This is a genomic window from Pantoea sp. X-Soil-TKNS-1211 (assembly GCF_059730495.1).
Window position 1 is genome coordinate 4,132,925 of record NZ_AP035953.1, and the last position, 57,166, is coordinate 4,190,090.

The window sequence follows — 57,166 nt, forward strand, 5'->3', positions numbered from 1 at the left end:
CGGTGACAAAGCTGGCGATCAACAGCGCGTTCAGGCCGCCAGAGAAACCACACAGCAGCAACGCCGCCACCAGCAGCAGACCTTTAATCAGGATGATGGTACGGCGGTCGTGGCGGTCGCCAAGCGGGGCCAGCAGCAGGATACCCAAGGCATAGCCCGCCTGCGTCAGCATCGGCACCATACCGACGCTGCCAATGCTGGCGTTAAATTGTTTGCTGATGATATCCAGCATCGGCTGGCTGTAGTAAATCGATGCGACACTCAGGCCGGCACCCGCCGCCAGCGTAAAGACCAGCGGTGTGGGCAGTGACTCAGTGACCTGTTCAGATGATTGCGTCATGGCAGACATATTCGTTTCCCCCGTGAAAGTGCGCTTATTAAAGCGCGTCACCGCCATACGCGGTAGACTGATGAAAGGCAAAACCATTATACGTGGTACGTATGAGCAATATTTCCAGCGTTGATCGCATCGAACTGATGCAAACCTTTATCCGCATCGTGGAGAGTGGCTCCCTGTCGGCCGCCGCCGCGCAGCTCGGCACCACCCAGCCGACCATTAGCCGCCGTTTGCAGGCGCTGGAACAGCGACTGGGGCTGAAGCTGATTCTGCGTACCACCCACGCGCTGAAACTCACCGATGATGGCGAACGCTGCTATCAGCAGGCGCGTCAGCTGCTCGCCACCTGGCATGCGCTGGAAGATGAGTTGACCGGTGCCAGCGATGATCCAGTGGGCACGCTACGGGTGCGAGCGCCGCATGCCTTTGGTCAGGATCAGTTAGTCGCGCCGCTGGTGGATTATCTGCAACGCTATCCGCGTCTGAATGTGGAGTGGATGCTGAACGACCGCACGCCAGATTTTGTCGCCGAAAACGTCGACTGCGCGATTCAGGTCGGCGCGCCAACCGATCCTTCCGTGGTGGCGATCTTACTGGCCGAGGTGCCGCGTTTTGTGGTGGCCGCCCCGTCGTTGCTGGCCGCACATCCGCCGGTGGAAAACGTTAAGCAGCTACCGAATCTGCCGTGGCTGGCGTTGACCAGTTTTTATCACGGTGAGATTGCTCTGCAACGCCTGAGCGACGGACAGCCCGTGAATCTGGCGATCAGTCCGCGCCTTGCCAGCGACAGCCTGTACGCGATACGCAAAGCCGCGCTGGCAGGGATGGGAGCGGCTGTGGTGTCGTCATGGGTGGTGCAGGAGGATTTGGCGCGCGGTGATTTGATTCAGTTAGTACCAGAGTGGCAGGCCCCGCCATTACCGGTATGGCTGACCTATCCGTGGGCCAGCTACTACCCGGCCAGATTGCAGAAGTTTTTTGCCATGATTCGCGAAGTGATGCCGCAACTGGCAGGAACGCAACCAGCTAAAAAATAATGTAAAAAACCCGTAGCGGCGCGATTTATCGCGCAATTCCGTACGCGATAAATCGCGCCGCTACGTAATTATTTTTTATCCGATTTGGACATATTGTCCAGATAACCCATGACAAACGCCGACAGCACAAACGTCAGGTGGATAATCACAAACCACATTAGTTTATCATTGGCGACGTTGCGCGCTTCCATAAACACCCGCAGCAGGTGAATTGACGAAATCGCCACAATCGACGCGGCCACTTTATTCTTCAGCGAGCCGGAATCCATCTTGCCAAGCCAGCTCAGCTTCTCCTTGTGATCGTCAATATCCAGCTTAGAGACAAAGTTCTCATAACCGGACAGCATCACCATCACCAGCAGGCCACCCACCAGCGTCATATCCACCAGCGACAGCAGCAACAGAATCAGATCGTTTTCCCCGATGCTGAAGATGTCAGGCAGCAGGTGAAAAATCTCCTGGAAAAACTTAATCGTTAGCGCCAGCAATCCCAGTGAAAGTCCGATGTAAACCGGTGCCAGCAGCCAGCGCGACGCATACATCAGGTTCTCGGTAAAACGTTCCATAATTTTCCATTAATCAACCGACAAGCCAGCGATTATAACCGAACAAATGTGAAGTTATTTCAGCCCGTCTTCAGAAATTTCAGGAGCCGGTGGCAGCGGCAACGAGAGCCGGAACAAAGCGCCGCCTTCGGGACGGTTCTCCGCCCAGATGCGCCCGCCGTGGGATTCCACAATGGTTTTACAAATCGCCAGTCCGAGGCCCACCCCCGGCACGGCGGATTCCTTATCACCACGGGCAAACTTATCAAAGATGCGCGTCAGGGCATCTGGCGCAATCCCCGGCCCGCTATCCCAGATGGCGATTTCCAGCCGGGCGTTGTCGCGCCAGGCGCGGATGCCATGCTGTGCCGCATTCCCGGCGTATTTCAGGCTGTTTTCGATGAGATTGGTAAACACCCGCTCCAGCATGCTGCTGTCACCTTTGATCAGCACCAGTTCGTCGGGCAAATCGACGGTAAAATCATGGTCCTTCAGCGACGGTCCCATGCTACTCAGCGCGCCGCCGATCACCTCATCCAGCGCCACCCACTCTTCGCGCAGATTCAGCCCGCCCGACTGGATGCGCGCCATATCCAGCATATTGCTGACCAACCGGATGGTACTCAGCGTCTGCTCGCGGATCTGATTAGCCTGTGCGACATATTTTGACTGCTCACTGGCGAGGTCGAGCATCAGCATTTCCGCCTGACCGAATAACACCGTCAGCGGGGTGCGCAGATCATGCGACAACGCGGATAACAACGCATTACGCAGCTGCTCGCGTTCCGCCGCCAGGCGCGAAGCAGCTTCACTTTGCGACAACGCCATCCGCTCCAGCGCATTAGCAATTAATACGGTGAAGGTTTCCACCAGCCGCTGCTGTTCCGGGATCATCAGCTGACGTAAATTCTCTGGCTCCACCACCAGCAGGCCACGGCAGTGGTTGCCGCTTTTCAGCGGCAGAATCTGGTACGGTACCGCCGGTAAGGTATCGGTGCCTGCCCCGGCTGGCTGGCCCTTGCTGTAGCTCCATTTGGCGATGGCGAGATCCGGCGGCGTGCCCATGCTGCTGTCGCCCACGGTTTGCAACTCGCCCTGCTCATTCGGCAGCAGCAGCAAGCTACGTGCCTGGAGCGTCACCTCAATCACGCGCTGGCTGGTGCTGGCAATATCCTGCGGCGTCAACGCGCTGCCGAGCGACTTCGCCATCTCATACAAATGGCGCGCGCGCTGCTCGCGATAACGCGCCACCCGCGCCTGATAGCGCACCCCAGCCGTCAGGTTGCCAACGATCACCCCGACCGCCAGCATCACCGCGAAGGTCACCAGATATTGCAGATCCGACACCGCCACGGTGCCAGTGGGCGCGACGAAAAACAGGTCGAACGCCAGAATATTGATTATCGTAGCGAATACTGACGGCCAGCGACCAAAGCGCAGCGCCACGATCACTACGGCCAACAGGTAAATCATCACGCCATTGGCCGGAGCAAAGTCTACCGGCAACCAACGACCCACTGCCGTAACCAGAATGCACAGCACCAACGCCATCAGGCAGCCGCGCAGCTGCATACGCCATTTTTCCGCGCTGGCGCGCTGGCCATTCAGCAGCGAGGGGGCATCGCGTACCGGCTCATCCAGCGCCACTACCAGCAAATCGAGGTCCGGCCCCAGTTCACCGAGACGCTGGGCAAAACTGTCACGCCGCCAGCGTCGTTGTGGCTGGCGACCGGTGACGATTTTGCCGAGGTTGTGCTCACGGGCGTAGCGCAGCACCGCGCGCGCTTCGTCCGGATCGGACAGCGTGGCGGTTTCCGCGCCCAACTCCTGCGCCAGTTGCAGCGTGCGCAGAATGGCGCGACGACGCGCTTCCGGCAGGCGATTCAACCGTGGCGTTTCCACGTACACCGCATGCCACTCGCTGCCAAGCCGGGCCGCCAGTCGTGCGGCGGTGCGCACCAGCTTTTCGCTGCCGGTGTCATCGCCAATGCACAGCAGGATGGCATCGCGCGTATGCCATACCTTGTCGCGTCCCTGCTGATCGCGCCAGGCACGCATCTGGTCATCAACACGGTCGGCGGTACGGCGCAGCGCCAGTTCACGCAACGCAAACAGGTTACCTTTACGGAAGAAGTTTTCGATCGCACGTTCGGCGCGATCGCCAACGTAGACTTTGCCCTCCTTCAACCGCTGGCGCAGATCATCGGGAGGCAGGTCCACTAACACCACTTCATCAGCGGCGTCGAAGAAGGGATCGGGCACGGTTTCGCGCACCTGAATACCGGTAACGCCACCGACCACATCGTTCAGACTTTCCAAATGCTGCACGTTGACGGTGGTGATCACATCGATACCGGCGTCGAGCAACTCTTCAATATCCTGCCAGCGCTTCGGATGGCGCGAACCCTGCACGTTGGTGTGCGCCAGTTCATCCATCAGGATCACCGCCGGATGGCGCGCCAGTGCCGCATCCAGATCGAACTCCGCGTGACGTGAACGCCCTGTGGCCCGACGTGGCAAAACCGCCAGCCCCTGCAACAGGGCGGCGGTTTCATCACGGCCATGGGTCTCTACCACGCCCGCCAGCACATCCAGTCCCTGGGCGCGCAGGCGTTGCGCTTCCTGGAGCATGGCGTAGGTTTTCCCTACCCCGGCACAGGCACCGAAGTAGATTTTGAGTTTACCGCGATGGCTGTCGCTGTGGTTCAGCAGCAGCGCATCGGGGTCCGGGCGCGGCAGTTCGTCGTTCATGTTCAGTCCATTAGCTGCAAGCGCGTAGCGGCGCGATTTATCGCGCGGGTTTTAAAAGGCGCGCAATTAATCGCGCCGCTACGGTGTTAGTTATTCAATGCATCCAGCGCCATATTCAACCGCAGCACATTCACCGTCTCTTCGCCGGTAAACGGCAGCAACGGACGCTCGGTATGACGTGTAATCAAGGCTTCGACCTCCTGCAACGGCATCTGGCGCGCCGCTGCAATGCGCGGAGCCTGCCACAGCGCGGCTTCCGGTGAGATATCCGGATCGAGGCCGCTGGCCGAGGCCGTCACCAACTCCACCGGTACCGCCGTCGGGGCCTGCGGATTGGCGGCACGCAGCGCCGCAATACGCTCCGCCACCGCTTTATCCAGCGCAGGGTTGTTGCCTGCCATATTGCTGCCGCTGGAAGCCAGAGGATTATAGGCGCTGTCGCCGGTGGCCGATGGACGCCCCCAGAAATGGCCCGGCTGGCTGAATGCCTGACCAATCATGGCAGAACCACGTTCCTCGCCATTCAGCTCCAGCAATGAACCATTGGCCTGCACCGGGAACCACCATTGCGCCAGGCCGGTGGTGAGTAGCGGATACACGCCACCCGTGATTGCCGCCAGCAGCACTAACAATACAATAGCCGGACGTAACTGACTCATTTCTCTTCTCCTTACGCCAAGCCCAACAGGGTCAGCAGCACATCAATTGCTTTGATGCCGATAAACGGCACCACCAGCCCACCCACACCGTAAATCCACAGGTTGCGACGCAGCAACGCCGCGGCACTCAACGGACGGTAGCTCACGCCTTTCAGCGCCAGCGGGATCAGGAACACAATCACCAGCGCGTTAAAAATCACCGCAGACAAAATGGCAGAGTTGGGGGAGTGCAGCTGCATCACGTTCAGCATGTTGAGCTGCGGATAGGTGGCGGCAAACGCCGCCGGGATGATGGCGAAGTATTTCGCCACATCATTGGCGATACTGAAGGTGGTCAGCGAACCGCGCGTCATCAGCATCTGTTTACCGATGTGCACCACTTCCAGCAATTTGGTCGGGTTGGAGTCGAGATCGACCATATTCCCCGCCTCTTTCGCCGCCTGGGTGCCGGAGTTCATCGCCACCGCGACGTCGGCCTGCGCCAGTGCCGGGGCATCGTTGGTGCCATCGCCGGTCATCGCCACCAGCCGTCCTTCTGCCTGATACTGACGGATCAGTGCCAGCTTGGCTTCCGGGGTCGCTTCCGAGAGAAAATCGTCCACGCCCGCTTCTGCCGCAATTGCGGCGGCGGTTAACGGGTTATCACCGGTGATCATCACGGTTTTGATACCCATTTTGCGCAGTTCGGCAAAACGCTCTTTGATGCCGCCTTTGACAATATCTTTCAGCGCCACCACGCCCAGCACCTGAGCACCCTCTGCCACCACCAGCGGCGTACCACCGGCACGCGCCACCTCTTCCACCGCGGCATTCACCTCAGCCGGGAAGCGGCCATTGCTGGCTTCGATATGACGCCGCACCGCGTCCACCGCTCCTTTACGGATCAGACGATCCTGCACGTTCACACCGCTCATACGCGTTTGCGCCGAGAACGGGATAAAGCTGGCTCCCATGCTGCTGAGGTCACGCTCGCGCAAGTTAAACTTCTGCTTTGCCAGCACCACGATACTGCGCCCTTCCGGTGTTTCATCCGCCAGTGACGCCAGTTGTGCTGCATCGGCCAGCTGTTGTTCGCTGACGCCAGGTGCAGGCAGGAACTGCGTCGCCTGGCGGTTACCGAGGGTGATGGTGCCGGTTTTGTCCAGCATCAACACATCAACGTCACCCGCTGCTTCCACCGCACGGCCACTGGTGGCGATAACATTCGCGCCGAGCATGCGGCTCATCCCCGCCACACCAATCGCCGACAGCAAGCCACCAATGGTGGTGGGGATCAGGCATACCAGCAGCGCCACCAACACGGTAACGCTGACCGGCGTACCACCCCACGCAGAGAACGGCCATAGCGTTACGGTCGCCAGCAGGAATACAATAGTGAGCGAAACCAGCAGAATGGTCAGCGCGATTTCGTTCGGGGTTTTACGGCGTTTGGCGCCTTCCACCATGGCGATCATCCGGTCGAGGAAGGTTTCCCCCGGATTGACACTGCACTGGATTACCAGCCAGTCGGAAAGGATACGTGTGCCACCGGTCACCGAGGCGAAGTCACCACCCGATTCACGGATTACCGGGGCTGATTCGCCGGTAATCGCGCTCTCGTCCACCGAGGCGCCCCCTTCCAGCACTTCGCCATCGCACGGAATGATGTCACCGGCCTCCACCAGCACTACATCGCCTTTACGCAGGCTATCCGCCGATGCCGCTTTCCAGGCAGCACCGTAACGCGGTTCCGCCAGCTTTTTCGCATCGACGCTTTTTTTCACGCCTTTCAGGCTGTTGGCCTGAGCTTTGCTGCGTCCTTCCGCCAGCGCTTCCGCGAAGTTGGCGAATAACACGGTAAACCATAACCAGACAGCCACCCCGGCGGTAAAACCGGCGCTACCTTGCAGTTGCCCTGCGGCCATGCCGATCGCCAGCACGCTGGTGAGCACGCTACCGAGCCACACCAGAAACATCACCGGGTTGCGAAACTGCACGCGTGGATCGAGTTTTTTCACCGCATCCAGCATGGCGACACGCGTCAGCCGCGCATCAAACAGGGCCAGTTGTTGACGACTCATGATTCCATTATCCCTGAATTAATTGCAGATGTTCCGCCACCGGACCGAGCGCCAGTGCGGGGATGAAAGTCAGTGCGCCCACCAGCAGCACGGTGCCAATCAGCAGGGCGACAAACAGCGGGCCATGCGTCGGCAGCGTCCCATTGCCCACCGGTTGCACTTTTTTCACCGCCAGCGAACCGGCAATCGCCATCACCGGGATGATGATGCCGAAGCGACCAACGAACATGCAGACCGCCAGCAGCAAGTTCCAGAACGGCGTGTTGGCGCTCAATCCAGCAAAGGCGCTGCCGTTGTTGTTGGCAGCCGAGGAGACGGCGTACAGCACCTCGCTGAAACCATGGGTGCCGGGGTTGGCCATGCCAGCCCGGCCCGCGTCGGTCATCATTGCCAGCGCGGTGCCGAGCAATACCAGCGTCGGCGTCACCAGAATCGCCAGCGCAGTCATCTTCATCTCCCAGACATCGATTTTTTTACCGAGGAATTCCGGGGTACGACCGATCATCAGGCCCGCGATAAACACCGCCAGCAGCACGAACAGCAGCATGCCGTACAACCCGGCCCCTACACCGCCGAACACCACTTCGCCCAGTTGTATCAGCCACATCGGCACCATGCCGCCTAACGCAGTGAAGGAGTCGTGCATCGCATTCACCGCACCGCAGGAGGCCGCCGTGGTGATCACCGCGAACATACTGGAGTTGAGGATGCCGAAGCGCGTCTCCTTGCCTTCCATGTTGATGGCACTGTCAGCACCCAACGTCAGGAAGTGCGGGTTGCCGCGCAGCTCAGCCCACATCACCGTGACCACCGCCAGCACAAACATCAGCGTCATCGCCCACAGCAACATATGCCCCTGACGACGATCGCCCACCTGCTGACCAAACGCGAAGCACAGCGCCGCCGGGATCAGGAAGATACTCAACATCTGCACGAAGTTAGTCAGGGCATTGGGGTTCTCGAACGGATGTGCGGAGTTAACGTTGAAGAAACCGCCGCCATTGGTCCCAAGCATTTTGATGGCTTCCTGCGAAGCAACGGGGCCCAGTGCCAGAGTCTGTTTTCCACCTTCCAGGGTGGTAAGGGCGTGGTAAGGTTCGAAATTCTGGATACTGCCCTGACTCACGAAAAACAGTGCCAGCAACAGGCTGATGGGTAGCAGCACATAAACGGTGATGCGGGTCAAATCGCGCCAGGCGTTACCTAATGTCGCCAGTGAACGATTGGCAAACCCACGAATCAGCGCAAACGCCACCGCAATCCCGGTCGCTGCTGACAGGAAGTTTTGTACCGTCAAACCTGCCATCTGGCTGAAGTAACTCATGGTGCTTTCACCACCGTAAGCCTGCCAGTTGGTGTTGGTGATAAAGCTGATGGCGGTGTTCAGTGCCAGGTCCCAGCTCAGACTGGGCAGATGCTGAGGGTTAAGCGGCAATGCGCCTTGAGTCATGAGGATCACAAACAACAGGGCACAGCCAAGAATGTTGAACAACAGGATCGCCAGCAGATAATGCGGCCACCGCATCGCTTCATCTTCCGCGCCGACCACGCGCCACAGCGCACGTTCGGCACTTGGTAGCAGCGGTTTATCGTTAATCATTACCGTCAGATAACGTCCAAGCGGCTGCGCCAGCACCATCAGCACCAGCAGAAACACCGCGATCAACAGAAATGCATTGGCAGCCATCAGAATGCCTCCGCGTTAAGCAGCGCATAAAACAGATAGCCCAGTAATAAAAACACCAGCACGATGCCGGTTATCACGCCCATACTCACAGCGACCTCCAGAGGATTTGGTTGTGCTGCAAGCATGCGCGTGGCGGTATAAAGAAGAGGTAAAAAGGCGAAAGGCAGGCGTAAAAAAAGTATAAAAATGGGTGAAAATCAGGCGCTTTCCAACGCCCAGATTCGATTGAGATCGATGTTTTGCCACATGCTGCCGTCTTCGGCACCGGTGATGCTGTCGGTACAGAAGCTATCGCCGAGATCGAGTTCCTCAGGCTTGATTTCCCGCTGCGCATGTAGCGACCAGAAGACATGCACTTTTGGCTTCAGCAACGATTGTTCCCCCGCCTGCACCACCAGCGCCACGCGCCCGGAGGCCAGCCGCACCAGCGATCCCACCGGATAAATGCCAATGGAACGCACAAAGGTTTGCAGCAATCTGGTGTCGAAGTGGCCGCGCCAGCTCAGCATATTGTGCATCGCTTCAGCCGGGGTCCAACCTTTACGGTAGGGGCGATCGGAGGTCACGGCATCGTACACGTCACACACCGCCGCCATACGCGCGAAAAGACTGATCTCTTCCCCTTTCAGGCCATGTGGATAGCCGCTGCCATCCAGTTTTTCATGGTGATGCAGCGTAATATCCAGCAAATCCTCATCTGCATCGGCTTCCATCAGGATTTGCGCCCCGACAATCGGATGCTGCCGCATGACCGCCATCTCTTCCGGCGTGAGCCTGCCAGGTTTATTGAGAATCTCCAACGGCACGGCGGCTTTGCCAACGTCATGCAACAATCCGCCCATACCCACGCGCCGCTGCTGTTGTTCATCCAGCCCGAGTTTTTTACCCAGCGTAATCATCAGGCCACACACCGCCATCGAGTGCAGATAGGTGTAATCGTCATGGTTTTTCAAGCGCGCCATGCTAAGTAACGCGGTGGGTTCACGCGTCAACGAGCCGGCGATTTCGTCCACCAGGTTGAGGGTATAATTGAGGTCAAGGCTCTGCCCGAGGCGTGCTTCATTGAACATCGCCAGCACCTGGGGTTTTCCTTGGGTAAAGATCGCCTGCGCCTCGTCAATTTCGTGAAAAAACGGGGTTTGCGGAATCTCTTTTTTCGGTTCAGGTGTTTTCTGTGGTGCCTGCACCGATTTATCAAGATCGATCCAGACTTCAAGGATCCCTTCGTTACGGATCCAGGCGATCTGGCGTTTATCAGTGATCAGCATCTGGTTGCGAATGCGTTTGTCTTTTATCCACCACACCTCCAGTTTGTGGACAAACATCCCCGGCCGCAGTTCGTCAACGGTTATCAGCTTTATCACGATATCTCTCCTTAATATCAGTGGATGGTAGAGAGATATCGGCAGCTGAACAAAATATCTTCAGGCGGTTTTGTGCGATCTGGGGGATAGCGCGATAAATCGCGCCGCTACTTCTGTCAAACCACCCTGGTCAGCACCGCTTCGCCTTGTGCAAAGGCCAGCAGGTTTTCAAACACCAAATCCGCCATCGCCGCCATTGTCTCCTCGGTGCTGCTGGCGAGGTGTGGGGTGATAACCACATCATCCCGCTGCCGCAATGCCTCGGGAACGGCAGGCTCCTGTTCAAACACATCCAGTCCGGCACCGGCGATATCACCGGCTTGCAGCGCGGCGATCAGCGCCTGTTCATCCACCACGCTGCCGCGGGCGATGTTGATAAGAAAGCCTTTCGGTCCCAGCGCGCGCAGTACCTCGGCATTCACCAGATGATGGGTCGCCGCGCCGCCCGGTAGCGTCAGCACCAGAAAATCCGATCGCTGTGCCAGTGATATCAGCGAGTCATGACGGATGTAAGGCACATCCGGGCGCGAACGCGGGTTGAAGTAATGAATATCCATATCAAAGGCCTGCGCGCGCTTCGCCAGTTCTTTGCCGATACCGCCTAATCCAACAATGCCGCACACCTTACCGCCCACTTTGGTGGTGAGCGGATAACGTCCCTGGTTCGGCCATTGCCCTGCTCGTGTGTAGCGATCTGCCGCGCTGATACGGCGCGCTACATCCAGCAGCAACGCCATGCCGGTGTCAGCCACGCAGGCATTGAGCACGCCAGGAGTATTGGTCACCACAATGCCACGCGCCTCGGCGGCAGCGGTGTCGATGGCGTCATAACCCACGCCGTTGCTGCAAATCACCTTCAGGTTGGGCAACTGGTCCATCAACTCAGCGCTGGCCCCCATCAACGCGTTGCCGCTGGTGACCAGTGCATCGATTTCCGCGCCGTGTTGCGCCAGCCAGGCGGCCTGATCATCCTGTTGCCACAAGCGGTAAGTGGTAAACTGCGCATCCAGGTTGTCCTGCAAGCGTGCCGGCAATAATGGACCTTTCATCAATACCTTAAACTGCGTTGATGCCATCTTCTTTCCCCTGTTTTTCATACGATGTAACGCCAGATTCCTGCTCCTCGCCGATACGTTCGATGGGGCCCATCACCAGCCAGAACAGTAAGGCCGCGACCACGCAGTGCGCGCCCACAAACACCAGGCCGATGCTGTAGCTACCGGTGACGCCAACGATGATGCCGAACAGCAGCGGAGTGAGAAAACCCGCGATATTGCCGATGCCGTTAAAGATCGCACCGGCCAGGCCCACTGCTTCTTTCGGCGCAGTATCGCTGACCACCGTCCATGTCCCCGCGCCGGCGGCGATCCCTTTGCCAAAGAAGGCGAAGGACATGATGGCGATGATGCCGACGTTGCTCGGGATCACCGCCGCCAGAATCAACGTCGCCGCCATCAGCATGCCGACGATATAGGGTGTTTTCCGCGCCCAGGAGATGCTCCAGCCGCGAGCCAGCAGCTTATCCGAGATGTAGCCCCCGCTGATGCCGCCGACAAAACCAAACAACGCCGGGGCAATGGTGGCAAACCCGGCATCAAGAATGTTCATCCCACGCGCCTGCACCAGGTAAATCGGGAACCAGGTGATAAAAAAGTAGCTCAGCGCGATGATGCAGTACTGGCCGATATAGGCACACCACAGCATGCGGTTACTGAGTAGCTTTGTGAACATCGCTTTGCTCAGCGTCGGACGGGCTTTGAGCGTCTGAACAGCATCGATATCTACCAACGCACCGCCATCAACGATATGGCGCAGTTCGTTTTCCGACACCTGCGGATGTTGTTTCGGACTGCGCATGTAAGCAGCCCAGACAAACACCGCCAGCACGCCGATGCCACCCAACACAAAGAATGGCCACTCCCAGCCATAACGCGAAACCAGCCAGCCGGAGAGCGGTGAGAAGATCGCCACGGCAAAGTATTGCGCCGAGCTAAATAACGACGAGGCCCGCCCACGTTCAGCACTGGGAAACCACATGATCACTACGCGCGCATTGGCCGGAAAACTAGGTGCTTCAATCAGGCCAAGGATAAAACGCAGCGTAAACATCAGCGTCAGTGCCGCCGCCATGCCGCTGGAAAACTCGCCGACAAAACCCATCGCAATAGTGGCAAGCGACCAGAGCGCCAGCGTTACGCCGTAGACTTTTTTGGTGCCGAAACGATCGAGGAACAAACCACCGGGAATTTGACCGATCACATAGGCCCAGCTAAAGGCGGAGAGGATCAGTCCCAGTTGGATCGCCGAAAGCCCAAACTCCTCTTTAATCGCCGAACCGGAGATCGACAAGATCGAGCGGTCGGCATAGGCCACGACAGAAAGAAACAGGATCAGCATTAGCATCCAGATACGTACATGACTGGTGCGGCCAGCGATTTTCTCTTGTGACATAGGGTGAATTCCTTAATCAGGGGAGCTTCCTGCCCCGAAATGATGTGTTCAGGAATACCGCTTAATTTTCCCTGTTGAGGAAATATAGAGAGCCGGGCATGGCGTGGTCATTGTGCGGATGGGGGAATTGCACGGGGAATTTTGCCGCCGTTTTGACATATGCCACAAAGGAGGGTGCGGTGCTGCACAGAACCCTAAATCTCCCGACAGCAAAGGCCGGGAGTGTGCGCCAGATCGAAGAAAATCATTTTTTATGCAACTATGAGCAGGCTAACAGATAAAAAATCGCGCCGCTATGGATCGGTGTGATCGGTAGCAGCGCAATTTATTGCGCCCACTCTTCCCGCAACACCGACATCACCACGATATCGTGGTACTCCCCATTACGCAGGCAGGCTTTACGCCGCACCCCTTCGTGCTGAAAACCGAGACGCTGATACAAGCGCAGCGCGCGCTGGTTATCGTGAAACGCCTCCAGTTCAATACGCTGTACGCCCAGCCAGTTAAAAGCGTAATCCATGCCGGTACGAATCAGTTTTTCACCGATGCCGCGCCCACTGAACGTCGGATCGACGCTGATGCCAAAGCTGATGCCGTGGCGAGTACGTGGCCGATGTTCAACAAACAGCGTCAGCTCCCCCACCATGCTGCCATCGATTTCTGCCACAAAGGCGATATAGCCGTCCGCATCCATTTTTTCGAATTTCTTCTCCCAGGTGGCGACACTGGGAAAGGGCAGTTGCGTGGTCCATTGATAGACCTCCGGCTGGCTGTACAGTCGTTGGTACGCCGCCGCATCACGCGGTTCACGGCCACGGATAATCAAATCCATATCGCTATTCTCCTGAAAATTACACTAAGCTGAATGATTCAATGAGACGGAAAGAGTGACGCTATGCTGTATCGCCGTTTTGAACGTTTTATCAATATTTTCCAGGATGCACCAACGGATTCGCCCCCTTCCACAGTCTGGCCATTTTATCTCTACTATCTGCGTCAGGTCTGGCCAAGTTTTCTCGCCCTGCTGATTGTTGGACTGGCACAGGCGTTGATTGAAGTGGCCCTGTTCAGCTACCTCAGCCGCATTATCGACTTGGTTAACCACTCAACCCCGGCCACGTTGTTTAGTGATAACTGGCCGATTCTGTTGTGGATGGCGGTGGTCGCGCTGATTTTGCGACCGATTGTGATTGCCGTGCATGACCTGCTGGTGCATCAAAGTATCAGCCCCAGCATGACCAGCCTGATCCGCTGGCAAAATCATAACTACGTGCTGCGTCAGAGTCTGAACTTCTTCCAGAACGATTTTGCTGGCCGCATCGCACAACGCATTATGCAGACCGGCAACTCGCTACGTGATTCGGCAGTGCAATTGGTGGATGCCATCTGGCACGTGCTGATTTACGCCATCACCTCACTGGTGCTGTTTGCCGAGGCCGACTGGCGGCTAATGATCCCACTGATTATCTGGCTGGTCGCCTACAGCCTGTCGCTGCGTTTCTTCGTGCCACGCGTGAAACAGCGTTCGGTGGTGTCTTCAGAGGCACGTTCGAAGCTGATGGGCACCATTGTCGATGGTTATACCAATATCGCCACCATTAAGCTGTTCGCTCATAACGATCTGGAAAAACGCTATGCACGCGAAGCGATTCAGGAGCAAACCGACAAAACTCAACACGCCAGTCGCATGGTCACCAGCATGGATATCACGCTGTCGACCCTCAACGGTCTGCTGATCGTCAGCACCTCCGGTCTGGCGCTATGGTTATGGAGCCAGTCGCTGATTAGCGTCGGCGCGATTGCGCTGGCAACCGGCCTCGTGATCCGTCTGGTCAACATGTCTGGCTGGATCATGTGGGTGGTGAATGGCATCTTCGAAAATATCGGCATGGTGCAGGATGGGTTGAGCACCATCTCCCAGCCGCTCAGCGTACAGGATGCGCCCGCCGCGCAGAAAATGCAGGTAACACGCGGTCAGATCCGTTTCGAGGATGTGCGCTTCGATTACGGCGGCGGTCGCCAGGTGATCAATCGCCTCAACCTCAACATCAAACCGGGTGAGAAGATTGGTCTGATCGGCCCGTCCGGTGCTGGTAAATCGACAATGGTGAATCTGCTGCTGCGACTGTATGACCTGAATGGCGGCCGCATCCTGATTGACGACCAGAACATCGCCAACGTCACCCAGGAAAGCCTGCGTGGTCAGATTGGCATGATCACCCAGGACACCTCGCTGCTGCACCGCTCGATTCGCGAAAACCTGCTGTATGGCCGCCCGGATGCCACCGAAGCGGAGTTGATGCAGGCGATTCGTCGTGCGCGCGCCGACGAGTTTATTCCGCTGCTGTCTGACCCGCAGGGGCGCACCGGGCTGGATGCGCACGTCGGTGAGCGCGGCGTGAAGCTGTCGGGAGGGCAACGTCAGCGTATCGCCATCGCCCGCGTGCTGCTGAAAGACGCGCCGATTCTGATTATGGATGAAGCCACCTCGGCACTGGATTCGGAGGTCGAAGCAGCGATTCAGGAGAGCCTCGAAACGCTGATGCAGGGCAAAACGGTGATTGCCATCGCCCACCGCCTCTCCACCATTGCCAAAATGGATCGCCTGGTGGTGCTGGAGCAAGGAGAGATTGTCGAGATGGGTAACCACCGCGAACTGCTGGCACACAACGGTTTGTATGCGCGCCTGTGGCAGCATCAGACCGGTGGCTTTGTCGGCGTGGATTAATCGCCGCGTCGATACGGCAGGGCGTCGCGCGCCTCAACCTCCCAGGCGCGGATCCCTGCCCGTTCCTGTTGCAGAAAATCATCCACTGCCGCCCGTAACCCCGGATGGCTGAGATAGTGCCACGAATGGGTGATCTGCGGCTCGAAGCCACGCACCAGTTTGTGCTCGCCCTGCGCGCCCGCATCAAAGCGCGCTAATCCCTCGGCCATCGCGTAATCCATGCCCTGATAGAAACAGGTTTCGAAGTGCAACCGGTCAAACTCCGCCAGACAGCCCCAGTAGCGGCCATACAAGGTCGTGCCATCCACCAGACAGAACGCCATCGCCGCCTGTTGCCGTTGTAGTGAAGCGATGCACACCCGAATGCTGTGTGGCATACGTTCGGCCAGCAGGCTGAAGAACTCCCGCGTCAGGTAGGGACGCTGGCCGCGCACCGCATAGGTATTGGCGTAGCAGGTGTACACAAAATCCCACTGATCTTCACGCAGTTGATCGCCACGATACCAGTCAAAAGCAAAGCCATTGCTCGCCACCTGCTCGCGTTCTTTACGCAGCTGTTTGCGTTTACGCGACATCAGGGTATCAAGGAAATCCTGGAAATCGCGGTAGCCCCGGTTGTGCCAGTGATACTGCATACCGAGGCGCGCCAGCCAGTCCGGTGCCTGCTCAAGCAAGGCATTGGCGTGCGGCGTAGTGAAGTTAATATGGGCGCTGCTCAACCCGTGCTGATGCAGGTAATCCGGTAACTGCGCGATGAGTGGCGCGGCATCACCCAGCAGGCGTGCGCCGGTCACCGGGCTGAACGGAATCGCCCCCAGCCATTTGGGATAATAAGGGATACCCGCCCGCTGGCAGGCATCCGCCCAGGCGTGGTCAAACACATATTCGCCCCACGAATTGCGTTTGCGATAGCCCGGCAGCGCCGCACGTAGCTCGCCCTGCTCGCGCCAGATGAGGTGATCAGGCTGCCAGCCGCTTTCTGGCCGCAGACTGCCGCTCTCTTCCAGCGTCAGCAGAAAAGCGTGGCGTAAAAACGGTTGATCGTCAGGTAACAATGCATCCCACACGGCGGCGTTAATCTCCGCCAGCGATGACAGGTGAAGCAAGGACATCCACGGCTCCCGGCCTGATAAAAGCGAACCTGTAGTCAAACAGGTTTTGCCGCCGGGGGAAAGGTGCAGCGCACCGAATGTACAGTCGTTATATACTCGGCATTTGCTTGCCATCAGGAAGCGCCATGGATCGTCTTGATTGTGACCGTATGTTTGTTGCCGTGCTGGAAGTCGGTAGCTTTGCCGGTGCCGCCGCACGGCTTGGTACCAGCAGCGGCCAGGCGTCAAAACTGGTATCCAGACTGGAGCAGGAGCTGGGTGTGCAGCTGTTTAAACGCAGCACGCGCGCGCTGTCACCCACCGAAGTGGGCCGCGCTTATTACGAACGGGTAAAAAGCCTGCTGGAAGCCTTCGATACCCTTGATGCCACGGTGCGCGAAAGTGCCACCACCCCGACCGGACGGCTGAAAATCAGCGCCCCCGGCACCTTTGGCACCGCCGTGCTTGCCAGCGTGCTGGTGGAGTTTGCCCGAACGTATCCGCAAATCGAACTGGACGTGAACTTCTCCGACCGGGCGGTGAATATCGTCGATGAAGGGTTCGACATGGCGATTCGCATCGGCAAGCTGGATGATAGCAGCCTGATTGCCCGCCGCCTCGGCGATGTGGCGGTACGCGTGGCGGCTTCGCCGGGTTATCTCCAGCAACACGGTACACCGCAGCACTGGCGCGATCTGGCGGCGCACCAATGTATCAGCGACACCAATTTTCGCGATCCCTGGCACTGGCCGTTCGTCACCCCCTGCGGTGATAGCGTCAATATGCCGATTCGCGGTCGCCTGTGTTTTTCCAATACCGAGGCCTGTTTACAGGCAGCGCTGGCCGGGCTGGGTATCGCGCGCTTGCCGGGTTTTATAGCCGCACCCGCGCTGCAACGCGGTGAGATCGTGTCGCTGCTGGATGCCTTCGCCACCCCACCGCTCGGCCTGTTTGCGCTTTATCCCCCTGCCCGCCATTTGGCGCAGAAGACCCGTCTGCTGATTGATTTCCTCGCCGAGCATTTCCGCCATTACCCACCGGGCTGATTCCTTCCATTTTGGAAGCAATGAAAGCCATTTTGCCCGGATTATCACCCTTCCGGCAGCGGGTTAAGCTAACCAACATCACCACAGAGGAGCAGAGCGATGTTGGTAAACGGTAAGTGGAGCGCAGAGTGGCATCCGGTACAGGCCACCGATAAACAAGGCGGTTTTGTCCGTCAGACATCCAGTTTTCGCCATTGGATTACCACCGATGGTTCCAGCGAGTTTGCCGCCGAGCCGGATCGCTACCACCTCTATGTGGCGCTGATTTGTCCGTGGGCCTCGCGTACCCTGATTGCCCGCAATTTGAAGGGGCTGGAACAGGTGATCAGCGTGTCGGTAGTGGAACCGCAGCTGGGCGACCAGGGCTGGCATTTTGGTGATTATCCCGGAGCCGACCGCGATACGTTGAACAACGCCGAATATCTGCACGAACTGTATACTCGCGCCGCCGCCGATTTCACTGGCCGTGCCACCGTGCCGGTGCTGTGGGATAAAAAGACCGGGACCATCGTGAATAACGAATCCGCCGATATCCTGCGTATGCTGAACAGCGGCTTTGGCGATCTCGCCGATAACAGCCTCGATCTTTATCCGCAGGATCTGCGCAGCGAGATCGACGCGATCAACGAATCGATCTACCCGCGTCTGAATAACGGCGTGTATCGCACCGGTTTCGCCACCACACAAATCAGCTATCAGCAGGCGTTTCAGGATGTCTTCAGCCAATTAGATGAACTGGAGGAGCGACTGAGCGATGGCCGCACCTTCCTGTTGGGTGAGCGCCTGACCGAAGCCGATATTCGTCTGTTTGTCACGCTGATCCGCTTTGACGCAGCCTATCACGGCCTGTTCAAATGCAACCTGCGCCGCCTGCGCGACTATCCGCTGCTCAATCGTTACCTGAAGAGTATGCTGTCGGTGTCCGGCGTCCGTCAGACAGTGAATATCGACCATATCAAACAGGGCTACTATTCCATCAAGGCGCTGAACCCGAACGGTATCGTGCCGGTTGGCCCGGATATGGCGGAATACGGTTTTTAAGGAGCGGTAAGATGGCAAAAGCGTTAGTGATTTTTCTGCACGGCGTCGGCAGCAATGGTGACGATTTGGCGGCGCTCGGCCAGCATTGGGCCAGCCTGCTGCCGGATGTGGCGTTCGCCTCACCGAATGCGCCTTATCCGTTTGAACACGGCATGGGTTATCAGTGGTTTAGCCTGAATGGCGTCACGGTGGAAAACCGTCCGGCACGGGTACGTGAAGCGCGCGCCGCGTTTGATACCACGCTGCAACAATTGATGGCACAGCATGGCTTTGCCGATGCCTGGGATAAAGTGATTCTGGTGGGCTTCTCGCAGGGGTCGATTATGGCGCTGGATGCGCTGGCATCGGGCCGCCATCCGCTGGCGGGCGTGGTAGCGTTCTCCGGTCGTCTGGCGTTCGATGGTGCCCTGACGCCGCAGCCGTTGACGCCTGCACTGCTGATTCACGGTCACGTTGATGGCGTGATTCCGTGGACCGAGAGCGAATCCGCCGCGCTGCGTCTGAAAAGCGCGGGCGTGACACTGGAAACGCGCTTTGAACCGGCTACCGGGCATACCATTTCGTCGCAGGGCGCGATGCAGGCGGCCGCCTTTATCGCGCAATGCTTACAGGATTAAGGCCAATAGCGATTGAGCGCGGTCCAGGCCTGTTGCGCCGCCACGGCCGGTGGCTGCGCTTTTAACGTGTCGTTAAACACTTCAATGCCGACCGGACCGTTATAACCGGCACTTTTCAGCTTATCGACAAAACGCTCCACTTCGATGATGCCGTCACCGGGCAGTAACCGCTGGTGACGCGCCACGTCGATAATGGCGTCGTTATTCTGCGGCGGCAGCGCGGCCATATCACACAGCTGCACTTCATAGATGCGATCGGCGGGAATACCGTCCAGCTGTGAAGCGTCACCACCGCGCGCGCAGATGTGGAACAGATCGACCACCAGACCAATGTTCGGTTGATCCAGCCGTTGCAGCCTCTCCCACGCCAGCGGCAGGGTGTTATCAACGCTGCACCACGCCATCGGTTCGTACATGATGCGCATTTTGTAACGCGCAGCTTCCGACGCCATCCACTGTAAATCCTCATCGATACGTTCCGCGAGGCAATCTTCGCGCGTGGTAGCCGGTGCCTGAATGGTGTCGCAACCCAATGCCTGCGCGACCTGAATAAACTGACGCAATTCTTCGCGTTTTTGCTGACGTTCACGATCCGGCGCACCGGTAAAATCGCGTAACACCTGCAAGTTAGTAAACGTAAGCTGCTGCTGAGCGGCCAGTTGCGCCAACGCCAGAGTACCCTGTGCGCTGGCCTGTACATCTTCACGCCAGATTTCAACCTGATCAAAGCCTGCTTGATGCGCTGCACGCAATTTCTCTTCAGGCTCACCGTTTAACAACACCAGGTTAAGGAATTTGGGGTGACTACTCATCAACGTGCTCCTTAATCGTCCGGATAAATCGGTGAAACGTTCTGTGCGTCACACGCACAGAACTCTGACCAGTATCTACCTCTTAAAGGTTATTTCAAGCGCTCCGTTTATCCCAGCAGATTGACTAGCGCGAAACCGGCAAAGGTCATCAACAGCGAACCGATCACATGCACCATCACGCTAGACATGGCCCACAGGTATTTGCCGCCTTGCAGTAACACCACAATTTCCGCCGAGAAAGTGGAGAAGGTCGTCAGGCCGCCGCACAAACCGGTCACGATCAACAACTTCCAGGTCGGGTCGAGATGGGGGTTTTTAATAAAATACGCCAATGCCGCACCGATGATAAAACCACCGGCCAGATTAACCAGCAGCGTGCCGGGCGGCAGATTGGGAAACAGGGAGTTAAAACGTAGCGAGATAAGCCAACGCAGTGCGCAACCCACGGCACCACCGAGCATGACGGCCAACAGCGACTTCAACATAAATGTGTAGCTCCTGATGTTTGAAACGCGCAGGGCCGCGGCAGGACAGAAAAACGCCTGACACACCGCCGTCTCCCGCGCAGGGATAAGAGTGTTGTCAGGCGTCATCAGCCGTCTGTTGCCAGAACGGCGGTTGGGGAAGGTGGCACGCCATCACCTTGAGGGGGTTGATAATACGATGGCTGGCGCTGGCAGACAATATGTGACGTTGAGCAAGGTACTCGTCCGGATAAATTGGTGTATCACCCAACACATTTATGTTTTAACCTGGACGGCAGCGATTAACTGGAGATCCCCATGCGCACCCTGATTTTTGATACTGATATCGGCGTGGATGACGCCTTTGCGCTGGCGTATGCCGCACGCACCCAGAAATTGCTGGGTATCACCACGGTATTTGGCAATGTGGCGGTGGGTCAGGCGGTAAAAAATGCCCGGCTGTTTTGCGAGAAGATGGGGATTGATGCCCCGGTGTATCGCGGGTGCTCACGCCCGCTGGCGCTAGCCCCTTCTGCACCGGCGCGTCTGCACGGGGAAGATGGCTTGGGCGATGCTTTCCACAATACCCACAGCGATCAGGCCCCAGGCGCGGTGCAGTTTATTATCGACAGCGTACGCGCTCACCCACATGCCATCACCCTGGTGGCGATTGGCCCACTGACCAATATCGCCAGCGCCATCAATCAGGCCCCGGATATTATTCCGCTGGTGAAAGAACTGGTGATGATGGGCGGCGCATTCGGCACCGACGGACACAGCGGCAACGTATCACCGTTCGCCGAGTTCAATATCTGGAAAGATCCGCACGCCGCCGATCAGGTGCTGTCCTCAGCGTTAAAAGTGGTGGTACTGCCGCTGGATGTCACCCATAAGGTGTTGATTACCGCCGATGAAGTGCACCAGCTTAATCAACCGGTGCTGAGCGCCATCTGCCGTCCCTATCTGGCGTATAGTCTGGAGAAAGAAGGCTTTGCGGGTATGGCGCTGCATGACACGCTAACCCTCTCGTGGCTGGCGCTGCCGCATGCGTTTCACATCACGGAGGCACCAGTACGGGTGGTGACGGAAGGCATCAGCAGCGGCCAGACGCTACGCCGTCTGAACGCCCTCGCATCACGCCATGATCCCTTTGCCGGGTTACATGCGCAGCGCCTGTGTCTCGGCGTTGAAGCTGACGCGGTGCGCCAGCACTTTTTCGCCACATTGCAGGTGTGAAGACGCGCGATGAATCGCGCCGCTACTGGGATGATTGATGGCCTGTAGCGGCGTGATTTATCACGCGATTTTTGCGGCACCGCACACCCACGGTGCGTTGCCCGATGAAAACTTAACGCGCGAAGTGGATGACGCCTTTGATCAGCTCGCGATTGTTGATCACCTCGGGTTCAAAGGTTTCCGCCAGGGTAGAGAAGTCATAATGCCGATTGAGCATCATGTCGGCACGTAGCTGACCATTCGCCATCAGTTCGCGCACTTTGTCGAAATCTTCGCGTGTGGCATTGCGGCTGCCCATCAGCGTGGTCTCTTTTTTGTGGAACTCGGTATCGGGGATCACCAGGTCGCCTTTGTGCAGGCCGACAAACACGATGGTGCCGCCGTGGCGAATCAGTTTCACCGCACCGTTCATCGCCGCCGGGCTGCCGGTGGCATCAATCACTTTCGCCGCCAGCCGTCCGCCAAATTGCGCACGCAGCGTGGCGTCAAAATCAGCATCCAGCGGGTTGATGGTCGCCAGCTCCAGTTGCTGCGTGACATGCGCCCGCCGCTGTTCGCTGGTATCGGCCACTACCACCTGCGCCCCCGCCGCTGCGGCAATCGCCGCCACACCGAGACCAATCGGTCCGGCACCGACCACCAACACCTGCTCATCAGGCATCACCGCTGCCCGGCGCACCGCGTGGGCGCTGATGGCGAATGGCTCGATCAACGCTGCCGCTTCCGGGGCGACATCATCCACCGCCAGTAAATTGTTTTGCGGCACGCTGAGCAGTTCACAGAAGCCGCCATCCTGATGCACGCCAATCACCGAGATGTTTTCACAGCAGTTGGTTTTGCCGCTCTGACAGGCATCGCACTGCTGACAGGCGACGTAAGGGATCAACGCCACACGTTGCCCCAGCGTAAAACCGCTTGCCTCAGCGCCCAGCGCCACCACTTCACCGCATAACTCATGACCCAACACGCGCGGATAGCTGAAAAACGGCTGGTTTCCCGCCCAGGCGTGGATATCGGTGCCGCAAATCCCGGCGGTAATCGGTTTAATCAGAACCTCATGGGTGGCCGGTGTCGGTCGGGCACGCTGCTGCCACACCATGCTACGCGGTTCCGCTACCACCAGGGTTTTCATGCTTGTCATAGTTATCTCCTGTGCTGATGTCACAGTTATGGCGAGAATCGATGTTAACGGCTTGTTGCGCACACGAAAGTGTGAAGCAGAACGATTTTTTTGGGCTTTCGATGGTTTTTAATAAATAAAAAACCGGAGTTTGCCATGAGCCGAAGCCAGAATCTGCGTCAGAACGTCATCAACCAAATGCTGGAGGGCATCGCCCAGCGTCATATCAGCTCGCCCTTACCGCCGCAGGCGGCGCTGGCGGAGATGTTCAATATCAGCCGAACCACGGTACGCCATACCCTGCATTACCTGCACCAGCGCGGCGTACTGGAAAAGGTGGATGAAACGTACGTTATCGTACGTAACCCGAGCGACGAGGATGGCTTCAGCGCGCTCACCCCGCCGATTGAGCAGCAGGCCGCACAATTCGAGCAGGCGTTTTTTAATTTGATCAACCAGCGGCTGCTGATGCCGGGGGATACCTTTACCGAGCTGCAACTGGCGCAGCGAGTGAAGGTCAGCCCGGTGGTGGTGCGTGAATTTTTGCTGCGTTTTATGCGCTACAACCTGCTGGAGACAGTGAAACGTGGTCAGTGGCGCATGAAAAAGTTTGACCAGAATTACGCGGAAAAACTGTTTGAGCTGCGCGAAATGCTGGAAACCCACGCGTTAAATCGCTTTCTCAATCTGGCATCGGAGGATGAGCGCTGGATTCAGGCACGCGATTTACTCGACAGGCATCGTGCGATGCGCGACACCATCGCCAGCGATTATCGTCACTTCGCTGCGCTGGATAAGGAGATGCATTCGCTGATTCTTTCCGCCGCTAACAACCCGTTTTTTAATCAATCGCTGGAGATTATCTCGGTGATTTTTCACTCGCATTATCAATGGGATGAAAGCGATTTAAAGCAACGAAATATCGTGGCGCTGGAAGAGCATATGGCGATCCTCACCGCGCTGATTAGCCGTCAGGATGTGGAAGCGCTGTGCGCGCTACATACCCATCTCGACACCGCCAAAACCTCAATGATCCGCTCGATCCGCCAGTACAATTAAAAACCGATTAAAAACCACAAAGCATTAGCTCCCGCACGAATCAGAAACATCTTTGCAACATCCTGTCATCTTTGCTTCTAGTCTCGGAACCATCTGTTCAGGTCGCATCGGTTGGCGACCACAGAACCCCACACTGACTGATAACGATAAGTACCCAGATCCGGGAGGTTGCAATGGAAAATACGTCGGCTCGTGGTCGCGAGACAGCGCCAGCCCCAGCCGCAGATGGACGCGAATTCGTCCCTGCACGCGGCGATGTGGTGCGCTCACCGCGCATCAAAAAGATTCAGATGACAGCAATGCTGTTGCTGCTGTTTGCCGCCATCATTAACTATCTTGACCGCAGTTCGCTGTCCGTCGCCAATATGACCATTCGCGGTGAGCTGGGTTTGTCGGCGACCGAAATTGGCGTGCTGCTTTCAGCGTTTTCGCTGGCGTATGGTCTGGCACAGCTGCCGTGCGGTGCGCTGCTGGATCGCAAAGGTCCACGCATTATGCTGGCGATTGGCATGTTCGTCTGGTCGCTGTTCCAGGCCGCAGCCGGTATGGTGCATAACTTCACCCAGTTTATCCTGGTGCGTATCGGTCTCGGTATTGGTGAAGCACCGATGAACCCGTGCGGCGTGAAGGTGATCAACGACTGGTTCAACATCAAAGATCGCGGCATGCCGATGGGGATGTTTAACGCTGCCTCGATGATTGGCCTCTCCATTGCCCCACCGATTCTGGCAGCGATGATGCTGGTGCTGGGTTGGCGCGGCATGTTTGTCACTATCGGCGTGCTGGGGATGTTCCTCGCTATCGGCTGGTATCTGACCTATCGCGATCGCGACAACAACAAACTGAGCGCGGAAGAGATCCATTATTTACAGGCGGGAAGTGTGGCATCGCGCAAGGAGCCGATCAGTTTTGCCGAGTGGCGCGGGCTGTTTAAGCAGCGCACCATGTGGGGCATGATGATTGGTTTCAGCGGCATCAACTACACCGCGTGGTTGTATATCGCCTGGCTGCCGGGCTACCTGCAATCCACCTATAACCTCGATCTGAAAAGCACCGGTTTGCTGGCAGCGATTCCGTTCCTGTTCGGTGCTGCCGGGATGCTGCTCAACGGCTACGTGGTGGATGCGCTGGTACGTCGCGGGATGAATGCAGTGAAAGTGCGTAAGGTGAGCATTGTCTGCGGCATGTTGCTGTCTGCGGCGTTTACCGCCTTCGTGACCCGTGCCACCGACACCACCAGCGCGGTGACGCTGATTGGCATGGCACTGTTTTGTATCCATTTTGCCGGGACATCCTGCTGGGGACTGATTCACGCCAACGTCACCGCACGGATGACCGCGTCGGTCGGCAGTATCCAGAACTTTGCCAGTTTTGTGTTCGCCTCGTTTGCACCGATTGTTACCGGTTGGGTGCTGGATACCACCAAATCTTTCAGCCTGGCACTGATGATTTGTGCCGGTGTGACGGTGGTGGGGGCGCTGGCGTATTTGTTGTTGGTGCGTAAACCGATTACGGATGGGGTTTGATTCTGAAAAGGCTCCACCCGCCGCAGCGGTTTAACACTGAGTAGGTTCCGCCCGCCAGACATTGTGGAGTTTCAGCTGCATCGTGCAGGCGGACGGGCAAAGGTCCGAGGGCGCGGACCTTTGCAATCCGCGCCCTGCGGCGTCCTCGCGCAGCGCATAGCGCTGTTCCCTCGCTTATCACTCAGGCCGCACGGCACGCGCGGATTCGCCATCCCTGGCTCATTCCGCTCTCTCGCCGCATCCATGCGGCTCGGCCTGGCCTTCCCTCTGCGCTCGGCGCTGCGGATGCCGCCCACCCCACCGCCTGAAAGCCAGATGCTCTCTTAATTGCGCGATAAATCGCGCCGCTACAAATGGCATCACGCTACCCGTAGCTGCGCGATTTATCGCGCAGGCAGCAATGATGATATGACAGAGAAGTAAAAGGCGTGCAGCGAGGGTGGGGCGCCATCCGGACTCGCTGAGCGAATGAATGCTGCCAGGATGAGCCGCATGGATGCGGCGAAAGGCGGCGTTGAGTTGTAGCGGCGCGATTTATCGCGCAAAAAAAGAGGCTGGCGCGAGGCCCGGGAGTGCAGAGGGCGCGGCCAGGCGCCCTTTGCTCGGTCGCCGCACCGGCGAGCTGAAACTGCATCAGCCCGAGGCGAACGAAACAGCCTCGGAGCCAAAACATCAGATCGAGGCGAATGCTCCCTTACGGCCTCACCGTAAAAAACCGTGATTCACATTGCCGCGCAATCTCCCACAACTTATTACGAATCACCTGTTTCAGTTGCAAAGTCGATTGTGACTGAGGCCGGTCACGACGGCTGATCAGCATCACCTCAAACGGCAGCGGCTGCGCCACCGGCAGCAGTTTCAACTGATCGGCATAGCGACAGGCGGTAAACAGATCAACGATCCCCACACCGCCACCCGCCAGCACCATGTCGGCAATCACCGAGTAGGTTTTAATCGACAGCGATACCCCCGGATTTAACCCCTTATCCCGCAGCGCGCGATGCAGCACGCGCCCCAGCGGGTCCTGGCTTTGCATCATCAGCAGGTTATTGGCGCACAGCCATTCAAGGGTGACCGGTTCGTTGTGGGTATGATACAGCGGCAGCAACGCCACCATTGAGGATTGAAACAAAGGTTCCGCCAGCAGGTCAGCATCCACCTGCTGACCAAATACCAGCGCGAAATCGAGCTGATTATCGAGGATACTGCGACACAGGGTGCTGAAGTGCTCAGTAACCAACTCCACGCTAACCGATGCCGCCTGTTGCCGCCAGGTGACCAGCGCCGGAGCCAGTACCATCTGCCCAAAAGCATGTGCCGCGCCAACGCGCACCGTCTGCCCTTCGCCGCGTCGCAATTGCTCCGTCAACTCGGTAATCGATTGCAAACGTTGATACAGTTCTTCCACTTCCGGCAGCAACCGCCGTCCTTCAGCCGTCACAATCATCCCCTGGGTGCGCCGTTCAAACAACGCAAAACCAAGCTGCTGCTCGGCGTGGTTCAGCACCCGACTGACATTCGGCTGCGACACATTAAGCAAGCGCGCCGCACCGCTGATACTGCCGGTCTGCACAATTGCCTGAAACACCTCAATATGTCGCAAGCGCACGATTATTCGCCCCAGGTGGCTTCAAGCACACGCAGCCAGTTGCCGTAGCAAATTTTCTCCAGCAGCTCTTGCGAATAACCGCGCGCCGCCAGCGCATCCACCACCAGCGGGAAACCGGCCACGTCTTTCATATCGCCCGGCATGGTCGCGCCATCCAGATCGGAACCAAAGCCGACGCCATCTTCACCCACTTTTTCCAGCAGATACTCCACATGACGCACGATGGCATCCACCGTGGTGGGCGCGTGACGATCGCCGTCTTCACGCAGGAACGGCACGGCAAAGTTCACACCGACAAAGCCCTGCGTTTCAGCAATTGCCGCCAGCTGGCGGTCGGTCAGGTTACGTGACTGGGCACTCAACGCATGGGCGTTGGAGTGGCTGGCCACCAGCGGTGCATCACTGATCTCCGCCGTATGCCAGAAACCTTTCTCATCCATATGCGACAGGTCAACCATGATGCGGCGCTGATTACATTCGCGTACCAGTTGCTTACCGGCTGCCGTGAGGCCATTGCCGATATCGGGTGAGGAGGGATAGCGGAATGGCACGCCGTCGCCAAACTGGTTCGGACGACTCCACAGTGGCCCCAGGGTACGCAGCCCGCTGGCGTACAGAATATCCAGCAGTTCGCCACGCGTATCCAACGCCTCGGCCCCTTCAACGTGCATCACCACCGCCAGCACGCCTTTACTCATACATTCACGGATGTCACGCACGCTGCGGCATATTTTTACCTGGCCCTGCGACGCCTGCTCAATACGCAGTAATAACGCCAGCATCGAGAAGGTGGCATCGCGCGCATTGCTGATAATTTCATGAGGAAAATCTGAGAGGTCTGGCGCACTTCTTGCAACTAGCGGGTGTGATGGCACCCAGGTGGCAAAAATCCCACCTACCATATTTCCGTGCCGGATGCGGGGAAAGTCCATCTGGCCTGATTCAGTGCCATTGAGAAAAACATTCACCGCATCGGGCTGATGGTGTTGCCACAGTTTGTTGAGGACATCGTTGTGACCATCAAAAACCGGGATGGCAATCCGGTTGGTGTTAGGCGAGTCAGACATGTTGTATCCGTTTCTTGTTCAGGGGAAAGCGCAAACGCTGCCCGTTGGCGGGGCGAAATGCACCAAAAAAGGGCAATCGGCTGCGTATGAAACAAAAGGCTTAATGCCTGTTATTAATCCTCCTGCCCGGCGGGAATGTCAAGACAAAAAACAACAAATAATAATTTTTTTATTTTAATAATCAATAAGTTGGAGTCACAATGGTAACCAGAAGACGTTTTCTTGCAGGATGCACCGCAGTGCCCTTCCTTTCGTATCTCAGCCTCAACTCTGCCTTCGGTGCCACGCCGCCCAGCATGCTGGTGATGGCGATGCAGCTGGACAACATGACCAGCCTTGACCCGCATGAAAGTTTTGAAGCCACTGGCGGCCAGATCTGCGGCAACCTGTATCAGAAGCTGGTGATGCCCGATCCACAGCAGGCCGACAAAGTCATTGGCGCGCTGGCAAAAAGCTGGGAAGTGAACGCCGACAATAGCGTGTATACCTTCCATATTGATCCAGCCGCGAAATTTGCCGATGGTACGCCTGTTACTGCTGAAGATGCGGCGTTCTCCATCGAACGTATCGTGAAACTGGATAAAAGCCCGGCGTTTATTATCAACCAGTTCGGCTTTACCAAAGATAACGTGACGCAGTTGGTGACGGCGAAAGACACCCATACGCTGGAAATGAAACTGGGCGCACCGGCTGCCGAGACTTTCCTGCTGTACTGCCTGTCTGCCACCGTCGGCAGCATTGTGTCGAAGAAAGCCTGTCTGGCGAACCAGCAGAATAACGACTTCGGCAACGCATGGCTCAAGCAGCACAGCGCCGGTTCGGGTGCCTTTACCCTGCGCACCTGGAAAGCCAGCGAAACGGTGATTCTGGAACTCAGCCCGCAGTTCGCTGGCAAGAGCAACATCAAACGCGTGATCCTGAAACATATCGCCGACCCGGCAGCACAGGCGCTGATGCTGAAAAAAGGCGATGTCGATGCGGCCTATGACCTGACCACCGAACAACTTTTACAGGTGAAAAACGACCCGACGGTGTCGCTGGTGAATCAGTCGCTCTCCGCCATCATGCTGATGTCGTGCAACACCAATAACGAATACCTGAAGAAACCACAGGTATGGCAGGCACTGAAATGGGCACTGGATTACGACAGCATCCAGAAAAATATTCTGTCGATGAGCTTTATCACCCATCAAAGTTTCCTGCCAAGCGGCTTCCCGGCGGCGCTGGATGACACCCCTTTCCATAAAGACCTCAGCAAAGCCAAAGCGCTGCTGGCGGAAGCGGGTTATCCGAACGGGTTTGAAATCACCCTCGACCACTACTCGATGCAGCCCTACCCGGACATCGCCCAGGCGATTCAGACCCAGTTGGGCGCGATTGGCATCAAGGTGTCGCTGATTGCGGCGGAAAACCGTCAGGTGCTGACCAAGATGCGCGCCCGTCAGCATCAACTGGCGCTGACCGTGTGGGGCGCGGATTACTTCGACCCGAACTCCAACACCGAAGCTTTCTGCGTTAACACCGACAACAGCGACAACGCGCGCAACCGTACGCTGGCCTGGCGTTGCAGCTGGTCTGATGATGAGTTCAACAAACTGACCGAGCAGGCGCTGCACGAAGCCGATCCGGCGAAACGTATCGCGTTGTATCACCAGATTCAGCAACTGGGCCGTGAGAAGAGTCCGTTTATTTACATGATGCAGAAAACCAAAAACGTCGCGGTCGGCAAAAATGTCAGCGACGTTCACCTGACCGTGCTGGAGCAGTGGCCGTATGAGCAGGTGAAAAAAGCCTGATGCCGTTACTGAAGAAAATCGTCAGCACCCTGAGCAGCCTGGTGCTGACGCTGTTTGGCCTGTCGGTTTTGACCTTTTTCATTGGCCGCGTGATGCCCACCGATCCGGTGCTGGCAGCGGTCGGTGATAACGCGCCCCAATCGGTGGTGGAGCGCGTACGTGCGGAGATGGGGCTGGATCAGCCCCTCTACATTCAGTTTGGTCATTACCTCAATCAGCTGTTACATGGCGATCTCGGCAAATCGATTCTGACCTCCAACCCGGTCACCACCGATATCGCCCGTTTCTTCCCGGCCACCATGGAGCTGGCGACGGCGGCGATTATTATCGCCGCGTTGATCGGCATCCCGCTAGGCGTGTGGGCGGCAGTGCGGCAAAGCAGTTGGGTGGATCAGACCATCCGCGTGGTGTGTCTGGCAGGCCACTCACTGCCGGTGTTCGTGCTGGCGTTACTCAGTTTGCTGGTGTTCTACGCGGTGTTGGGCATTGCGCCGGGACCAGGAAGGCAGGACATTATCTGGCAGGATATGGTGCCGCAGGTCACCGGCTTCCTCACCATCGACTCCCTGCTGGCCGGTGAGTATGACGCCTTCCGCGATGCGCTGGCACATATGGCGCAACCGGTGCTGATCCTCGCTTATTTCAGCATGGCCTACATCACGCGTATGACGCGCACCTTTATGCTCAACGCCCTGAGCGGCGAGTTCGTGATCACCGCACGCGCCAAGGGCTTATCTGCGGCTCGGGTGATCTGGCGTCACGCCTTCCCCACCGTGGCGGTGCAACTGGTGACGGTGCTGGCGCTGACCTACGCCGGACTGCTGGAAGGCGCGGTGGTGACGGAAAACGTCTTTGCCTGGCCGGGCCTCGGGCAGTATCTCACCACCTCGCTGATGAATGCCGACATGAACCCGGTGGTGGGCGCAACCCTACTGGTCGGCACCGTGTATGTGCTGCTAAACCAGCTGGCTGACCTTCTCTATCGACTTTGGGACCCGCGCGTAAAATGATTTTTTTCTCTCGTGACTGGCTACTTGATGACACGCCAGCTAACCGCCGTCAGGCGGTGTGGGGCCGTCGCTATCGTCTGTGGCTCAGCCTGCGCAGCAACCCGCTGGCGATGGCGGGGCTGCTGGTCATTTTCCTGATGTTGCTACTGGCGCTGTTTGCGCCGCTGCTGACACCGTTCGATCCGGGTACACAGCATCTGGAAAACCGCCTTGCGGCACCGTCCTGGGTGCACTGGCTCGGCACCGATGAACTGGGGCGCGATGTCTGGACGCGCATCATTTATGGCGGGCGCACCACGCTTGGCATGGTGATCGCCGTGGTGCTGCTGACCGCCCCGCTCGGCTTGTTAATTGGCTGTATCGCCGGGTATGCCGGCGGGTTTGTCGATAAGGCGTTGATGCGTCTGACCGATATCTTCCTTGCCTTCCCGCGCCTGATTCTGGCGCTGGCATTTGTCGCCGCGCTGAAACCGGGTGTCGAAAGTGCGGTGTTGGCGATTGCCCTCACCTCCTGGCCGCCCTACGCCCGCCTGGCGCGTGCGGAAACCTTGCAGTTCCGCCATAGCGATTTTATCGCCGCCAGTCGTCTGACCGGTGCCGCGCCATTGCGCATTATTCTGCGTCATATCATGCCGCTGTGCGTGCCAAGCCTGATTGTGCGCGTCACCCTCGACATGAGTTCGATCATCATCACCGCCGCCAGCCTCGGCTTTCTCGGCATGGGTGCACAGCCACCCTCACCGGAATGGGGCACGATGATTGCCACCGCGCGCCGTTTTTTGTTCAGCGAATGGTGGGTGCCGCTGATGCCATGCATCGCTATTTTCCTGACGTCGCTGGCGTTCAACTTTCTTGGCGACGGTCTGCGTGACGTGCTGGACCCGAAGGAGCGCTAAATGCTGGTGGAAATTGAAAATCTGCGCATTGCCTTTCGCAATCGCGCGGAGACCTTTGAAGCCGTGCGCGGTGTCAGCTTTAGCGTTGGCCGTGAGAAGTTCGCCATTGTCGGCGAGAGCGGTTCTGGCAAATCGCTGACGGCGCGTAGCCTGATGCAGCTGCTGCCGGGCAATGCTGAGGTGACGGCAGATGTGCTGCGCTTCGACGGTATCGACCTGCGCGGGGCCAGTGAAAAAGTGCTGCGCCAGATTCGCGGCAAGCGCGTCGGTTTTATTTTGCAGGACCCGAAATATTCGCTGAATCCGGTGATGACCATCGGGCAGCAAATTGCTGAGGCCTGGCGCGAGCATAAAGGCGGCAGCAAAAAAGCCGCGATGCAGGCGGCGATTGGGTTGCTGGAACAGGTAAAAATCCGCGAACCCGAGGCGGTGGCGAAGCGCTATCCGCATGAGGTTTCGGGCGGGATGGGGCAGCGCGTGATGATTGCCATGATGCTGGCACCCGACCCGGAGTTGTTGATCGCCGATGAACCCACCAGCGCGCTTGATGCCACGGTGCAGGCGGAGATCCTCAAACTGATTGACGATCTGGTTTCTGCACGCGGCATGGGGTTGATCCTGATCAGCCACGATCTGCCGCTGGTGTCGCATTTCTGCGATCGCGTGGCGGTGATGTACGCCGGTAAGATCGTCGAATTGCTGGAAGCCGGGCAGCTGCAACAGGCGCAGCATCCGTATACCCGTGGGTTGCTGGCTTGCCTGCCATCGCTGCGCCATCCGCGTGAGCGGTTGCCGGTGTTGCAGCGCGACGCGGCGTGGCGGGATTAATAAGCGTTTCCGAAATTGCGCGATAAATCGCGCCGCTACGGTCTGGTGCGTGTAGCGGCGCGATTTATCGCGCGAGTTGGATCGGATGATGAGCTAAACGAGCAAAATACATGATTCAAATCGATAATCTGCGCATCGCCTTTGGTGCGCATACCGTGGTGAAAGGCGTCAGCTTTGCCGTCGGCAATGGTGAGAGTTTCGGTCTGGTCGGCGAAAGCGGTTCCGGCAAATCCACCATTCTGCGGGCGCTGGCCGGGCTGAATGAAGACTGGCAGGGCAGCATGACCTTCGGTGGTCAGGCGCTAAGCGCCAAACGCAGCCGTGCCTTTTTTCGCCAGGTACAAATGGTGTTTCAGGACCCATTCGGTTCGCTGCATCCACGCCAGACCATTGACCGTATCCTGCACGAGCCGTTGCTGGTGCATCAGCTCGATCGCGCCGAGCAGCGCATCAGCCAGGCACTGAACGAAGTGGGTCTGCCTGCGGCAGTACGTTTTCGTTATCCCCACCAGCTCTCCGGCGGGCAGCGCCAGCGCGTGGCGATTGCCCGCGCGCTAATTGCCGAGCCGGAAGTGCTGCTGCTGGATGAACCCACCTCAGCGCTTGATGTGTCGGTGCAGGCGGAAATCCTTAATTTACTTAGCGATCTTCGCAGCGAGCGCAAACTGACCTACATTATGGTGACACACAACCTCGCGGTGGTGACGCACCTGTGTCAGCGTATTGGCGTGATGCAGCATGGCGAGATGGTGGAGCAGCTAAGCGCCGATGACCTGCGCGCCCGGCGTATCCAGCATCCGCATACCGCGCAACTTTTTGATCTCAGCATGACGCTGGAGGAACCGGCATGACAGCCCACTGGCAACAGGCCGCAGACGTTGCAGACTCGATCGTGCAAAGCTGGCAACAACCCGATGCACCAGGCGGTGCGATTGTGTTATTTGATGCCCACCATATTCATTCGACACACTGCGCCGGGTTGGGCGATCTGGCCCAACAGACGCCCTTCACAATCGACAGCGTGGTGCGTTTTGCCTCCATCACCAAACACCTGTTTGCGGCGATGGTTACCGGACCGGGCCGCCGCTATGTGCAACTGGAAGACACCCTTGCCCAGCATCTGCCGCAGCTGACCGGAGCCAACGGCGCGGTCACCGTCGGCCAGGCGCTGGATATGAGCAGCGGCCTGCCGGATGTGCGCGAAACCCTGTCATTGCTCGGTTTGTCGGTCTACAACGCCACCACCGCCGCCGATTTGCTCGCGTTCGTGGCAGGTGAGGGTGACCTCAGCTACCCACCGGGCAGCGAGATCTCCTACACCAATACCGGCTATCGTCTGGTGGAAGAAGCGTTAAAGGCGAAAGGCGTGCGGTTCAACGACCTGTTGCAGCAATACGTCTGCGAACCGCTGGATATCAACCTGTTTGCACCGGAAAGCTGGTTCGATATTGTGCCAGGTCTGGTGCCTGGTTACTGGAACAACGGCGAACAATGGCAGCTGTCCAGCGCGGGTCTGCACCTGTCGGCGTCCGGTAGTGTGACCGGCAGCCTGCGCCATCTGACACGTTGGCTGCAAAGCCTGTTGGCGGATAGCGGCCCGGGTGCAGGCGTGCTGCAACGGTTGAGCGCCCCTCGTAATCTGAACGATGGCCGCACCAGCGGTTATGGCCTTGGTATCACCAGCTCGACGCTCGGCAGCCAAACGTTGTTTGGTCACGGCGGTTCCCACGCTGGTTATAAAAGCTACTTCCTGCTGCACCCGGAGTTGAAAATCGGTGTGGCGCTGGTGGCCAACCGCGAAGATGTCACCACCTCCGAAAGCGCGCTGCGTATTCTGGCGGCGGCGCTGGGCCGCTCATTACCAGAAAAAGGTCACGATTTGACACCCGGTTTGTATGTGGCACCGAATGCCGCTGACTGGCTGGAGATCAAGGGCGTCACCGCGACCTGGCTGGGTGCCGGTGAAACCCTGTGGCGCGATGAACGCCACGGTGATGCCGTCTCGCTTTCCAGCACCTTTCCTATGCAGTTACGCCACGACGGCGCAGCAATTGTCGGTGAAATCGGCCATGCGGCGCGCCGCTTTGTGCCGGTGCAGCCAGATGGTGCCAGCCTCGACAACCTACAAGGGCGCTGGTTTGCACCGCAGTACCGCAGCGAAATGGTGATTGAAGGAGAGTCGTTGACGATGGGCATCGGCCCGGCGGCGATTCGTGCCACCCTGCAATCGCTGGGCGGCGATCGCGTGCTGGCTACCGCGCTGGATGGTCCGTGGGAGAAACGTTTTGTCCTCGCGCAATCGGGAGATCGCGTGCGGCTGCTGTTAAATCGCAGCCGCGTGGTGTGCTTTACGCGCTAAAACCCGCGCGATAAATCGCGTCGCTACCAACCATGTAGCGGCGCAATTTATTGCGCTAATTTTGCGTACTCGCCAGATAGGAGAAGGCGCTGAGCAGGCTGATCAGCGTGCCCATTTTCTCAGCACGGTAGCCCACCGTTACCGCATCGATACGCGTTACGCCAGGGATCAGGCTGAACAGATCGGCCAGTACTGGTTTGCTCGCCTGGAGCTGCATCTCATAAGGGGCGCTGAGCCGGGTGGTATTGACCTGACGTGCTCGCTGTACTGCCGCCGTAGCCGCGCTACGAATGGCGTTTTGCGCCGCCTGTGGGCTGATGGATTCGGCGCAGGTATGGGAAATCGCGCGTTTTACGCAGACATAATCGACTGACGGATAGTGTTCGGCCATCCAGCCCTGCAACTGGTCGTCCCCGCTCACCAGCCACAGCGGCGTGCCCTGTTCGGCAGCCGCAGCGGCATAGATATCGCTTTCGCCCATCACTTTGCCGTTGATATGGATACGCCAGAAAGCGCGCCCGTTAATGGTATGTGCCAGCACACCCGGTTCACCTGCCGCGCTGTGATAACCGATAAAAAACAGGCCATCGAACGGTTGTTGTTCCAGCCCTTCCACCATCGACAAACCGCGTGGTTTGCCCTGCACCAGACGGGCGCGCGGATCAATATTTTCCGCACGCAGGTTGGTCATTTGCGCATGACTGTCAGCCACCACCACCTCGGTGGCCCCTCCGGCAAATGCCCCGTCAACGGCGGCGTTCACTTCCTGCTCCATCAATCCACGCGCCAGCTGGTATTCCGCATGGCCCGGTGAACATTGTTCCGGGCGCATCACGCCCGCGATGCCTTCGATATCGGCGGAGATAAAGATTTTCATTGAGATAACCTGTCTAAAACATCCGTTAATGCAGGCCGGTGGTGGCCGCGAAAACCAGTAACAGCTGTCGCACTCAACAGCGCATCCAACACCGCGTGTTCAGTGGCATCGGCGGCGGCAGCCAGCAGCGGTTCGAGCGCCGCATCTTCCGGTGGCTGCGGCTGGGTTTGGGTGGAAAAGGCCACGGCAATATCACCTGAACCATGTCCCCAATAGCTACCGAGTCGTCCCAGGCCCGCCCCGGCGCGTTTTGCCACGCGCTTCAGCTGACGCGCATCGAGCGCTGCATCGGTCGCCATAATCATGATGATGGAACCGGCATCGCGCTGCGGCGTCAGTTCCGGCAATAACGGAGCGATCATCTCGCCGAGGCGCACGCCATCCAGCGTTAGCGCCGTCAGTGCGCCAAAGTTCGCCAGCACCAATACGCCCAGCGTGGCACCCAATGAGGGGATCAGGCGCGAGGCGCTACCAATGCCACCTTTCAGGCTGAAGCAGCTCATGCCACGTCCGGCACCCACGCTGCCACGGGCAAAATCGACCTGCGCCTGGTGCAGAGCTTGCTGCGCCAGCGCTTCGGTTACCGCCAGCGCCTGGATGTCGTTCAGCCAGCCGTCGTTACACTCCAGCGCCAGCGGATTGACTGTGGGCAAACTGCGGCCCAACTCCGGGTTGCGGCTGATGGCATCCCGCACCAGCGTGGTAAACAGCGTGCCGATCGCCAGGGTGTTGCTGAGCAGGATTGGCGTCTGCAATACGCCCAGCTCCTCCACCTGCACCAGACCTACCGGCTTGGCAAAGCCGTTAAACACCGCCGCCGCACAGGGCAGCGGTTGCTGAAACAGGTTGTCGCCCGGCGGCACAATCGCGGTGACGCCGGTCTGGATCTCACCCTCAACCAGCGTGGCGTGCCCAACGCGCACGCCGGGCACATCGCTGATCAGGTTGGTCGGCCCACAGGCGCTGCGCGGCTGACCGAGCTGGCGCGTTTCGCGCCAGCGTTGCAGCAGCAGGTCGCGCTGCATCTGTTGAAAATCCATGCTTAACTCTTCAGTTTGGGATCAAGCGTATCGCGCAGGGCATCGCCCAGCAGATTGAACGCCAGCACCGTAATAAAAATCGCCAGCCCAGGGAAGACGCTGACGTGCCACATGCCCGCCATCATCATGTTGCGGCTCATCGCGAGGATGTTGCCCCACTCCGGGACGTCCGGCTCCGGGCCAAGACCGATAAAACTCAGTCCGGCTGCGGTGAGGATACTGGTGCCGATGCGCATGGTGAAGTAGACAATCACATTCGACAGCGTACCCGGCAGGATATGACGCAGCAGGATCACCCGATCCGGCGCGCCAGCACAGCGTACCGCTTCCACATAGGCGGCCTGCTTCAGCGATAACGTCGACGCACGCACGATACGAGCAAATACTGGCACGCTGAACACCGCCACCGCGATGATCACGTTATTCAGACCGGGGCCAAGAATCGCCACTACCGCAATCGCCAGCAGCATACCGGGGAAGGCGAACAGGACGTCAGAACCACGCATGATCAGCATGTCGATCCAGCGGCCATAGTAGCCCGCCAGCAGGCCAAGCAGCACGCCCACCACCATGCCAAGCGTCACCGACACGACGCCAACATACAGCGAGATGCGCGCACCATAGATAATACGACTGAGCAGGTCACGACCAAGATCGTCAGTGCCCATCCAGTGCGCGGCAGACGGTGGTGACGACAGCGCCATCCAGTCCGGCGCCATCGGGTCCCACTGCGCCAGCCACGGGGCGAATATCGCCACCAGTACCAGCAGCAGCACAAAACCGCCCGATACCAGCGCCAGGGGATTGCGCACAAAGGCGTGGAGAAAATCGCGCCACGGCGAACGGATCGCCTCCTGCGGGTTGGCAGGCAAAGATTGCAGACTCATCACGGCTCCTGTCGCAGACGAATTGCCGGGTTAACCACTGCGTACAGCAGGTCCACCAGCAAGTTAATCACAATAAATTCAAACACGAACAGCATCACCAACGCCTGGATCACCGGTTGGTCCTGCGCTTTGATCGATTCGATCAGCAGCCAGCCTAACCCCGGCCAGTTGAACACGCTTTCCACCACGATCGATCCACCCAGCAGAAAACCAAACTGCAAACCGAGCATGGTAATCACCGGGATCAGCGCGTTGCGCATCACGTGTTTCCAGGTGACCAGCCGATTACGCAGCCCCTTCGCTTTGGCGGTACGCACGTAATCTTCCTGCGCCACTTCAAGGAAGGCAGAGCGGGTAAAGCGTGCCATCACCGCCGCCACCGAGGAACCCAGGGTGATGGCGGGCAGGATAATATCGGTGGGCTTGTTGAAGCCGCTGACCGAAAACAAACCAAACGGCATGGCGACGAACTGGATCAGCAACAGGCCGAGCCAGAAGGTTGGCATTGAGATACCACCTACCGCGACGCTCATCAGCGTCCAGTCCTGCCATTTGCCACGTTTCAGCGCCGCCAGCACGCCCAGAAACAGACCGAGAACCACCGACCAGGCAAAGCCCGCCATCGCCAGCCACATGGTCGGCATAAAGCCTTGTTTGATCACTTCCAGCACTGGCTGTTGCGTGCGGTAGGTAACGCCAAGATCGCCGCGGAACAGGCCCCCCAGCCAGTGCAGATATTGTTGTGGCAGCGGGTCGTTAAGACCGAGATGCTGACGCGCTGCTTCTACCGCCGCCAGCGGTGCATCCGGCCCGGCGTAGATGCGCGCCGGATCGCCCGGTAGCAGTTTGATGAAGCCGAATACCAGCAGCGAGACCACCAGCAGTACCGGGATCATCTCCAGCAGACGACGAATGATGTATGCGAACATGCGTTTCCTTCTGTGTAGCGGCGCGATTTATCGCGCGTTTTTAAAAAACCCGCGCGATAAAACGCGCCGCTACGGGTTATGTTTACTTAAATGCAGCCTGGGTATACAGGAAGTTGCCATCTGGCAGCATCGACACGCCGCTCAGGTTGCTGCGTTTGCCCACCAGGTTATCCGGCGTACCGAGGAAGGCCACCGGGGCATCTTTCCACAGCAGTTTCTGCGCTTCGGCATAAGCCACACCGCGTTTGGCTGGATCAGCAGTTGCCAGGCCACCGGCAATCGCTTTGTCCACTGCCGGGTTGCTGTAGTACGACACGTTGTACGAGGTCGGCACCCAGGATTCGGTGGCGTACAACGGACGCAGCGCCCAGTCAGCATCACCGGTGGAGGTAGACCAGCCGCCGTAGTAGAGGTCAAATTCTGCCTGCTTCGGATCTTTCACGCCCCACAGTTTGGCGTTGCGCGTACCGGAATCCATTGGCGTCACGGTGACGCGAATGCCTGCGGTCGCCAGCTGCGCTTTCAGGAACTGCGCCGCACGCACGCTGGCGGTGGCGTTGGTGGTCCACAGCTTCAGATCCAGACCGTTCGGGTAACCCGCCGCTTTTAGCAGCGCTTTGGCCTCATCCGGTGCATAACGGTAGTTCGGCTCGCTCTGCTTCTGCCAGAACTGCACCCCTTCCGGGATGGCGGAGCTGGCTGGTTTGCCCATGCCGGCAAACGCCACTTTCAGCCACAGATTACGATCGATGGCGTAGTTGATCGCCTGACGCACGCGCAGGTCTGCCAGCGGTTTGTGCTGGGTGTTGATCGCCATGTAGTAAAGGTAAATGCTCGGATCGCGCTGGATCGCCAGCTTGCTGTCGTTCTGCACGGTGCTGATCAGATCGGACGGCAATGGCCAGATGGCATCTACCTGCCCTGACTTCAGAGCTGCCACGCGCGTGGCATCTTCCGGGCTGGGTGAGAAGGTGACGTTATCCACCTTCGGCCAACCTTTCTGCCAGTAGCCGTCATACTTGGTCAGCTTGACCGCTTTCCCCGGCTGCCAGTCAACAAACTTAAACGGACCGGTGCCAACCGGATGCAGACGCAGCTGCGCTTCGTCCGGGTACTGTTTCAGGATTGCCGGGCTCCACATCACTGCCGACGGGTGCGCCAGGGTGTTGATAAAGGCACCAAATGACTGATTCAGCTCCACTTTGACCTGATCCGGGGCCAGCACCGTGACTTTCGCGATCATCTTGTACAGGCTGTTGCGCTTCAGACCTTTGGTCTGATCGGCGAGGCGCTCAAGGTTAGCTTTTACCGCTTCCGCATCAAACGGCGTGCCGTCCTGGAAGGTGACGCCTTTACGCAGTGTCAGGGTGAATTCGGTGGCGCTGTCGTTGCTGGTGTAGCCGGTCGCCAGCCAGGGTTGCAGCTTCATCTGGGCATCGAACTGGAACAGACGTTCAAAGATACCGCTCTGCACCGAATAGCTGACGTTGTCCGAGGTATCGTGCGGGTCGAGACCGGTGATATCGGCATACATCGAGATGTGCAGATCCTGCGCCTGTGCGGCAGCCGCCAGGGAGAGGGTAAGTCCGAGAGCGAGCGAGGTGCGACGGAAAAACGGGTTCATAAAATCTCCTGGTATTGGGGTTAGCGCGAAACAATGCCGTCAGCGACCCAGTGCTGCGGGGCAACCTGGCGATAACGGGGTTTAATGACCGTTTCTCCCACCTTGCGTAACGGCGAAGGGATCTCGCTGTCATCGAAAGTTCGTTGTGGACGGTTCTGTGGATCTGCCACCGGCACCGAGGCCAGCAGCCGTTGGGTATAGGGATGTTGCGGGTTATTGAACACCGCCTGACGCGGCCCCAGCTCCACAATCTGGCCGAGGTACATCACCGCCACGCGGTTGGCGATACGCTCCACCACCGCCATGTCATGCGAGATAAAAATCCACGCCACGCCGGTTTGCTGTTGCAAGTCCATCATCAGGTTCACCACCTGCGCCTGAATCGACACATCCAGCGCGGAGACCGCTTCGTCAGCAATAATCACCTTCGGCTTCAGCGCCATGGCACGGGCAATCGCGATGCGCTGGCGCTGGCCGCCGGAAAACTCATGCGGATAACGGCGCGCATGTTCCGGCAACAGACCGACGCTGGTCAGCAATGCTTCCACCTGCGCCGTCGCCTCCTCCAGCGACTTCACCACGCCATGCAGCAGCAGCGGCTCGGCAATGGTGAACCCCACGGTTAAGCGCGGATTGAGTGAGGCATAGGGATCCTGAAATACCATCTGGATTTCACGCCTGAGTGGCTGAAACTGGGCTTCTTTCAGGTTGGCGATTTCGTTACCCTGGAAATGGATGCTGTCGGCATCGCTGTTGATCAAACGCATCAACGCGCGGCCAGTGGTGGATTTGCCACAGCCGCTTTCACCAACAATCGCCAGGGTTTCTCCCGGCCACAGCGTGAAATCGATCTGCTCCACCGCATGAACCTGATGGGTCATTGCCGAGAAGATGCCGCTGCGAATCGGGTAATAAACTTTCAGGCCGCGTACATCGAGCAGCGGTTTGTCGTCGTAACGCGCGGTGCGCTGTTCCGCGTTAGCGGTGGGTGCGGCACCCAACAGTGGAAAGCGTTGCGGCCAGGCGTGTTCACGCATATCACCCAGTTTTGGCACTGCCGCCAGCAAGGCTTTGGTGTAGGGATGCTGCGGTGCGTTAAAAATCTCCGCCACCGTGCCCTGCTCCACCACATCGCCGCGATACATCACCACCACACGGTCAGCGACTTCCGCCACCACGCCCATATCGTGAGTGATAAACAACACCGCCATCTGTTTGGCGCGTTGCAGATCGCGCAAGATATGCAGAATGCGCGCCTGCACCGTCACGTCGAGCGCGGTGGTCGGTTCATCGGCAATCAACAGTTGTGGATCGCAGGCCAGCGCCTGCGCAATCATCACGCGCTGACGCATCCCGCCCGACAGCGAGTGCGGATAGCTTTTCATCACGCGATCGACATCGGCAATGCGTACCTGGCGCAGCAGTTCACGGGCGCGCGCTTCGGCTTCCGCTTTGCCACAAATTTGCTGGTCGCGCAGTGCTTCCGTCAGCTGATCGCCGACGCGCAGCACCGGGTTCAACGAAGTCATCGGCTCCTGAAAAATCATCGACATTTCGCGGCCACGCAAAGCGCGACGCTGGGTTTCGTTGAGTTTTTCCAACTGATGTAGCTGACCGCGACGATCGCGGAACTGGATGCTACCGCGATCGATACGGCCCGAAGCCGCCAGCAGCCCCATCACCGCTAGCGAGGTGACCGATTTGCCCGATCCGCTTTCGCCAACCACGGCGACGATTTCACCCTGGTGTATCTCGAAATTGATGCCTTTCAGCGCCTGGCTGACGCCGCTACGGCCACGAAAGCTGACGCTGAGCTCCTGAATAGCGAGTACCGGCGCAGTCGCGGAACCGGCAACGCTGGCGGCGTTGTGTATAAGTGAAGTGTCCGTCATCGTTGCTCCGCGTGCGGGTTATAGCCAGATTCGGCCCTGGGAATAGGAGAGGAATGGCGAGCTGTCTGCCGCCAGCCAGATCGGGCCATCAAGATCGATATGTTCTGCGGCAATCGCCACCGGCAGCGCCGCTTCCATCGCCAGTGATGAACCCAACATGCAGCCCACCATCAGGCGCATATCCAGCTTTTGTGCTTCGGCCACCATCGCCAGTGCTTCGGTTAACCCACCGCATTTATCCAGCTTGATGTTGATCATCTCGTAGCGATTACGGAGCTGGGCGATATCTTCTCGCGTGTGGCAACTCTCGTCGGCGCATACCGGAATTGGATGGGTGAAACGTTGTAAATCCTGATCCTGACCGGCCGGTAACGGTTGCTCGACCATCGCGATGTTGTAAGGCAGCAGCGCGTTCAGCAGGCTGTGCAGATCCACACCGGACCAGGCTTCGTTGGCATCAATAATCAGCGTGGCGTAAGGTGCGGCGGCGCGGATGGCGGCCACTTTCTCCAGAATTTCGTCTCGGTTGAGTTTGATTTTCAGCAGAATAGCGCCGCGCGACACCGCATCGGCTGCCGCTGCCGCCATATTGGCGACGCTATCCAGGCTAAGGGTTTCGGCGGTGATCACCGAAATCGGCTGCTCTTGCTGTGTCAAATGCCAGAACGATTGTTTCGCCAGCGCGGCGTCAAGCCGCCACAGCGCGCAGTCCAGCGCATTACGCGCTGAACCGGCATGCAGACGAGTTTGCAGATCGACACGGCTGAGGCCCGCTTCGATGTCAGCGCGCAGCGCTTCCAGTTCAGCATTGACGCTTTCCGGCGTTTCGTCGTAACGCGGCGTGGGGGTGCATTCACCGCGACCAATAAAGCCATTCTGCTCCAGGGTGACACGAATCACCGTCACCGCAGTACGCGTGCCACGCGAGATGGCAAACGGACGCGCCAACGGCAGCTCCAGCACTTCAATCTGCATGCGCCGCATCTTAGCCACGCTCCTTCAGCAACGCCGCGATGTCATTGATACCAAAGCGCACCGGGTCGGTAGCAGGTACGCCAAACTCGGCGCTGACCTCGGCGCAGTAAGCACGTGCTTCTTCTTCGCTGTAGTTCGAGGTGTTGATGGCGAAACCGGCCAACTGTACCGAATCACTGGTAACGGTGGCGGCGCGCAGGTTGGCTTCCACGCAATCTTTCAGGCTGACCATCGGCTGATGCGGCAGATGACGCATATGCGGGCGTCCCATCTCATGGCACATCACCAGCCACTGCGGCTGAGCACCATGGATCAGGCCCATTGATACACCGGCGTAGGACGGGTGGAACAATGACCCCTGGCCTTCAACGATGTCCCAGTGATCGGGTTCGTTGGCCGGAGACAAGGCTTCAACCGCACCAGCGATAAAGTCTGCAATCACCGCATCGATAGCAATACCGGCACCCGCCACCAGGATGCCAGTCTGACCGGTAGCACGGAAATCCGCGTTCAGACCGATATCGCGCATTGCTGCTTCCAGGGCCAGCGAGGTGTACATCTTGCCTACTGAGCAGTCGGTGCCGACAGTAAGTACACGCTTACCGGTACGCTTTTTACCGCTGCCGACATCCAGCTTCGGACGCATATGGCGGATATCAAACAGTTCCACACCGAACTCCTGCGCCAGTGCCACCAGTTCTGGCTCATCCACCAGACGATGATGCAGGCCGCTGGCGACATTCATCCCGGCTTTGATGGCGTTGCGCACGGTATCCAGCCAGTGCTGCGGCAGATAACCACCGGCGTTGGCGGTGCCGAGTACCAGGGTTTTCGCGCCGCGCGCTTTGGCGGTGGCAATGTCGATTTCTTCCAGACCGAGGCTGACGGTGCATCCCGGCAGTTTGATTTCGCCGACGCACTGCTCAGGACGCCAGACGTGGATGCCACGCGCGGTTTTAGCCGCCAGTGGATCGGTAACGTCACCAAGGAAAAGTAAATAAGGTTGAGGGATCAGCATGATGTTTCTCGTATCAGACAGGTGAAAAGGACCTGAGCTGACTATTCCATGCCGTTGGCGGGGGTGACGAATGCTTGTTTAGTGGCGGGGTATAACCTCAGGCTATAGCCAGATCTAAATCTGATGACGGAGGGGGTAAAGCGTCGGTTTTAGGGGAAAATTGGGGAGAAAATGCGCGGAAGAGATAAGAAAATCATTGATAATCACCGGTCGATCCCTGACCGCGATTATCGAGGGTTGCGTGCGGGGCGCTTAGTTTAAAGCACCCGGCGGTACGTGTTTGTAAGTTTCAACATAAGCAAGAAACACGTATTTGAAGAACCGTTTCATAAAGTACCTGATTAAAAATAAGTTGAGAAATACTAAAAAAAGTATATCGCCAGCCTGTTTTTTAAGCAAGAAACTTTGAACCAGATCACAAAAATGCAGCTTTTCCGCATTTGCACAATCTGCCGATAACCAAAACCTTAACTGAACCAACCCAGATGTTCCACCAAAATGGTGGAACCGATACAAATTAGGACAACGCCCCCCAGCACTTCCGCCCATTTGCCCAGCACCGGGCCAATAAAGCGCCCTACCATCACACCGGTCGTCGCCATCACGGTGGTGGCTGCGCCGATGGTGATGGCGGTCATCACGATGTTCACCTGCAAAAATGCCAGGCCAACACCCACTGCCAGGGCATCCAGACTGGTGGCTACCGCAGTTAACGCCAACACCATAAAACCGTGGCGCTGCGGCGGCTCACAGGGTTCCCCTGCGGTCTGACTTAAGCCCGCCATCATCATACGGCCACCGAGCAGGGTCAACAGGCCAAATGCCAGCCAGTGGTCCCACGCCATCACATAACGGCTGGCGGCCTGGCCAATTGCCCAACCAATCAGCGGGGTGAGCATTTCAATCACACCGAAAATCAGACCGGTGCGCAGCGCCTCTTTAAAATCTGGACGATGCAGGGACGCGCCTTTGCCAAGTGCTGCGGCGAAAGCGTCCATCGACATACCAAAGGCCAGAATCAGGGTTGCGAAAAATGTCATGATTTTTCAGTCAACGCGGCGCAAAAGGCGTATAAGCCTGGAGTTTGTCCGCATTTATTGTTCAGTAATGAAAAAGTGCGCGCAGTCTAACACGCAAATTCACTAAAAAAAAGACAGTAAAATCAGGGCGTTAAGTATAGCAAAGGCTATAACTCTTAACTCTCGCTATTTCTGCTGCTAAGTCGATGGAATAGAAGAAAAATCTCAAGCCTTTAGTCCGAGGGATTGCACCCTGTGGGCCTTTGTGCGCTAATGCCCGCGCGACTTGTTGTGGAATTTTGCGATGAAAAACCCATTAGAAACCCTGATTATCCCTGGCGGTATTCTACTGCTGGGCTTTCTCTCTGCGCTGCTGCTGCCTGCCCCAGCCTTTAGTCTGGCGGTGGCAAAGAGCCTGCAAACCCGTTTTCATTTGCAGGATCTGAATCAGCTTTACACCATTGTGTTTTGTCTGTGGTTTTTGCTGCTGGGCGCGATTGAATTTTTCGTGATCCGCTTCGTTTGGCGACGCTGGTTCAGGCAGTAACCGCAGCATCAGCCCATTGCATCACCACCGCATCCAGATCGCGGTACGCCTGTGCTAAACCCGCTTCCCGTGCTGCCTGGTCCGCAAATGCCAGCGGCTCCGCGTTGACAAACTGCGGTGCCTGGATACCGATAAAACCAAAGGCGGCGCGCAGCGCTGGCGTTAAGGCATCCATGTCGGCATAAGGCGAACCCGGTTGCAGGCTGGCCCCACGCGTGGTCAGAAACAGTGCCTTTTGCCGGGTCAGATTACCTACCACATTTTGTTGCTCATCAAAGTGATACGTCAGATTGGTGCGAATGATGGCATCAATATAGGCTTTGAAGGCCGACGGCATGCTCCAGTTGTACATCGGCATGGCGAACAGCAAAGCATCAGCATTAAGCAGCTGCGCGCACAGGCGATCGGAATCGGCCAGCACCGCTTGCATACGCGGTGTTCGTTGTTCTTCCGGCGTGTAGGTCGCCTGGGCGAACTCCCCGCTGACATGGCCCACCGGATGCTGGTCCAGATCGAGATACTCCACCTGCAAGGCAGGCATTTTCGCCTGTAAACGCTCTACAAAATAACGACTTAAGGTGCGTGAGTTGGATTTGGCACCTTTTGGGCTGACATCAACATGTAATAGTTTCATCACTCGGATTCCTCATTCGTTGCAATGAGGCGTAGCGTAATTCCCTCAATGGACCAGAAAAAGGCACAAGAATGTGGTTTTTTATTGGTCCATTCGCGTTTGATGCGCATCCACCAGCCATTTCAGCCGTTCCGCGCAGCGGGCAAACCCTTCGCGCGGCAATTGGGTGACGCCGAGCAGGAAACCGTATTGCCGCCCGGCCTCGTGTTGATACCAGATGGAGAGCGGTGAAGGGGCCAGGCCATAGGCCAGCGCCTCACGGGCAATTTGTTGGTCTGGCGTGCCTGCGGGTAAGCGAATAATCACCGCCAGCCCGGCACGTTGTACATCCGGGAAATGGGGGCGTAACGCCGCGACAATCCCCTCCAGTCGCTCATGATAAACCCGCTTCATGCGCCGCAGATGGCGCAGAAAATGGCCCTCGCGCAGAAACTCCGCCACCGCATCATGCAGCAGCGCTGACGAGGCGGGCGCCAGCAGCGCGCTGGTATCGGCAAAACGCGCCGCCAGCCCCGGAGGCACCACGACAAAGCCAAGACGCAGGCTGGGGCTGAGGGTTTTGCTGAAGGTGCCGACATGAATCACCCGCCCGTCGTTATCGATCGCTGCCAGCGCCGGTGCGGCACGGCTACCGAGTTGTAGCTCGCCAAGGTAGTCATCTTCCACAATCCAGCGCTGCTGAGTGCTGGCCCATGCCAGTAAGGCCTGGCGTCGCGCCAAAGACAGCGTAACCCCAAGCGGTGCCTGCTGACCCGCCGTGACCAGGGCAAATGCAGCATCAGGCGCATGCACAATCCCCTCCTCCACCTGCAATCCCTCAACATCCACTGGAATGCCAACTGGCGTGACATGCATGTGCTGCAATGCCGCGCGTGCCAGCATAAAACCCGGTTCTTCCATCCATGCCTGTTGACCGTGCAAACCGAGCGCCAGTGCAATCAAACCCAGCGCGCCCGCATAACCATTGGTGATCAGGATCTGACTTGCCTGACAATGGATGCCGCGTGCCATCGCCAGATAGCCCACCAGTGCCTGTCGCAGCGCCAGGCTACCGCGCGGATCGGGATAACCGCGCGACTGGCTGGCCTGCTGGCGCGCCTGGCGTTGTACGACGCGAGTCCAGACTTTGGCGGGAAAGGCATCACTGGCGGGCACGCCCATCTGGAAGGTGAGAGGCGCGGTGTCAAAGTCATACACCATATCCAGCAAGGCTGAACCCGTTGCCGCCGCCACCGTGCGTGGTGGTTGGGTTAACGCCGCAGCCGCGACAAAAGTGCCTGCTGCCCCTTTTGCCACCAATAGTTGGCTATCAACCAACATGTCGTAAGCGCGCCGTACCGTGCCGCGTGCCACACCCAGCTGCACCGCCAGATCCCGACAGGAAGGCAGCCGTGCTCCGGCGACCAATTGCCCTTCTGCAATCGCCGTGCTGAGTTGCTGGTGCAGCTGTTCACTTAATCCCCGCGTATCGGAGCGATCCAGCGTCAGGGCGAATGGGCCACTGTTTTTATCATTTTTTGGCACTTTTGTTGCTCCATACGGCGGTTAACAATGCAGATGAAAACCATAACTGATTGAGGAACGAAAGATGAGCCAACGTATCGATTTTTACAGCGCCGCACCTGGTGCCATGAAAGCCTTAGGCGGCGTTTACAGCTACCTGTCACAAACTGACCTGTCGCACAGCCTGCTGGAGCTGGTATTTTTACGGGTTTCGCAAATCAACGGCTGTGCTTACTGCATCGATATGCACACCCAGGCGCTGCACAAAGCCGACATGCCGTGGCACAAAATTGTGTTAACCCAGGTATGGCATGAGTCGGGATCGCTGTTTGATGTGCGCGAGCAGGCGGCGCTGGCGTGGGCTGAAACGCTGACGCTGATTGCCAGCCAGGGCGCACCGGACGCGCTGTTTGAGCAAGTGAAAGCGGTGTTCAGCGACAAGGAGATTGTGGATCTCAACGTGGCGATTGGCCTGATGAATACCTACAACCGGTTGGCGATCAGTCTGAAAAAGTTACCCGATAGTGCACCGCGTGATTGAAATTTCTTCTGACGGGCGCGGTCGCGCGCGCCCAAATCAGTTATCACACAAATGTAACATTATTTTTACACAAACGGGCGAAATATCGCGCAACATAAAAATCGCATAAAAAATCAATTTTCTTTAAATTCAATATTATCATAAAGTTAACCATAACACCTTTGGTGTTAACCTCGTTAAAAGCCACACAAACCACTCACAATATCGCAACATCGCCACGCACGTAACCGTCTGATTAGGAGATAAAAATCCCTTATGACAAGTGGGTTGAACCGATTAATTCTTATGCTGAATCATTTCTGCCTTTAAAAAATAAACAAACGTTTAATTCCGATACGAGAATGTTATATTCGAATGACTATGCATAACGTGCAGTTAACCGTTAGCACCCCCACGACTTAACCTGAGTCTTAACCTTTGAGAAACGGCGCGACGCGCTCGAAAGAAGCGTGGCTGTTTCGCCTGCGAACCTGTTGAACTTCAGGTCAACAGAAGAGGAGATGTCGCCTCATGAGCAAAACTGCGGTAAATCTGGCGCTGGCAGTAAGCGCCGCTGGCATGGATAGCGCAAACCTTCAGGAACGAAAAGACGTCGATGTGCTGTTGATTGGCGCTGGCGTCATGAGCGCTACCTTAGGGACCTGGTTGCAAGATCTGGAGCCGGATTGGTCTATTGAGATGGTCGAGCGCCTGGCAACGGTGGCGGAAGAGTCGTCCAATGGCTGGAATAATGCCGGAACCGGTCACGCTGCACTGGCAGAGCTGAACTATACGCCGCAGAAGGCGGATGGCAGCATTGATATTGCCAAAGCGGTAGCGATTAACGAATCGTTCCAGATTTCCCGTCAGTTCTGGGCTTATCACGTTCAGAAAGGCAATCTGCGCAATCCGAAAAGCTTTATCCACAGTACGCCGCACATGAGCTTCGTCTGGGGCGACGATAATGTCGAATTCCTGCGCAAACGTTTCCAGGCACTGCAAAAAAGCACCCTGTTCCGTGGCATGGCCTATTCAGAAGAACGCGAGCAAATTACTCAGTGGATCCCGCTGGTGATGAATGGCCGCGAGAAGAACCAGAAAGTCGCCGCCACCTGGACCGAAATGGGCACCGACGTGAACTTCGGTGAAGTGACGCGCCAGCTGATCGCAGCCCTGGAGAAAAAAGCCAATTTCCGCCTGCGCATGCGCCAGGAAGTGCGTGATATCAAACGCCTGAGTGATGGTCGCTGGCAGGTCAGCCTGTTTAACCTCGACAGTGGCGCAAGCCGTCTGCTCATTGCCCGTCAGCTGTTTATCGGCGCAGGCGGCGCGGCGCTGCCGCTGCTGCAAAAATCCGGCATCCCGGAAGTGAAAGGCTATGCCGGTTTCCCGGTTGGCGGTTCGTTCCTGGTGACAGAAAATCCGGACGTGGTGCAGCAGCATATGGCGAAGGTGTATGGCAAAGCGTCGGTCGGCGCGCCGCCGATGTCCGTGCCTCACGTGGATACCCGCGTGCTGGATGGCAAACAGGTGCTGCTGTTTGGTCCCTTCGCGACGTTCTCCACCAAATTCCTCAAGCAAGGCTCGCTGCTGGATATGTTCGGCGCGATGAATGGCAGCAACCTGATGCCGATGATGCAGGTTGGCCTGAAGAACTTCGACCTGGTGAAATATCTGCTTGATCAAGTGCTGCAAAGCGACAGCGATCGTATGGAAGCCCTGCGCGCTTATGTACCCCAGGCGAAGCAGGAAGACTGGCGTCTGGTAACGGCGGGTCAGCGCGTGCAGATCATCAAGAATGATGAGAAAGACGGCGGCGTGCTGCGCCTCGGCACCGAAGTAGTCACTTCAGAAGACGGCTCGATTTCGGCGTTGTTGGGTGCCTCACCGGGCGCATCAACTGCCGCACCGATTATGCTTGAGCTAATGGCGAAGGTCTTCCCGGAGCAGATGCGCTCGCCTGAGTGGCAGACCAAAATCCGTGCGGTGATCCCATCATGGGGCCGTAAGCTGAACGGTGACGTGGCGCTGACCGAGAAAGTGCTGAGTGACACCAGCCGCGTGTTGCAACTCGACTACGCACCGGTGACGCCGATGGCGGCAAACGACGAAGGTCGCGAAACCGCGCACGTCGTCGGCAAGTAACCACCCGTAGCGGCGCGATTTTTCGCGCCGTTTTTTTCCAGAACTGCGCGATAAATCGCGCCGCTACGAATTCCAGCAGTCCTTAGACCAATTGTAATGCGTCGTACAACATCCATCCGGTGGTAACCACCAGTGACAATGCCATCAGGCTGTTAAAAGCCTGGCGCTTCCACGCAATTTGCAGGTGGCTGCGCAAACGATCTCCCAGCGCCGCCCAAATCAGAATGCACGGCAGGTTCAGCAGCGCAAATCCCACCACGATCGCCGCCACCCCATTGCTGTTGGCATACATCAACGCCACGTTACTCGCCATTAACCAGGCTTTGGGATTGACTGCCTGAAACAAGGCACCACTCAGGATGGTCATCGGTTGGACGCTTTCCCGCGCCTGTGGCGCTCCGGCACGAAAGATCTTCCATGACAGCCATAGCAGGTAGCCGCATCCCACCAGCGTTAGCGGCAGGCGAACTGCGCTCATCCAGTGCAGTAATACCTCCAACGCTACCCCCGCCAGCACCACCTGTACCGCACAGCCCAGCATAATGCCAAACACCATCGGCAAAGTACGCTTAAAGCCAAAATTCACACCAGATGTGGCAAGCAGCAGGTTATTCGGGCCGGGCGTGATCGACATAACGGTGACATAACTGAAGAAAGAGGGATCGAGCATGATGCAGTTCCTGATTGATCAACATGACACCATGCTAATCGTCACAAGACAATGGAAACAGAGACACAAAATGACTATTGTTATGGTTACAGTTTACCAAATTGTTAATTGTACCCATCGAATATGGAGGCTTTTGTGTCCCTACCTCTTTCATCCGGCCAGACGCTGTATCAGCAGCTCGCCGATAGCTTTGCTGAGTCTATCCACCAGGGGACGCTAAAGCCCGGTAAACGCTTGCCCGCCATACGCCGGGTAGCACAATCCCACCAGGTTAGTATCAATACGGTGCTCAATGCCTGGCAAATCCTCGAAGATCGCGGCCTGATCGAAGCACGCCCCCAGTCCGGCTATTACGTACGCAGCGTGTTACCTGCGTTGACGCGCCCGGTGCAGAAAATGCGGGCGCAAGTGGATGATCCCAGCGCACAAAAGCTGGAGCTGATTGAGCAGGTATTTGCCGCACAGAACAACCCGGATTACACCAACATCTCGCTGGCTTGCCCGCAGGATGCTGAATTGTATCCATCAGCACGTCTGAGCCGTATTACCGCCAGCGTTTTGCGCCGTAACCCGCAAATCGTCGGTCGTTACGCGCTCCCTCCTGGTAGTGAGCGCTTACGGGAGGAGATTGCACGTCGCGGCCTGCATACCGGGATAAACCTTACCGCCCAGGACATCACCCTCACCCACGGCTGCATGGAAGCGTTGCAACTGGCATTACGTGCGGTGACCAAACCCGGCGACTGCGTCGGACTGGAGTCCCCCACCTATTTCTTTCTCTTCCCACTGCTGGCCTCACTCGGGCTGAAAGCGCTGGAGATCCCCACCGATCCACAGCAAGGTTTATCGCTGGACGCGCTGGAGATGCTGTTGCAGGAGCAGCGAATTCAGGCGCTGATCGCCATGCCCGGCGCACAGAATCCACTTGGCTACGTGATGCCGCTGGCGCATAAGAAACGTCTGGCGAAGTTGGTGAATACTTACCAGCTCCCATTGATTGAGGATGGCCTGTACGACGAATTACAGTTTGACTGGCCGTTGTCGCCACCGGTCAAAGCGTTCGACCGCGAGGGCTGGGTGATCTACTGCACCAGCTTTACCAAAACCGTGGCCCCGGATTTTCGCATCGGCTGGACGGCGGCCGGGCGTTTTCACGACAGGATTGCCCGGCTGAAAGCGGTGTCGTCGATGTCGGAGTCGCGCCTGCTAAGCGAAGTGCTGGCAGAGTTTCTCGCCAGCGGCGGCTACGATCACCACCTGCGCACCCTGCGCCGTCGTTATGCCGCCAACCTTGATGCGGCACGCGGCATTATCGCCCGCCATTTCCCAGAGGGAACACGCGCTACCCTGCCGCGTGGTGGCTTTGTGTTTTGGGTGGAGTTACCAGGAAAAGTGGATACCGTGGAGATGTTTCATCGGCTGTTGCAGGAGCAGATTTGCGTCACGCCGGGTGCGCTTTACTCACTGAGTGAGCGCTACACCCATGCGCTGCGCCTCTCCTGCTGTTATCCGTTCGACGCGCGTTACACCTGGGCGCTGGAGCGTACCGGCACGCTGGCCTGCGAATTAAGCGGCCTGCCGCCGGGACAGAATCAGGGCGTGCCGTTGCGGCCCCAGGTGGTGTAACCCTCACGCTCGGTCAAACGTTCGTAATAAGTGCGTACCGCTGGCAGGTCGGCATGTTCCAGTGGCGTTTCAAACCAGCGGTTCACCGCCAGGCCGACAGGAATATCCGCCAGCGTGAAGTTGCGACCTGCTACGTAGCGCCCGGTTTTTTCCAGCTGCTGGTTGAGAATACCCATAGTGTGGTTCCAGCCTTTGCAGGCCGCTGCCAGCAGACGTTCATCCTGGTGTGCGGGCGAATTGCGCACCAGCGACATAAACGCATAGCGCCAAGAGGTGTTAAGTTCTGTGGCTTGCCAGTCGATCCATTGATCGATCGGCGCACGGGCGCGGGGATTTTCCGGGTAAAGCCACTCGCCGCCATAACTGGTGGCGAGATAGCGCAGGATGGCATTGGATTCCCACATGACGAAATCGTCTTCGATAATCACCGGAATCATGGCATTGGGGTTGAGTGCCAAAAATTCGGGCGAGTGCAGCGATTTGTTTTCATCGCCCCACACTTCGTGTTCATAGGGGATATCCAGCTCTGCACATAGCCACAACACTTTGCGCACATTAATTGACGATGTGCGGCCAAGAATTTTTAACATAGCGAACTCCGGTTGCATAATTGTTAATCTATTCATAGCCCTATTGATTACCTTTAGCAATCAACATCATGTAAATCCGGATTTCAGAACACCTTAACGAGGAAGGAGTGACAATGAAGGTCGCGTTTAAACAAGTGGATGTCTTTACCTCATCAGCCTTTCGCGGCAATCCGCTGGCGGTGATTATGGATGCGCAGGGATTAAGCGATGCGCAGCTGGCCGCCATTGCGCGCTGGACCAATTTGTCGGAAACCACCTTTGTGCTGCCACCGGAAGATGCGGCGGCGGATTATCGTGTACGCATCTTTACCCCTGGCGGCGAGCTGCCGTTTGCCGGACATCCGACACTCGGCACTGCCCATGCGCTGCTCGAAGCGGGCTGGCCGCTGAAGACGCCGGGCAAAATCGTGCAGGAGTGTGGCGTGGGTCTGGTGGACGTCAAGATTAGTGCTGACGGTGCGCTGGCTTTTGCCGCCCCGGCTGCCACCCTGACGCCTTTCAGCGATGCGCTAATCGGCAGCGCCATCAATAGCGACGCCTTAGATGAAACCCAGTCGCCAACCGTGGTGGATATGGGAATTCGCTGGTTGCTGTTACCGATGACCAGTGCCGCAGCGGTGCGGGAGATTCAGGCCAATGCCAGCGATCTGCTGCGCTTGCAAAAACATGCGAAGGTGAATGGCATCGCACCGTTTGGCCCACTGCCAGAGGGAGAAAGCGAGCAATATGAATTGCGCGCACTGTTTATCGAAAATGGCACCCTGGTGGAAGATCCGGTGACTGGCAGCGCTAACGCCTGTCTGGCACGCTATTTTGCGGCACAGGGCGATACCCGCGACTACCGCGCCCGTCAGGGTAGCGTGATTCAACGTGACGGACGCATTCAGGTCAGCTTCACACCTGAGGCCATCTGGATCGGCGGTCAGACGGTGACGGTAATAGCAGGCACGATCGAACTATAATGCACGAATGTAGCGGCGCGATTTATCGCGCAGGTTTTCGCGTCATCGCGCACGGAATCGCACCGCTACGGAACCTGCCTTAAAGTGCTTGCCCACCCGATGCTTCGATACGCTGCGCGGTGATCCAACCAGTTTCATCGCTCAGAATCGCGCTGACCGCGTCACCGATATCATCCGGCAGCCCGACACGGCCCAGTGCCGTCAGTGAGGCAATGGTGTCGTTGATCTCTTTGGTGTCGCGTACGCGCCCACCGCCAAAATCTGTCTCAATCGCTCCCGGTGCCAGGATGTTGACGCGGATACGACGTTCGCCCAACTCTTTCGCCTGGTAACGCGTCAGCACTTCCATCGCTCCTTTCATTGACGCATAGGTGCTGGAACCCGGATAAGTGATGCGCGTCAGACCGCTGGAGATATTAAGAATGCGGCCACCATCAATAATCACCGGTAACAATTTCTGGGTGAGGAAGTACGGCCCTTTGAAGTGCACGTTGACCAACGCGTCAAACTCGTCCTCGGTAGTTTCGCTGAACAGCTTGTAGTGACCGTGCCCGGCGTTGTTCACTAAGTAATCAAAGTTGTCTCGCTGCCACACCTTTTGCAACGTCTCTTTAACCTGGCTCACAAAGCCATCAAACTGACGCGTATCGCCGACATCCAGCAGCAGCGCGGCAGCGCGTGCCCCCAGCGCTTCAATCTCCTTCACTACCGCCTCAGCTTCTTCTGCATGGCTACGGTAAGTAAAAATAATATCGGTGCCTTTTGCGGCCAGTTTTAACGCGGCATTCTTGCCTAAACCGCGGTTGCCACCAGTAATCAACGCAATTTTGTGACTCATGATTCGCTCCTGTTGCAAAATTGAACTCGTTTCAAGGATATTCTCTGAGGTTTGATCTATAAACTCGTTGTAATGCGCTGCACTGTTTCACTAACAACAACAATCGGTGAACAACATGGATAAAATTCACGCAATGCAGGTTTTTGTGCGGGTGGCGGAAATGGGCAGTTTTACCCGCGCGGCAGAAAGCCTTGGTTTGCCAAAAGGCAGCGTATCGCGCCAATTACAAGCGCTGGAAAATCAAATGGGTACACGGCTGCTGCATCGCACCACCCGTCGTGTCCACCTCACCCAGGATGGGCTGGTTTATTACGATCGCTGCCTCGATTTGCTGTCGATGCTCGATGATATGGACAGCCTGTTCCAACATGACCCGGCGACGCTGAGCGGTAAACTGCGCGTGGATATGTCGGTGGCGATGGCGACCGGTTTTATCCTGCCGCGTCTGCCGGAGTTTTTGCAGCATTATCCCGGCATTGAACTTGAGCTTAGCAGCAGCGATCGGCAGGTGGATGTGATCCGTGAGGGGTTTGACTGCGTAATCCGTGTGGGGGAACTGAAAGATTCCGGCCTGATCGCGCGCAAAATCGGAACCTATGCCTTGATTAACTGCGCCAGTCCCGATTACCTTTCCCGCTTCGGTAGGCCGATGCGGCTGGAGGATTTGTCGCAACACGCGATGGTGCATTACACCCAGCAGTTGGGCCAGCCGTCGTCAGGATTTGAATATTTTGATGGCAAGCAGACACACCACATCCAGACCGGCGGCGTGGTGACGGTCAACAGCACCGAAACCTATCGCGCCGCCTGCATTGCCGGGCTGGGGATTATTCAGGTGCCCGCGATTGGCGTGCAGCCGCTACTGGAGTCCGGGCAACTGGTGGAGGTTCTGCATCATTTTCCCGCCAAACCGATGCCGATTTCCTTGCTCTATCCCCATCGTCGCAATGTCGCGCGGCGGGTGCGGGTGTTTATGGAGTGGTTAAGCCAGGTCTTGCAGGAGTACGTCACCTAGCGGGCTATACTTTAAATTTCGTAGTGAACAGGATGATGAATGTCTATGACGGACGAAAAAAATCAGGAAAAGGCGGCTGGGCAAAAGCCGCTGATTGATCTGAAAACCGGTAACCAGCACGTGGACCGTTCGATAGTGCATGTTTCGCGCTTCGCGGCCTGGTTTCAGTCCATCCCGGTGGTCGCCCATTTTTTGCGCGCGCTGGAGCGCTTTAACGATCGCCTCGGTAGCCAGTTTGGTGCCGCTATCACCTATTTCTCGTTTCTCTCATTGATACCGATTTTGATGGTCTCCTTTGCGGCGGTCGGTTTTGTGCTGGCGTCGAATCAGGATTTACTCACGGAGTTGATCAACAAAATCGTCAACAGTATCAGCGATCCCAACCTCGCCAAAACCCTGAAAAACACCGTCAATACGGCGATTCAGCAACGTGCCACCGTCGGCCTGACTGGCCTGCTGCTGGCGCTGTATTCAGGTATTAACTGGATGGGCAACCTGCGCGAAGCGATTCGCGCGCAATCACGCGATGTATGGGAACGTAAACCTGATGATCAGGAAAAATTCTGGAAGAAATACATACGTGATTTTATCTCACTCACCGGTTTGATGCTGGCGCTGGTCATCACCCTGTCGCTGACCTCGGTAGCCGGGGCGGCTCA

At 57.6% G+C, this 57,166-nt stretch carries 54 protein-coding genes and 1 riboswitch (2 of these 55 cut by a window edge); of the genes, 22 read left to right on the top strand and 32 right to left on the bottom strand.

The features are described from left to right. Positions 1-349 carry the 5' end (the start) of an MFS transporter gene (locus AC6I8W_RS19530; protein ID WP_497836315.1) on the bottom strand. The gene continues 860 nt to the left of window position 1, outside the view, so the window shows 349 of its 1,209 coding nt (coding positions 1-349); it begins with the start codon at positions 347-349; its stop codon lies off the left edge, out of view. A gap of 92 nt (positions 350-441) precedes the next feature. On the opposite strand from AC6I8W_RS19530, the gene AC6I8W_RS19535 reads away from it, so the two are divergent. Further along, positions 442-1,374: a LysR family transcriptional regulator gene (locus AC6I8W_RS19535; protein ID WP_497836316.1), complete on the top strand. Its 933-nt coding sequence runs from the start codon at positions 442-444 to the stop codon at positions 1,372-1,374. A 68-nt stretch (positions 1,375-1,442) separates the two neighbouring features. On the opposite strand, the gene AC6I8W_RS19540 is transcribed toward AC6I8W_RS19535, so the two are convergent. The 10 genes from AC6I8W_RS19540 to AC6I8W_RS19585 form a co-directional block, all read right to left on the bottom strand. Further along, positions 1,443-1,940 carry a TIGR00645 family protein gene (locus tag AC6I8W_RS19540; protein WP_497836317.1) on the bottom strand — a complete coding sequence of 166 codons (498 nt, stop codon included), beginning with the start codon at positions 1,938-1,940 and terminating at the stop codon, positions 1,443-1,445. A 54-nt stretch (positions 1,941-1,994) separates the two neighbouring features. Next, complete coding sequence (gene kdpD, locus AC6I8W_RS19545) at positions 1,995-4,670, bottom strand: two-component system sensor histidine kinase KdpD (protein ID WP_497836318.1); 2,676 nt, start codon at positions 4,668-4,670, stop codon at positions 1,995-1,997. 86 nt (positions 4,671-4,756) lie between these two features. Next, positions 4,757-5,329: a potassium-transporting ATPase subunit KdpC gene (gene kdpC / locus AC6I8W_RS19550; RefSeq protein ID WP_497836319.1), complete on the bottom strand. Its 573-nt coding sequence runs from the start codon at positions 5,327-5,329 to the stop codon at positions 4,757-4,759. 11 nt (positions 5,330-5,340) lie between these two features. Beyond that, positions 5,341-7,389, bottom strand: a complete 2,049-nt coding sequence (gene kdpB / locus AC6I8W_RS19555; RefSeq protein WP_497836320.1) for a potassium-transporting ATPase subunit KdpB — start codon at positions 7,387-7,389, stop codon at positions 5,341-5,343. A 7-nt stretch (positions 7,390-7,396) separates the two neighbouring features. Continuing rightward, the gene (gene kdpA, locus AC6I8W_RS19560; protein WP_497836321.1) at positions 7,397-9,076 is read right to left on the bottom strand and encodes a potassium-transporting ATPase subunit KdpA; all 1,680 of its coding nucleotides are present in this window, start codon (positions 9,074-9,076) and stop codon (positions 7,397-7,399) included. Beyond that, complete coding sequence (kdpF, locus tag AC6I8W_RS19565; RefSeq protein ID WP_497836322.1) at positions 9,076-9,165, bottom strand: K(+)-transporting ATPase subunit F; 90 nt, start codon at positions 9,163-9,165, stop codon at positions 9,076-9,078. Before kdpF ends, kdpA begins: the two co-directional genes overlap by 1 nt. A gap of 108 nt (positions 9,166-9,273) precedes the next feature. Continuing rightward, a complete protein-coding gene (locus AC6I8W_RS19570; protein ID WP_497836323.1) occupies positions 9,274-10,440 on the bottom strand; it encodes an HD-GYP domain-containing protein in 1,167 nt (388 codons plus the stop codon). Between the two features lie 116 nt (positions 10,441-10,556). Further along, positions 10,557-11,516 (bottom strand): 2-hydroxyacid dehydrogenase, encoded by a 960-nt coding sequence (locus AC6I8W_RS19575; RefSeq protein WP_497836324.1) that lies wholly within the window; start codon positions 11,514-11,516, stop codon positions 10,557-10,559. Continuing rightward, complete coding sequence (locus AC6I8W_RS19580; RefSeq protein ID WP_497836325.1) at positions 11,497-12,891, bottom strand: MFS transporter; 1,395 nt, start codon at positions 12,889-12,891, stop codon at positions 11,497-11,499. The genes AC6I8W_RS19575 and AC6I8W_RS19580 overlap by 20 nt, the downstream gene beginning before the upstream one ends. A gap of 325 nt (positions 12,892-13,216) precedes the next feature. After that, on the bottom strand, positions 13,217-13,723 hold the full coding sequence (locus AC6I8W_RS19585; RefSeq protein WP_497836326.1) for a GNAT family N-acetyltransferase: 507 nt from the start codon (positions 13,721-13,723) through the stop codon (positions 13,217-13,219). A gap of 63 nt (positions 13,724-13,786) precedes the next feature. Here AC6I8W_RS19585 and AC6I8W_RS19590 point away from each other — a divergent pair, with 63 nt between their 5' ends. Continuing rightward, positions 13,787-15,619 carry an ABC transporter ATP-binding protein gene (locus tag AC6I8W_RS19590; RefSeq protein ID WP_497836327.1) on the top strand — a complete coding sequence of 611 codons (1,833 nt, stop codon included), beginning with the start codon at positions 13,787-13,789 and terminating at the stop codon, positions 15,617-15,619. Here AC6I8W_RS19590 and AC6I8W_RS19595 read toward each other — a convergent pair. Beyond that, the gene (locus tag AC6I8W_RS19595) at positions 15,616-16,731 is read right to left on the bottom strand and encodes a GNAT family N-acetyltransferase (protein ID WP_497836328.1); all 1,116 of its coding nucleotides are present in this window, start codon (positions 16,729-16,731) and stop codon (positions 15,616-15,618) included. The two genes, AC6I8W_RS19590 and AC6I8W_RS19595, sit on opposite strands and share 4 nt — an antisense overlap. A 125-nt stretch (positions 16,732-16,856) precedes the next feature. On the opposite strand from AC6I8W_RS19595, the gene AC6I8W_RS19600 reads away from it, so the two are divergent. From AC6I8W_RS19600 to AC6I8W_RS19610, 3 genes are all read left to right on the top strand, one after another. After that, positions 16,857-17,756 carry a LysR family transcriptional regulator gene (locus AC6I8W_RS19600; RefSeq protein ID WP_497836329.1) on the top strand — a complete coding sequence of 300 codons (900 nt, stop codon included), beginning with the start codon at positions 16,857-16,859 and terminating at the stop codon, positions 17,754-17,756. A gap of 99 nt (positions 17,757-17,855) precedes the next feature. Continuing rightward, positions 17,856-18,797 carry a glutathione S-transferase family protein gene (locus AC6I8W_RS19605; RefSeq protein WP_497836330.1) on the top strand — a complete coding sequence of 314 codons (942 nt, stop codon included), beginning with the start codon at positions 17,856-17,858 and terminating at the stop codon, positions 18,795-18,797. An 11-nt stretch (positions 18,798-18,808) separates the two neighbouring features. Beyond that, entirely contained in the window at positions 18,809-19,414 is a 606-nt protein-coding gene (locus AC6I8W_RS19610; protein WP_497836331.1) for an alpha/beta hydrolase, read from the top strand. Here AC6I8W_RS19610 and AC6I8W_RS19615 read toward each other — a convergent pair. Next, positions 19,411-20,226, bottom strand: a complete 816-nt coding sequence (locus AC6I8W_RS19615) for a sugar phosphate isomerase/epimerase family protein (RefSeq protein ID WP_497836332.1) — start codon at positions 20,224-20,226, stop codon at positions 19,411-19,413. The two genes, AC6I8W_RS19610 and AC6I8W_RS19615, sit on opposite strands and share 4 nt — an antisense overlap. A gap of 107 nt (positions 20,227-20,333) precedes the next feature. Continuing rightward, positions 20,334-20,711, bottom strand: coding sequence for a fluoride efflux transporter CrcB (gene crcB / locus AC6I8W_RS19620; protein WP_497836333.1), 378 nt, complete (start codon positions 20,709-20,711; stop codon positions 20,334-20,336). Between the two features lie 91 nt (positions 20,712-20,802). Then, positions 20,803-20,878: riboswitch (Fluoride riboswitch) on the bottom strand. A gap of 130 nt (positions 20,879-21,008) precedes the next feature. On the opposite strand from crcB, the gene AC6I8W_RS19625 reads away from it, so the two are divergent. Then, the gene (locus AC6I8W_RS19625) at positions 21,009-21,926 is read left to right on the top strand and encodes a nucleoside hydrolase (RefSeq protein WP_497836334.1); all 918 of its coding nucleotides are present in this window, start codon (positions 21,009-21,011) and stop codon (positions 21,924-21,926) included. 112 nt (positions 21,927-22,038) lie between these two features. Here the strand turns inward: AC6I8W_RS19625 and AC6I8W_RS19630 are convergent, their stop codons facing one another. Beyond that, the gene (locus tag AC6I8W_RS19630) at positions 22,039-23,067 is read right to left on the bottom strand and encodes a zinc-binding alcohol dehydrogenase family protein (protein ID WP_497836335.1); all 1,029 of its coding nucleotides are present in this window, start codon (positions 23,065-23,067) and stop codon (positions 22,039-22,041) included. A gap of 135 nt (positions 23,068-23,202) precedes the next feature. On the opposite strand from AC6I8W_RS19630, the gene AC6I8W_RS19635 reads away from it, so the two are divergent. Together AC6I8W_RS19635 and AC6I8W_RS19640 are read left to right on the top strand one after the other, a co-directional pair. Then, positions 23,203-24,105, top strand: a complete 903-nt coding sequence (locus AC6I8W_RS19635) for a GntR family transcriptional regulator (protein ID WP_497836336.1) — start codon at positions 23,203-23,205, stop codon at positions 24,103-24,105. 173 nt (positions 24,106-24,278) lie between these two features. After that, on the top strand, positions 24,279-25,631 hold the full coding sequence (locus tag AC6I8W_RS19640) for an MFS transporter (RefSeq protein WP_497836337.1): 1,353 nt from the start codon (positions 24,279-24,281) through the stop codon (positions 25,629-25,631). A gap of 694 nt (positions 25,632-26,325) precedes the next feature. On the opposite strand, the gene AC6I8W_RS19645 is transcribed toward AC6I8W_RS19640, so the two are convergent. Both AC6I8W_RS19645 and AC6I8W_RS19650 read right to left on the bottom strand, forming a co-directional pair. Then, on the bottom strand, positions 26,326-27,240 hold the full coding sequence (locus AC6I8W_RS19645; protein ID WP_497836338.1) for a LysR family transcriptional regulator: 915 nt from the start codon (positions 27,238-27,240) through the stop codon (positions 26,326-26,328). A gap of 2 nt (positions 27,241-27,242) precedes the next feature. Next, entirely contained in the window at positions 27,243-28,307 is a 1,065-nt protein-coding gene (locus AC6I8W_RS19650) for a dipeptidase (protein WP_497836339.1), read from the bottom strand. Between AC6I8W_RS19650 and AC6I8W_RS19655 the strand changes: the two genes are divergently transcribed. From AC6I8W_RS19655 to AC6I8W_RS19685, 7 genes are all read left to right on the top strand, one after another. Next, positions 28,306-28,485: a hypothetical protein gene (locus tag AC6I8W_RS19655; protein WP_497836340.1), complete on the top strand. Its 180-nt coding sequence runs from the start codon at positions 28,306-28,308 to the stop codon at positions 28,483-28,485. The genes AC6I8W_RS19650 and AC6I8W_RS19655 overlap by 2 nt on opposite strands. 22 nt (positions 28,486-28,507) lie before the next feature. Next, positions 28,508-30,103 carry an ABC transporter substrate-binding protein gene (locus tag AC6I8W_RS19660; protein WP_497836341.1) on the top strand — a complete coding sequence of 532 codons (1,596 nt, stop codon included), beginning with the start codon at positions 28,508-28,510 and terminating at the stop codon, positions 30,101-30,103. Continuing rightward, the gene (locus AC6I8W_RS19665; protein ID WP_497836342.1) at positions 30,103-31,113 is read left to right on the top strand and encodes an ABC transporter permease; all 1,011 of its coding nucleotides are present in this window, start codon (positions 30,103-30,105) and stop codon (positions 31,111-31,113) included. Before AC6I8W_RS19660 ends, AC6I8W_RS19665 begins: the two co-directional genes overlap by 1 nt. After that, positions 31,110-32,009, top strand: coding sequence for an ABC transporter permease (locus AC6I8W_RS19670; RefSeq protein WP_497836343.1), 900 nt, complete (start codon positions 31,110-31,112; stop codon positions 32,007-32,009). The genes AC6I8W_RS19665 and AC6I8W_RS19670 overlap by 4 nt, the downstream gene beginning before the upstream one ends. Beyond that, positions 32,010-32,837 (top strand): ABC transporter ATP-binding protein, encoded by an 828-nt coding sequence (locus AC6I8W_RS19675; protein ID WP_497836344.1) that lies wholly within the window; start codon positions 32,010-32,012, stop codon positions 32,835-32,837. Positions 32,838-32,947: 110 nt separating this feature from the next. After that, positions 32,948-33,688: an ABC transporter ATP-binding protein gene (locus tag AC6I8W_RS19680; protein ID WP_497836345.1), complete on the top strand. Its 741-nt coding sequence runs from the start codon at positions 32,948-32,950 to the stop codon at positions 33,686-33,688. After that, positions 33,685-35,196, top strand: coding sequence for a serine hydrolase domain-containing protein (locus tag AC6I8W_RS19685; protein ID WP_497836346.1), 1,512 nt, complete (start codon positions 33,685-33,687; stop codon positions 35,194-35,196). The genes AC6I8W_RS19680 and AC6I8W_RS19685 overlap by 4 nt, the downstream gene beginning before the upstream one ends. A gap of 55 nt (positions 35,197-35,251) precedes the next feature. On the opposite strand, the gene AC6I8W_RS19690 is transcribed toward AC6I8W_RS19685, so the two are convergent. The 10 genes from AC6I8W_RS19690 to mntP all read right to left on the bottom strand — a co-directional run bounded on the left by AC6I8W_RS19690 (position 35,252) and on the right by mntP (position 45,478). Then, complete coding sequence (locus AC6I8W_RS19690; RefSeq protein ID WP_497836347.1) at positions 35,252-36,073, bottom strand: M55 family metallopeptidase; 822 nt, start codon at positions 36,071-36,073, stop codon at positions 35,252-35,254. Next, positions 36,070-37,113: a DmpA family aminopeptidase gene (locus AC6I8W_RS19695; protein WP_497836348.1), complete on the bottom strand. Its 1,044-nt coding sequence runs from the start codon at positions 37,111-37,113 to the stop codon at positions 36,070-36,072. Before AC6I8W_RS19695 ends, AC6I8W_RS19690 begins: the two co-directional genes overlap by 4 nt. Before the next feature lie 2 nt (positions 37,114-37,115). After that, on the bottom strand, positions 37,116-38,000 hold the full coding sequence (locus tag AC6I8W_RS19700) for an ABC transporter permease subunit (RefSeq protein ID WP_497836349.1): 885 nt from the start codon (positions 37,998-38,000) through the stop codon (positions 37,116-37,118). Further along, positions 38,000-38,929 (bottom strand): ABC transporter permease, encoded by a 930-nt coding sequence (locus AC6I8W_RS19705; protein WP_497836350.1) that lies wholly within the window; start codon positions 38,927-38,929, stop codon positions 38,000-38,002. The genes AC6I8W_RS19700 and AC6I8W_RS19705 overlap by 1 nt, the downstream gene beginning before the upstream one ends. An 82-nt stretch (positions 38,930-39,011) precedes the next feature. After that, a complete protein-coding gene (locus AC6I8W_RS19710; protein ID WP_497836351.1) occupies positions 39,012-40,553 on the bottom strand; it encodes a glutathione ABC transporter substrate-binding protein in 1,542 nt (513 codons plus the stop codon). A gap of 20 nt (positions 40,554-40,573) precedes the next feature. Beyond that, a complete protein-coding gene (locus tag AC6I8W_RS19715) occupies positions 40,574-42,445 on the bottom strand; it encodes an ABC transporter ATP-binding protein (RefSeq protein WP_497836352.1) in 1,872 nt (623 codons plus the stop codon). Between the two features lie 18 nt (positions 42,446-42,463). Further along, entirely contained in the window at positions 42,464-43,429 is a 966-nt protein-coding gene (dgcA, locus tag AC6I8W_RS19720) for an N-acetyl-D-Glu racemase DgcA (RefSeq protein WP_497836353.1), read from the bottom strand. Between the two features lies 1 nt (position 43,430). Continuing rightward, positions 43,431-44,438 (bottom strand): N-acetyltransferase DgcN, encoded by a 1,008-nt coding sequence (dgcN, locus tag AC6I8W_RS19725; protein WP_497836354.1) that lies wholly within the window; start codon positions 44,436-44,438, stop codon positions 43,431-43,433. Between the two features lie 252 nt (positions 44,439-44,690). Then, positions 44,691-44,987 carry a hypothetical protein gene (locus tag AC6I8W_RS19730; protein ID WP_497836355.1) on the bottom strand — a complete coding sequence of 99 codons (297 nt, stop codon included), beginning with the start codon at positions 44,985-44,987 and terminating at the stop codon, positions 44,691-44,693. Next, positions 44,906-45,478 (bottom strand): manganese efflux pump MntP, encoded by a 573-nt coding sequence (gene mntP, locus AC6I8W_RS19735; protein WP_497836356.1) that lies wholly within the window; start codon positions 45,476-45,478, stop codon positions 44,906-44,908. Before mntP ends, AC6I8W_RS19730 begins: the two co-directional genes overlap by 82 nt. A 283-nt stretch (positions 45,479-45,761) precedes the next feature. Here mntP and AC6I8W_RS19740 point away from each other — a divergent pair, with 283 nt between their 5' ends. Continuing rightward, positions 45,762-46,004 carry a DUF1158 domain-containing protein gene (locus AC6I8W_RS19740; RefSeq protein WP_497836357.1) on the top strand — a complete coding sequence of 81 codons (243 nt, stop codon included), beginning with the start codon at positions 45,762-45,764 and terminating at the stop codon, positions 46,002-46,004. Here AC6I8W_RS19740 and AC6I8W_RS19745 read toward each other — a convergent pair. Together AC6I8W_RS19745 and pdxR are read right to left on the bottom strand one after the other, a co-directional pair. Next, entirely contained in the window at positions 45,994-46,638 is a 645-nt protein-coding gene (locus AC6I8W_RS19745) for an FMN-dependent NADH-azoreductase (RefSeq protein ID WP_497836358.1), read from the bottom strand. The two genes, AC6I8W_RS19740 and AC6I8W_RS19745, sit on opposite strands and share 11 nt — an antisense overlap. Positions 46,639-46,719: 81 nt before the next feature. Further along, positions 46,720-48,162 carry a MocR-like pyridoxine biosynthesis transcription factor PdxR gene (pdxR, locus tag AC6I8W_RS19750; protein WP_497836359.1) on the bottom strand — a complete coding sequence of 481 codons (1,443 nt, stop codon included), beginning with the start codon at positions 48,160-48,162 and terminating at the stop codon, positions 46,720-46,722. 64 nt (positions 48,163-48,226) lie between these two features. Between pdxR and AC6I8W_RS19755 the strand changes: the two genes are divergently transcribed. After that, positions 48,227-48,682, top strand: a complete 456-nt coding sequence (locus tag AC6I8W_RS19755) for a carboxymuconolactone decarboxylase family protein (RefSeq protein ID WP_497836360.1) — start codon at positions 48,227-48,229, stop codon at positions 48,680-48,682. Between the two features lie 510 nt (positions 48,683-49,192). Continuing rightward, positions 49,193-50,806 (top strand): malate dehydrogenase (quinone), encoded by a 1,614-nt coding sequence (gene mqo, locus AC6I8W_RS19760; RefSeq protein ID WP_497836361.1) that lies wholly within the window; start codon positions 49,193-49,195, stop codon positions 50,804-50,806. A gap of 82 nt (positions 50,807-50,888) precedes the next feature. Here mqo and AC6I8W_RS19765 read toward each other — a convergent pair whose 3' ends face one another. Beyond that, positions 50,889-51,476 carry a LysE family translocator gene (locus tag AC6I8W_RS19765; protein WP_497836362.1) on the bottom strand — a complete coding sequence of 196 codons (588 nt, stop codon included), beginning with the start codon at positions 51,474-51,476 and terminating at the stop codon, positions 50,889-50,891. Positions 51,477-51,599: 123 nt separating this feature from the next. On the opposite strand from AC6I8W_RS19765, the gene AC6I8W_RS19770 reads away from it, so the two are divergent. After that, positions 51,600-53,102: an aminotransferase-like domain-containing protein gene (locus tag AC6I8W_RS19770; RefSeq protein WP_497836363.1), complete on the top strand. Its 1,503-nt coding sequence runs from the start codon at positions 51,600-51,602 to the stop codon at positions 53,100-53,102. Here the strand turns inward: AC6I8W_RS19770 and AC6I8W_RS19775 are convergent. After that, positions 53,069-53,692, bottom strand: coding sequence for a glutathione S-transferase family protein (locus AC6I8W_RS19775; protein WP_497836364.1), 624 nt, complete (start codon positions 53,690-53,692; stop codon positions 53,069-53,071). The two genes, AC6I8W_RS19770 and AC6I8W_RS19775, sit on opposite strands and share 34 nt — an antisense overlap. A 113-nt stretch (positions 53,693-53,805) precedes the next feature. On the opposite strand from AC6I8W_RS19775, the gene AC6I8W_RS19780 reads away from it, so the two are divergent. Continuing rightward, on the top strand, positions 53,806-54,654 hold the full coding sequence (locus tag AC6I8W_RS19780; protein WP_497836365.1) for a PhzF family phenazine biosynthesis protein: 849 nt from the start codon (positions 53,806-53,808) through the stop codon (positions 54,652-54,654). A 79-nt stretch (positions 54,655-54,733) separates the two neighbouring features. Here the strand turns inward: AC6I8W_RS19780 and AC6I8W_RS19785 are convergent, their stop codons facing one another. Continuing rightward, entirely contained in the window at positions 54,734-55,492 is a 759-nt protein-coding gene (locus tag AC6I8W_RS19785; RefSeq protein WP_208724383.1) for an SDR family NAD(P)-dependent oxidoreductase, read from the bottom strand. Between the two features lie 115 nt (positions 55,493-55,607). Between AC6I8W_RS19785 and AC6I8W_RS19790 the strand changes: the two genes are divergently transcribed. Then, positions 55,608-56,507, top strand: a complete 900-nt coding sequence (locus AC6I8W_RS19790) for a LysR family transcriptional regulator (RefSeq protein ID WP_497836366.1) — start codon at positions 55,608-55,610, stop codon at positions 56,505-56,507. A 39-nt stretch (positions 56,508-56,546) separates the two neighbouring features. Next, positions 56,547-57,166, top strand: partial view of an inner membrane protein YhjD gene (gene yhjD, locus AC6I8W_RS19795; protein ID WP_497836367.1) — the 5' portion only. The gene runs 388 nt beyond the window's last position; only the first 620 of its 1,008 coding nucleotides appear in the window; its start codon is at positions 56,547-56,549; the stop codon falls past the right edge of the window.

Bases quoted from the DNA above. Each gene is read 5' to 3' on its own strand.
- AC6I8W_RS19535 (WP_497836316.1), top strand. From the start codon at position 442: ATGAGCAATATTTCCAGCGTTGATCGCATCGAACTGATGCAAACCTTT.
- AC6I8W_RS19540 (WP_497836317.1), bottom strand. From the start codon at position 1,940: ATGGAACGTTTTACCGAGAACCTGATGTATGCGTCGCGCTGGCTGCTG.
- kdpD (WP_497836318.1), bottom strand. From the start codon at position 4,670: ATGAACGACGAACTGCCGCGCCCGGACCCCGATGCGCTGCTGCTGAAC.
- kdpC (WP_497836319.1), bottom strand. From the start codon at position 5,329: ATGAGTCAGTTACGTCCGGCTATTGTATTGTTAGTGCTGCTGGCGGCA.
- kdpB (WP_497836320.1), bottom strand. From the start codon at position 7,389: ATGAGTCGTCAACAACTGGCCCTGTTTGATGCGCGGCTGACGCGTGTC.
- kdpA (WP_497836321.1), bottom strand. From the start codon at position 9,076: ATGGCTGCCAATGCATTTCTGTTGATCGCGGTGTTTCTGCTGGTGCTG.
- AC6I8W_RS19575 (WP_497836324.1), bottom strand. From the start codon at position 11,516: ATGGCATCAACGCAGTTTAAGGTATTGATGAAAGGTCCATTATTGCCG.
- AC6I8W_RS19580 (WP_497836325.1), bottom strand. From the start codon at position 12,891: ATGTCACAAGAGAAAATCGCTGGCCGCACCAGTCATGTACGTATCTGG.
- AC6I8W_RS19585 (WP_497836326.1), bottom strand. From the start codon at position 13,723: ATGGATTTGATTATCCGTGGCCGTGAACCGCGTGATGCGGCGGCGTAC.
- AC6I8W_RS19590 (WP_497836327.1), top strand. From the start codon at position 13,787: ATGCTGTATCGCCGTTTTGAACGTTTTATCAATATTTTCCAGGATGCA.
- AC6I8W_RS19595 (WP_497836328.1), bottom strand. From the start codon at position 16,731: ATGTCCTTGCTTCACCTGTCATCGCTGGCGGAGATTAACGCCGCCGTG.
- AC6I8W_RS19600 (WP_497836329.1), top strand. From the start codon at position 16,857: ATGGATCGTCTTGATTGTGACCGTATGTTTGTTGCCGTGCTGGAAGTC.
- AC6I8W_RS19605 (WP_497836330.1), top strand. From the start codon at position 17,856: ATGTTGGTAAACGGTAAGTGGAGCGCAGAGTGGCATCCGGTACAGGCC.
- AC6I8W_RS19610 (WP_497836331.1), top strand. From the start codon at position 18,809: ATGGCAAAAGCGTTAGTGATTTTTCTGCACGGCGTCGGCAGCAATGGT.
- AC6I8W_RS19615 (WP_497836332.1), bottom strand. From the start codon at position 20,226: ATGAGTAGTCACCCCAAATTCCTTAACCTGGTGTTGTTAAACGGTGAG.
- crcB (WP_497836333.1), bottom strand. From the start codon at position 20,711: ATGTTGAAGTCGCTGTTGGCCGTCATGCTCGGTGGTGCCGTGGGTTGC.
- AC6I8W_RS19625 (WP_497836334.1), top strand. From the start codon at position 21,009: ATGCGCACCCTGATTTTTGATACTGATATCGGCGTGGATGACGCCTTT.
- AC6I8W_RS19630 (WP_497836335.1), bottom strand. From the start codon at position 23,067: ATGACAAGCATGAAAACCCTGGTGGTAGCGGAACCGCGTAGCATGGTG.
- AC6I8W_RS19635 (WP_497836336.1), top strand. From the start codon at position 23,203: ATGAGCCGAAGCCAGAATCTGCGTCAGAACGTCATCAACCAAATGCTG.
- AC6I8W_RS19640 (WP_497836337.1), top strand. From the start codon at position 24,279: ATGGAAAATACGTCGGCTCGTGGTCGCGAGACAGCGCCAGCCCCAGCC.
- AC6I8W_RS19655 (WP_497836340.1), top strand. From the start codon at position 28,306: ATGTTGTATCCGTTTCTTGTTCAGGGGAAAGCGCAAACGCTGCCCGTT.
- AC6I8W_RS19650 (WP_497836339.1), bottom strand. From the start codon at position 28,307: ATGTCTGACTCGCCTAACACCAACCGGATTGCCATCCCGGTTTTTGAT.
- AC6I8W_RS19660 (WP_497836341.1), top strand. From the start codon at position 28,508: ATGGTAACCAGAAGACGTTTTCTTGCAGGATGCACCGCAGTGCCCTTC.
- AC6I8W_RS19665 (WP_497836342.1), top strand. From the start codon at position 30,103: ATGCCGTTACTGAAGAAAATCGTCAGCACCCTGAGCAGCCTGGTGCTG.
- AC6I8W_RS19670 (WP_497836343.1), top strand. From the start codon at position 31,110: ATGATTTTTTTCTCTCGTGACTGGCTACTTGATGACACGCCAGCTAAC.
- AC6I8W_RS19675 (WP_497836344.1), top strand. From the start codon at position 32,010: ATGCTGGTGGAAATTGAAAATCTGCGCATTGCCTTTCGCAATCGCGCG.
- AC6I8W_RS19680 (WP_497836345.1), top strand. From the start codon at position 32,948: ATGATTCAAATCGATAATCTGCGCATCGCCTTTGGTGCGCATACCGTG.
- AC6I8W_RS19685 (WP_497836346.1), top strand. From the start codon at position 33,685: ATGACAGCCCACTGGCAACAGGCCGCAGACGTTGCAGACTCGATCGTG.
- AC6I8W_RS19690 (WP_497836347.1), bottom strand. From the start codon at position 36,073: ATGAAAATCTTTATCTCCGCCGATATCGAAGGCATCGCGGGCGTGATG.
- AC6I8W_RS19695 (WP_497836348.1), bottom strand. From the start codon at position 37,113: ATGGATTTTCAACAGATGCAGCGCGACCTGCTGCTGCAACGCTGGCGC.
- AC6I8W_RS19700 (WP_497836349.1), bottom strand. From the start codon at position 38,000: ATGAGTCTGCAATCTTTGCCTGCCAACCCGCAGGAGGCGATCCGTTCG.
- AC6I8W_RS19705 (WP_497836350.1), bottom strand. From the start codon at position 38,929: ATGTTCGCATACATCATTCGTCGTCTGCTGGAGATGATCCCGGTACTG.
- AC6I8W_RS19710 (WP_497836351.1), bottom strand. From the start codon at position 40,553: ATGAACCCGTTTTTCCGTCGCACCTCGCTCGCTCTCGGACTTACCCTC.
- AC6I8W_RS19715 (WP_497836352.1), bottom strand. From the start codon at position 42,445: ATGACGGACACTTCACTTATACACAACGCCGCCAGCGTTGCCGGTTCC.
- dgcA (WP_497836353.1), bottom strand. From the start codon at position 43,429: ATGCGGCGCATGCAGATTGAAGTGCTGGAGCTGCCGTTGGCGCGTCCG.
- dgcN (WP_497836354.1), bottom strand. From the start codon at position 44,438: ATGCTGATCCCTCAACCTTATTTACTTTTCCTTGGTGACGTTACCGAT.
- AC6I8W_RS19730 (WP_497836355.1), bottom strand. From the start codon at position 44,987: ATGGGCGGAAGTGCTGGGGGGCGTTGTCCTAATTTGTATCGGTTCCAC.
- mntP (WP_497836356.1), bottom strand. From the start codon at position 45,478: ATGACATTTTTCGCAACCCTGATTCTGGCCTTTGGTATGTCGATGGAC.
- AC6I8W_RS19740 (WP_497836357.1), top strand. From the start codon at position 45,762: ATGAAAAACCCATTAGAAACCCTGATTATCCCTGGCGGTATTCTACTG.
- AC6I8W_RS19745 (WP_497836358.1), bottom strand. From the start codon at position 46,638: ATGAAACTATTACATGTTGATGTCAGCCCAAAAGGTGCCAAATCCAAC.
- AC6I8W_RS19755 (WP_497836360.1), top strand. From the start codon at position 48,227: ATGAGCCAACGTATCGATTTTTACAGCGCCGCACCTGGTGCCATGAAA.
- mqo (WP_497836361.1), top strand. From the start codon at position 49,193: ATGAGCAAAACTGCGGTAAATCTGGCGCTGGCAGTAAGCGCCGCTGGC.
- AC6I8W_RS19765 (WP_497836362.1), bottom strand. From the start codon at position 51,476: ATGCTCGATCCCTCTTTCTTCAGTTATGTCACCGTTATGTCGATCACG.
- AC6I8W_RS19770 (WP_497836363.1), top strand. From the start codon at position 51,600: ATGGAGGCTTTTGTGTCCCTACCTCTTTCATCCGGCCAGACGCTGTAT.
- AC6I8W_RS19775 (WP_497836364.1), bottom strand. From the start codon at position 53,692: ATGTTAAAAATTCTTGGCCGCACATCGTCAATTAATGTGCGCAAAGTG.
- AC6I8W_RS19780 (WP_497836365.1), top strand. From the start codon at position 53,806: ATGAAGGTCGCGTTTAAACAAGTGGATGTCTTTACCTCATCAGCCTTT.
- AC6I8W_RS19785 (WP_208724383.1), bottom strand. From the start codon at position 55,492: ATGAGTCACAAAATTGCGTTGATTACTGGTGGCAACCGCGGTTTAGGC.
- AC6I8W_RS19790 (WP_497836366.1), top strand. From the start codon at position 55,608: ATGGATAAAATTCACGCAATGCAGGTTTTTGTGCGGGTGGCGGAAATG.